At 68.7% G+C, this 55294-nt stretch carries 60 protein-coding genes (2 of these 60 only partly in view); 19 read left to right on the top strand and 41 right to left on the bottom strand.

The annotated features are described in order from the left end of the window. The 3 genes in view from SSP08S_RS03485 to SSP08S_RS03475 are tightly spaced (at most 24 nt apart) and all read right to left on the bottom strand, a layout consistent with a single transcriptional unit that may run on beyond the window. On the bottom strand, positions 1-69 hold the 5' end (the start) of the coding sequence (locus tag SSP08S_RS03485; RefSeq protein WP_019066187.1) for a helix-turn-helix domain-containing protein. It extends 786 nt beyond the left edge of the window; 69 of the gene's 855 nt are visible here — the first part of the coding sequence; the start codon lies at positions 67-69; the stop codon falls past the left edge of the window. Between the two features lie 24 nt (positions 70-93). After that, complete coding sequence (locus tag SSP08S_RS03480) at positions 94-621, bottom strand: DUF6879 family protein (protein WP_026178146.1); 528 nt, start codon at positions 619-621, stop codon at positions 94-96. Next, on the bottom strand, positions 593-853 hold the full coding sequence (locus tag SSP08S_RS03475) for a hypothetical protein (RefSeq protein ID WP_019066185.1): 261 nt from the start codon (positions 851-853) through the stop codon (positions 593-595). Before SSP08S_RS03475 ends, SSP08S_RS03480 begins: the two co-directional genes overlap by 29 nt. Before the next feature lie 236 nt (positions 854-1089). Between SSP08S_RS03475 and SSP08S_RS03470 the strand changes: the two genes are divergently transcribed. From SSP08S_RS03470 to SSP08S_RS03460, 3 genes are read left to right on the top strand one after another with little or no spacing between them, the layout of a single operon-like run. After that, a complete protein-coding gene (locus SSP08S_RS03470) occupies positions 1090-1488 on the top strand; it encodes a DUF6415 family natural product biosynthesis protein (RefSeq protein WP_019066184.1) in 399 nt (132 codons plus the stop codon). Continuing rightward, positions 1472-1771, top strand: coding sequence for a hypothetical protein (locus tag SSP08S_RS03465; RefSeq protein ID WP_019066183.1), 300 nt, complete (start codon positions 1472-1474; stop codon positions 1769-1771). Before SSP08S_RS03470 ends, SSP08S_RS03465 begins: the two co-directional genes overlap by 17 nt. Continuing rightward, positions 1768-2280: a hypothetical protein gene (locus SSP08S_RS03460; RefSeq protein ID WP_019066182.1), complete on the top strand. Its 513-nt coding sequence runs from the start codon at positions 1768-1770 to the stop codon at positions 2278-2280. Before SSP08S_RS03465 ends, SSP08S_RS03460 begins: the two co-directional genes overlap by 4 nt. Before the next feature lie 88 nt (positions 2281-2368). On the opposite strand, the gene SSP08S_RS03455 is transcribed toward SSP08S_RS03460, so the two are convergent. The 7 genes from SSP08S_RS03455 to SSP08S_RS61575 form a co-directional block, all read right to left on the bottom strand. Continuing rightward, complete coding sequence (locus SSP08S_RS03455) at positions 2369-3637, bottom strand: AlbA family DNA-binding domain-containing protein (protein ID WP_019066181.1); 1269 nt, start codon at positions 3635-3637, stop codon at positions 2369-2371. Positions 3638-4275: 638 nt separating this feature from the next. Continuing rightward, entirely contained in the window at positions 4276-6588 is a 2313-nt protein-coding gene (locus SSP08S_RS03445) for a Kelch repeat-containing protein (protein ID WP_019066179.1), read from the bottom strand. Between the two features lies 1 nt (position 6589). Beyond that, entirely contained in the window at positions 6590-7036 is a 447-nt protein-coding gene (locus SSP08S_RS03440) for a hypothetical protein (protein WP_019066178.1), read from the bottom strand. A 157-nt stretch (positions 7037-7193) separates the two neighbouring features. Then, complete coding sequence (locus tag SSP08S_RS03435; protein WP_026178145.1) at positions 7194-8051, bottom strand: hypothetical protein; 858 nt, start codon at positions 8049-8051, stop codon at positions 7194-7196. Further along, complete coding sequence (locus SSP08S_RS03430) at positions 8048-8572, bottom strand: hypothetical protein (protein WP_019066177.1); 525 nt, start codon at positions 8570-8572, stop codon at positions 8048-8050. The genes SSP08S_RS03435 and SSP08S_RS03430 overlap by 4 nt, the downstream gene beginning before the upstream one ends. Further along, positions 8569-8994, bottom strand: a complete 426-nt coding sequence (locus SSP08S_RS03425) for a hypothetical protein (RefSeq protein WP_019066176.1) — start codon at positions 8992-8994, stop codon at positions 8569-8571. Before SSP08S_RS03425 ends, SSP08S_RS03430 begins: the two co-directional genes overlap by 4 nt. A gap of 255 nt (positions 8995-9249) precedes the next feature. After that, the gene (locus SSP08S_RS61575) at positions 9250-9498 is read right to left on the bottom strand and encodes a helix-turn-helix domain-containing protein (RefSeq protein ID WP_158697127.1); all 249 of its coding nucleotides are present in this window, start codon (positions 9496-9498) and stop codon (positions 9250-9252) included. Between the two features lie 259 nt (positions 9499-9757). On the opposite strand from SSP08S_RS61575, the gene SSP08S_RS03415 reads away from it, so the two are divergent. Both SSP08S_RS03415 and SSP08S_RS03410 read left to right on the top strand, forming a co-directional pair. Continuing rightward, the gene (locus SSP08S_RS03415) at positions 9758-10270 is read left to right on the top strand and encodes a hypothetical protein (protein WP_019066174.1); all 513 of its coding nucleotides are present in this window, start codon (positions 9758-9760) and stop codon (positions 10268-10270) included. A gap of 202 nt (positions 10271-10472) precedes the next feature. Then, positions 10473-11237, top strand: coding sequence for a restriction endonuclease (locus SSP08S_RS03410; protein ID WP_245607820.1), 765 nt, complete (start codon positions 10473-10475; stop codon positions 11235-11237). 103 nt (positions 11238-11340) lie between these two features. Here the strand turns inward: SSP08S_RS03410 and SSP08S_RS54755 are convergent, their stop codons facing one another. The 8 genes from SSP08S_RS54755 to SSP08S_RS03365 all read right to left on the bottom strand — a co-directional run bounded on the left by SSP08S_RS54755 (position 11341) and on the right by SSP08S_RS03365 (position 16580). After that, positions 11341-12261: a hypothetical protein gene (locus tag SSP08S_RS54755; protein WP_158697126.1), complete on the bottom strand. Its 921-nt coding sequence runs from the start codon at positions 12259-12261 to the stop codon at positions 11341-11343. A gap of 76 nt (positions 12262-12337) precedes the next feature. Then, positions 12338-12850 carry a hypothetical protein gene (locus SSP08S_RS03400; RefSeq protein WP_158697125.1) on the bottom strand — a complete coding sequence of 171 codons (513 nt, stop codon included), beginning with the start codon at positions 12848-12850 and terminating at the stop codon, positions 12338-12340. Continuing rightward, positions 12847-13242 carry a hypothetical protein gene (locus SSP08S_RS03395; protein ID WP_019066170.1) on the bottom strand — a complete coding sequence of 132 codons (396 nt, stop codon included), beginning with the start codon at positions 13240-13242 and terminating at the stop codon, positions 12847-12849. Before SSP08S_RS03395 ends, SSP08S_RS03400 begins: the two co-directional genes overlap by 4 nt. Next, a complete protein-coding gene (locus SSP08S_RS03390) occupies positions 13239-13700 on the bottom strand; it encodes a hypothetical protein (RefSeq protein ID WP_019066169.1) in 462 nt (153 codons plus the stop codon). Before SSP08S_RS03390 ends, SSP08S_RS03395 begins: the two co-directional genes overlap by 4 nt. Further along, positions 13697-13912, bottom strand: coding sequence for a ribbon-helix-helix domain-containing protein (locus tag SSP08S_RS03385; RefSeq protein WP_019066168.1), 216 nt, complete (start codon positions 13910-13912; stop codon positions 13697-13699). The genes SSP08S_RS03390 and SSP08S_RS03385 overlap by 4 nt, the downstream gene beginning before the upstream one ends. Positions 13913-14004: 92 nt before the next feature. Continuing rightward, a complete protein-coding gene (locus tag SSP08S_RS03380) occupies positions 14005-14583 on the bottom strand; it encodes a hypothetical protein (RefSeq protein ID WP_158697124.1) in 579 nt (192 codons plus the stop codon). 627 nt (positions 14584-15210) lie between these two features. After that, a complete protein-coding gene (locus tag SSP08S_RS03370) occupies positions 15211-15834 on the bottom strand; it encodes a hypothetical protein (protein WP_019066165.1) in 624 nt (207 codons plus the stop codon). A gap of 59 nt (positions 15835-15893) precedes the next feature. Further along, entirely contained in the window at positions 15894-16580 is a 687-nt protein-coding gene (locus SSP08S_RS03365; protein ID WP_019066164.1) for a hypothetical protein, read from the bottom strand. A gap of 165 nt (positions 16581-16745) precedes the next feature. On the opposite strand from SSP08S_RS03365, the gene SSP08S_RS03360 reads away from it, so the two are divergent. Together SSP08S_RS03360 and SSP08S_RS03355 are read left to right on the top strand one after the other, a co-directional pair. Continuing rightward, complete coding sequence (locus tag SSP08S_RS03360; protein WP_019066163.1) at positions 16746-17462, top strand: hypothetical protein; 717 nt, start codon at positions 16746-16748, stop codon at positions 17460-17462. Between the two features lie 125 nt (positions 17463-17587). Continuing rightward, on the top strand, positions 17588-18070 hold the full coding sequence (locus SSP08S_RS03355) for a hypothetical protein (protein WP_019066162.1): 483 nt from the start codon (positions 17588-17590) through the stop codon (positions 18068-18070). A gap of 80 nt (positions 18071-18150) precedes the next feature. Here SSP08S_RS03355 and SSP08S_RS03350 read toward each other — a convergent pair whose 3' ends face one another. The 9 genes from SSP08S_RS03350 to SSP08S_RS03310 all read right to left on the bottom strand — a co-directional run bounded on the left by SSP08S_RS03350 (position 18151) and on the right by SSP08S_RS03310 (position 26119). Beyond that, entirely contained in the window at positions 18151-18888 is a 738-nt protein-coding gene (locus SSP08S_RS03350) for an SAVMC3_10250 family protein (protein WP_019066161.1), read from the bottom strand. A 1775-nt stretch (positions 18889-20663) separates the two neighbouring features. Next, on the bottom strand, positions 20664-22514 hold the full coding sequence (locus SSP08S_RS03345) for a DUF927 domain-containing protein (RefSeq protein WP_019066160.1): 1851 nt from the start codon (positions 22512-22514) through the stop codon (positions 20664-20666). Positions 22515-22517: 3 nt separating this feature from the next. Continuing rightward, positions 22518-23570 carry a bifunctional DNA primase/polymerase gene (locus SSP08S_RS03340; RefSeq protein WP_019066159.1) on the bottom strand — a complete coding sequence of 351 codons (1053 nt, stop codon included), beginning with the start codon at positions 23568-23570 and terminating at the stop codon, positions 22518-22520. Between the two features lie 257 nt (positions 23571-23827). Further along, entirely contained in the window at positions 23828-24013 is a 186-nt protein-coding gene (locus SSP08S_RS03335) for a ribbon-helix-helix protein, CopG family (protein ID WP_019066158.1), read from the bottom strand. Between the two features lie 144 nt (positions 24014-24157). Beyond that, complete coding sequence (locus SSP08S_RS61570; RefSeq protein ID WP_019066157.1) at positions 24158-24295, bottom strand: hypothetical protein; 138 nt, start codon at positions 24293-24295, stop codon at positions 24158-24160. A 42-nt stretch (positions 24296-24337) separates the two neighbouring features. Continuing rightward, complete coding sequence (locus SSP08S_RS54750; protein ID WP_019066156.1) at positions 24338-24607, bottom strand: helix-turn-helix domain-containing protein; 270 nt, start codon at positions 24605-24607, stop codon at positions 24338-24340. Further along, the gene (locus SSP08S_RS03320; protein WP_019066155.1) at positions 24604-25029 is read right to left on the bottom strand and encodes a hypothetical protein; all 426 of its coding nucleotides are present in this window, start codon (positions 25027-25029) and stop codon (positions 24604-24606) included. Before SSP08S_RS03320 ends, SSP08S_RS54750 begins: the two co-directional genes overlap by 4 nt. A gap of 170 nt (positions 25030-25199) precedes the next feature. After that, positions 25200-25868: an NUMOD3 domain-containing DNA-binding protein gene (locus tag SSP08S_RS03315; protein ID WP_019066154.1), complete on the bottom strand. Its 669-nt coding sequence runs from the start codon at positions 25866-25868 to the stop codon at positions 25200-25202. Then, positions 25865-26119: a helix-turn-helix transcriptional regulator gene (locus tag SSP08S_RS03310; protein WP_078532322.1), complete on the bottom strand. Its 255-nt coding sequence runs from the start codon at positions 26117-26119 to the stop codon at positions 25865-25867. The genes SSP08S_RS03315 and SSP08S_RS03310 overlap by 4 nt, the downstream gene beginning before the upstream one ends. 190 nt (positions 26120-26309) lie before the next feature. Between SSP08S_RS03310 and SSP08S_RS03305 the strand changes: the two genes are divergently transcribed. After that, positions 26310-27575, top strand: coding sequence for a tyrosine-type recombinase/integrase (locus SSP08S_RS03305; protein ID WP_019066152.1), 1266 nt, complete (start codon positions 26310-26312; stop codon positions 27573-27575). 152 nt (positions 27576-27727) lie between these two features. Then, positions 27728-28852, top strand: a complete 1125-nt coding sequence (locus SSP08S_RS03300; protein WP_019066151.1) for a TDT family transporter — start codon at positions 27728-27730, stop codon at positions 28850-28852. On the opposite strand, the gene SSP08S_RS03295 is transcribed toward SSP08S_RS03300, so the two are convergent. The 4 genes from SSP08S_RS03295 to SSP08S_RS03280 form a co-directional block, all read right to left on the bottom strand. After that, positions 28764-29483: a helical backbone metal receptor gene (locus SSP08S_RS03295; protein ID WP_019066150.1), complete on the bottom strand. Its 720-nt coding sequence runs from the start codon at positions 29481-29483 to the stop codon at positions 28764-28766. The two genes, SSP08S_RS03300 and SSP08S_RS03295, sit on opposite strands and share 89 nt — an antisense overlap. Then, complete coding sequence (locus SSP08S_RS03290) at positions 29483-30046, bottom strand: helix-turn-helix domain-containing protein (protein WP_019066149.1); 564 nt, start codon at positions 30044-30046, stop codon at positions 29483-29485. Before SSP08S_RS03290 ends, SSP08S_RS03295 begins: the two co-directional genes overlap by 1 nt. A 394-nt stretch (positions 30047-30440) precedes the next feature. Then, positions 30441-32261: an ABC transporter permease/substrate binding protein gene (locus SSP08S_RS03285; RefSeq protein ID WP_019066148.1), complete on the bottom strand. Its 1821-nt coding sequence runs from the start codon at positions 32259-32261 to the stop codon at positions 30441-30443. After that, the gene (locus tag SSP08S_RS03280) at positions 32254-33312 is read right to left on the bottom strand and encodes a quaternary amine ABC transporter ATP-binding protein (RefSeq protein ID WP_019066147.1); all 1059 of its coding nucleotides are present in this window, start codon (positions 33310-33312) and stop codon (positions 32254-32256) included. Before SSP08S_RS03280 ends, SSP08S_RS03285 begins: the two co-directional genes overlap by 8 nt. Before the next feature lie 113 nt (positions 33313-33425). Here SSP08S_RS03280 and SSP08S_RS03275 point away from each other — a divergent pair, with 113 nt between their 5' ends. The 3 genes from SSP08S_RS03275 (at position 33426) to SSP08S_RS03265 (ending at position 35680) form a co-directional block, all read left to right on the top strand. Then, positions 33426-33800: a hypothetical protein gene (locus SSP08S_RS03275; protein ID WP_019066146.1), complete on the top strand. Its 375-nt coding sequence runs from the start codon at positions 33426-33428 to the stop codon at positions 33798-33800. 21 nt (positions 33801-33821) lie between these two features. Further along, positions 33822-34751 carry a 5'-3' exonuclease gene (locus tag SSP08S_RS03270; protein ID WP_245607822.1) on the top strand — a complete coding sequence of 310 codons (930 nt, stop codon included), beginning with the start codon at positions 33822-33824 and terminating at the stop codon, positions 34749-34751. 89 nt (positions 34752-34840) lie between these two features. After that, positions 34841-35680, top strand: coding sequence for a siderophore-interacting protein (locus SSP08S_RS03265; protein ID WP_019066144.1), 840 nt, complete (start codon positions 34841-34843; stop codon positions 35678-35680). 89 nt (positions 35681-35769) lie between these two features. Here the strand turns inward: SSP08S_RS03265 and SSP08S_RS03260 are convergent, their stop codons facing one another. From SSP08S_RS03260 to SSP08S_RS03250, 3 genes are all read right to left on the bottom strand, one after another. Further along, positions 35770-36546 (bottom strand): ABC transporter permease, encoded by a 777-nt coding sequence (locus tag SSP08S_RS03260; RefSeq protein ID WP_019066143.1) that lies wholly within the window; start codon positions 36544-36546, stop codon positions 35770-35772. Next, positions 36543-37565 carry a daunorubicin resistance protein DrrA family ABC transporter ATP-binding protein gene (locus SSP08S_RS03255; RefSeq protein WP_019066142.1) on the bottom strand — a complete coding sequence of 341 codons (1023 nt, stop codon included), beginning with the start codon at positions 37563-37565 and terminating at the stop codon, positions 36543-36545. The genes SSP08S_RS03260 and SSP08S_RS03255 overlap by 4 nt, the downstream gene beginning before the upstream one ends. A gap of 203 nt (positions 37566-37768) precedes the next feature. Continuing rightward, the gene (locus SSP08S_RS03250; RefSeq protein ID WP_026178144.1) at positions 37769-38368 is read right to left on the bottom strand and encodes a PadR family transcriptional regulator; all 600 of its coding nucleotides are present in this window, start codon (positions 38366-38368) and stop codon (positions 37769-37771) included. 234 nt (positions 38369-38602) lie between these two features. Here SSP08S_RS03250 and SSP08S_RS03245 point away from each other — a divergent pair, with 234 nt between their 5' ends. From SSP08S_RS03245 to SSP08S_RS03235, 3 genes are all read left to right on the top strand, one after another. Then, entirely contained in the window at positions 38603-40135 is a 1533-nt protein-coding gene (locus SSP08S_RS03245) for an amino acid permease (RefSeq protein ID WP_019066140.1), read from the top strand. Between the two features lie 377 nt (positions 40136-40512). Continuing rightward, complete coding sequence (locus SSP08S_RS03240; RefSeq protein WP_063739142.1) at positions 40513-41628, top strand: terpene synthase family protein; 1116 nt, start codon at positions 40513-40515, stop codon at positions 41626-41628. A gap of 80 nt (positions 41629-41708) precedes the next feature. After that, positions 41709-42650, top strand: a complete 942-nt coding sequence (locus SSP08S_RS03235) for an RluA family pseudouridine synthase (RefSeq protein WP_078532321.1) — start codon at positions 41709-41711, stop codon at positions 42648-42650. Positions 42651-42667: 17 nt separating this feature from the next. Here SSP08S_RS03235 and SSP08S_RS03230 read toward each other — a convergent pair whose 3' ends face one another. From SSP08S_RS03230 to SSP08S_RS03205, 6 genes are all read right to left on the bottom strand, one after another. After that, positions 42668-44146: a cytochrome P450 gene (locus SSP08S_RS03230; protein WP_026178142.1), complete on the bottom strand. Its 1479-nt coding sequence runs from the start codon at positions 44144-44146 to the stop codon at positions 42668-42670. A 53-nt stretch (positions 44147-44199) separates the two neighbouring features. After that, entirely contained in the window at positions 44200-44823 is a 624-nt protein-coding gene (locus SSP08S_RS03225; RefSeq protein ID WP_019066136.1) for a GTP-binding protein, read from the bottom strand. Beyond that, entirely contained in the window at positions 44804-45202 is a 399-nt protein-coding gene (locus SSP08S_RS03220; RefSeq protein WP_026178141.1) for a DUF742 domain-containing protein, read from the bottom strand. The genes SSP08S_RS03225 and SSP08S_RS03220 overlap by 20 nt, the downstream gene beginning before the upstream one ends. After that, positions 45199-45606, bottom strand: a complete 408-nt coding sequence (locus SSP08S_RS03215) for a roadblock/LC7 domain-containing protein (RefSeq protein ID WP_019066134.1) — start codon at positions 45604-45606, stop codon at positions 45199-45201. The genes SSP08S_RS03220 and SSP08S_RS03215 overlap by 4 nt, the downstream gene beginning before the upstream one ends. Then, on the bottom strand, positions 45603-47192 hold the full coding sequence (locus SSP08S_RS03210; RefSeq protein WP_078532320.1) for a sensor histidine kinase: 1590 nt from the start codon (positions 47190-47192) through the stop codon (positions 45603-45605). Before SSP08S_RS03210 ends, SSP08S_RS03215 begins: the two co-directional genes overlap by 4 nt. A gap of 342 nt (positions 47193-47534) precedes the next feature. Continuing rightward, positions 47535-48170, bottom strand: a complete 636-nt coding sequence (locus tag SSP08S_RS03205) for a TetR/AcrR family transcriptional regulator (RefSeq protein WP_019066132.1) — start codon at positions 48168-48170, stop codon at positions 47535-47537. 186 nt (positions 48171-48356) lie between these two features. On the opposite strand from SSP08S_RS03205, the gene SSP08S_RS03200 reads away from it, so the two are divergent. The 4 genes from SSP08S_RS03200 to atzF are packed head-to-tail and all read left to right on the top strand — an operon-like array spanning position 48357 to position 54992. Beyond that, entirely contained in the window at positions 48357-49181 is an 825-nt protein-coding gene (locus SSP08S_RS03200; protein ID WP_019066131.1) for an urea amidolyase associated protein UAAP1, read from the top strand. Beyond that, entirely contained in the window at positions 49178-49801 is a 624-nt protein-coding gene (locus SSP08S_RS03195; RefSeq protein WP_019066130.1) for an urea amidolyase associated protein UAAP2, read from the top strand. Before SSP08S_RS03200 ends, SSP08S_RS03195 begins: the two co-directional genes overlap by 4 nt. Further along, complete coding sequence (locus SSP08S_RS03190; RefSeq protein ID WP_019066129.1) at positions 49798-53307, top strand: 5-oxoprolinase/urea amidolyase family protein; 3510 nt, start codon at positions 49798-49800, stop codon at positions 53305-53307. Before SSP08S_RS03195 ends, SSP08S_RS03190 begins: the two co-directional genes overlap by 4 nt. A gap of 20 nt (positions 53308-53327) precedes the next feature. Next, the gene (atzF, locus tag SSP08S_RS03185) at positions 53328-54992 is read left to right on the top strand and encodes an allophanate hydrolase (RefSeq protein ID WP_019066128.1); all 1665 of its coding nucleotides are present in this window, start codon (positions 53328-53330) and stop codon (positions 54990-54992) included. An 80-nt stretch (positions 54993-55072) separates the two neighbouring features. Here the strand turns inward: atzF and SSP08S_RS03180 are convergent, their stop codons facing one another. Further along, positions 55073-55294, bottom strand: the final stretch of a protein-coding gene (locus tag SSP08S_RS03180) for a DEAD/DEAH box helicase (RefSeq protein ID WP_019066127.1). Its footprint extends 2643 nt past the window's final position; only the last 222 of its 2865 coding nucleotides appear in the window; the start codon falls outside the window, past its right edge; it ends in the stop codon at positions 55073-55075.

Raw genomic sequence — 55294 nt, 5'->3', positions numbered from 1 at the left:
GAGGTCGCGCAGGCGCCGGGCGACGGCCTCGCGCGCGGCCTGGGCAGAGGAGGACGGGGAGACGGACATCAACGGGCCTGACGTTCCTTGCTCTTAGCGGATCTCGTACCGGTCGTGTGGCGTGGCGCGGCCCCAGACGGCCTCAAACGCCTCGGCGCACAGCTTCGCAGACGCCGGGTCGTCGCTCAGCTCCTGGCCCGCTGAGCCGCCGTCACCGGTGAAGTGGTTCCAGCGGATCAGGCGGCCGTCGAGGAGCCAGAAGTCGTTGCCGGGCAGCGCGAGGTCCGAGGCCCGGCGGCGGGGCAGCCAGCGCACCTGCTCCCCGGCGGCCACGTTGGTGAAGGTGAACGAGTGCTCGTAGCGGATGTACTCGCTCACCGGCTCGGAGACGACGCGGGCCCGGCGCACCTCGACCCCGCGGGCGACCGTCTCCTCGACCAGGCTGAGCCACGGCCGCCACCAGGACGCGCGGTCAGCCGGGTTGAGCCGGTGCCCGTCGCGCCAGGCCGCGAACCGCTCGGCCTCGCTGGTGACGGCGTAGACGTCGCGCATCTCCAGGTGAACGGCGGACCGCTCGCAGCCCGCGAGGAGCTCAGCGAACGGCGGCACGCTCGACGACATCACACGCCTCCCTGATCATGCCGACCATCCTGGCCGGGATGCGCACCACGGCCTCCCCCTCCGGGACGCCCCTGCCGTGGCCGGGCACCTCGAACGCGGCGCACTCCGCCTCCAGTTCCGTGCCCGGCTTCCACCCCTGGAAGACGAGCTCCCCCTTCTCCTGGTCGACCCACACGGTGGGGCTCTCGTCGTCACCGGTGTTCGGGTCGATCCCGATGAACCGTAGCGTCACGGCGTTCTCCGCTCTCTCGGTGTGCAGATTTTTGCGGTCTATTCTCCCCCAGGTGTGAGCCCGGTCAACCCGTGGTGACCCGTCCACCTCCCGCCGGGTGAGGTGGGTTGCACACTTCTGCACACGCCTGGCTTTGATCAGGGGGCGGGTTCTAGCCTCGGCAGTTCTAAGGGGAGACCCCCGCGAGGTGGACTAGACCTCCGGGGGCGTGGCCGACGCTGCAAAGGAGCGCCAACATGGGGCAACGTACCGCCCGCCCACCCACCACTGAAGAGCCGGACCGCCGGCCGCTCGACGTCCAGGTCATGCGCGACGGCGCGCGCCGCCTGCTCACCGAGGACGCCGAGCCGCCCGCCGCCGACGAACTGAGCACGCTCACCGCGCGGCTCCGCGGCCACATCGTGGTCGCCGTGCCGGACGTCGAGACCCTCGCCTGGGCCCTCCCCGAGGACGACGTGCCGCGCGCCTGCGCCCTCGCCTGCTGCGGCGAGGCCCGGATGCGACTCCGCCTCGGCGACGGGGGCACCCTCGCCGTCCGCGTGGCGTCGGCGCGGCGGCTCGCCCGCTCCGTCCTCGCCCTCTGCGACCACTACGAGAACCTCGGCGGGGGTGAGAGCCGTGGGAACGCGGGTTGAGAGGCAGTGGCGTGACCGCCCATCAGGTCCGCCGTACCAGCAGCGCGTTCTCGTCCACGACGAGAACGGCAACGACGTCCCCACCGAGGACCTCCCCGGCGAGACGCCCGCGCAGGCCGCCTACCGCCACCTGGTCACCCACGCCTCCGGGTGTCGAGCCTGCAAGGCCGTGAACGCGGACGGCTGGGCGGACGGCACCTGCCCGCACGCTCAGCACCTCTACCAGACCTGGCGGCGGCTGTGGCACGCTCCAGCCCAACGCGAGAAGAACGGAAAAGCGTGAGACTCAACCGGAAGACGGCCACCATCGCGGGCGTCGTGGCCTTTTGCGTGGGCAGCGCCATCTACTCCCAGGTGGCCAAGCCGGACGGCGGCGACGGCAAGGTCAGCGCCGCCCGTCACGAGACGCGGCACGCGTCCCCGTCGCCGTCCGCCACCCGCGCGGCGGCGGCCAAGCCGACACCCAGCGCGCAGCCGAGTGACCTGCCGCGCCTCGACCACCAGGGCGACGGGTCCTCCAACTGCGTCCTCCGCTACCGGGCGGGGGCACACGGCACCGCGGGCTGGGCGGTGTTCGCCTCCCGAGCCGGGACGGTGGAGCTGACGGCGACCACCACGACGGGCAAGGCCTACGACAAGACCTGGTACGCCGACACGAGCGGCGGCAAGACCATCTACGTGACGGGCATGGACGTGCCCGTGCCCTTGACTTCTCTCAGAAGCATTGAGGGCACGCTCGTGGACGCCGACACCGCCAACGAATACCGCTGCCTGGTGGGACCGGGGGCGTAGCCTCACCGAACACGACACTGGCCGTCCTTCCACCCGGAGGCCGGCCGGTCGTCGTTTCCCATCCCTCGCCTCGGTCGCTGGGCGGCAGTCAGGGAAACTTGGGGTCGGGAAAGCCCCAGTCCATCGCCATGGTGACCAGCGCCTCTCGCACGGCTTCGTCCCACCGCGGGGGGTCCACCAGACTGCGCAGCAGCGTCTCGCCACCGTGACTGATGCCCTGGCTGCCGACCCGCTCACCCAGCGACCCCAGTGAAACGAACTCGTCCAGGCTGGGCCGGACCGCGTCTCCGTGATTATCACGTCGGGTTCTCGACGCGACATGAATCTCGGTCAGCGGAACCGGCATCGCGTTGATCCCAATCGTTGCCTCCGCAATCACCGGCAGCAGCGTGTTCGCCACGATCGGAACGCTCTCATCGAACACCTTGAGGAAGAGGTCGAGTCCAAGTGGAACGCCGGACGGAAGCCACACGGCGCTGTCGAGCAGAACCTCAAGTTCCGATGCGGGCTCATCACCGGTCAGGGAGACGGTGCAGACCAGTTGCGCGCCAGGTCGCGAGGGCGCAGACCCGTCCGCACCGCTGGTGGATATCCGCAGCTTCACCCGTCGGCTCGTGGCGGCGAGGAGCTGCCATGACGTCAAGGTGACCTGTCCGCCATCCACGAGCGCGAGCCCCAGTCTGCCCAGCAACAGGTGCGCGCCTGTGTCCTGCAAGGCCTCGGTGACCTTCCCCGCCAGCCCGCTCGGGAACCGCGTCCGTTCCCGCCCCTGCCACAGGGGCAACGCACTCGACGCTCGCAAGGCAACATCTGGGTTGTTGCCCACGTTCACGAAGAGAGATTCGTGACGATAGAGGCTCCGCGTCGCCGCCGACGGCCGGGGCTCCGGCTGCGAGTTCGGGTCGTCCAGCAGCATCCGCATCATCTGCCGGTTCGCCTTCTCATTCCGAGCGTCGAGGCGCACGAAGATCGAGCCGTTGAGGACGATCGGCCGCGGGACGGTCGCTCGGTCGATGCGGACCACCAAGACGACCTTGTCACCCTGCTCGTTGCAGGGCACCTCGATCACCTCGGGCGACCAGGGCGGGTCGAAGCTCGTGCCCATCTGGTTGACGAGCCTCTCCTTCTCGCCGAGAGGGACTCCCGTAATCTCGGAGGGGACGCCCTTGTCTCCCTCGGCAACGCCCACGAAGAGCAGGCCACCGTAGGTGTTCGCGAGCGCCGCTACCGCCTCGATCGGCTTGTCACCGGCGCGCTTGTACTCGACTGTGAGACTCTCTCGGATCTTCAAGTTGATGAAGTCCTCCACCAAGGGCAACGTGACCTCGGTGGACGGAACCTGAAACAGCGGATGCATCCCCAGAGGATGACAGCCCCACGCGTCTCATCGCACACGGTTTCCGCTCATATGCCGACTTCAAGCTGGGTCTCAGGCATCCGGTCTGGCTGGCCAACCAGGAGAAACCCCTGCGCCCGGGCGAAGGGCCTCAGACGGGCACTCAGCTGCCCCGAGAGGCAGTCGGGACCCGCCCGTGGGGCCCCTGCGATGCTTGGGACTCAGTCCTGGCCGGCCAAATCCGCCATGCGCGACTGGTGGAACTTCCCGACCCACGCTCCGAGCTGCCTCAGGAGCTCGTCCGACAGGTCGGGTTCCTCAATAGTGTCGAACGGCGAGCACGCCAACTTCATAGCATCCATCGCCTCGTCCGTGCACGCACACCCCTGACGGTGCCTCATCCGCGGCGGGGCGGCCACCACCGAGCCCGGCATCATCGTCTTCTTGACGCGGGGCTGTCCTCGACCGCGCCGTACCGGCGGCACTCGCCGTTGAGCGTGGCGGCAAGCCGGTCGCGCCACGCCTCGAACACTCGACCCGCCAAGGGCAGGAGCAGCCCGCGAAGGGGGTTGAGTGACGGCGAGCGGCTGCGGCCGGCCGCGCCCTGAGAACCAGTCAGGCCCGCCAGAAGCGGGCCTGAGAGGGGACTTGGCGGGCCGTCAGTTCAGTTGCGTGAGACCCGTTGGCGCCCACGGCTCGCTGTCCGGGTAGGTCATCTGCGCGACGCTGGCGAGCACGCTCGGGTCGGCGTCGGTGAGTGTGAGGTTCGACAGGAACAGCGTCCTCGCGGTGCTCGGCGTTCCGCCCTCGGTTGGCACCAGCGTCGCGTACGTGGCTCCGTTCGGCGCCTGGAAGCTGTTGACCTGCTGGGTCCAGGTGGCCGCTGTGAGGGAAACGATGCTGTACGACGTGTCCAGGTAGACCTGGTTGCCGTCGAACCAGTTCACGCTCAGCGACACGTTCGACCAGCCAGGGGGCGAGTAGAGCCAGCCCTGAGCCTCGTACCACTGACCGGGCGTCACGCGGATGAGCTCCGACGAGGCGTACACCGTGGCTGAGGTGCCGTTCGGCGTGATGAGGCCCGACTCGGTGAGGCCGCCGTGAACCTGCGCGTTCGACTGGGTGAGCGTGCAGTTCGTCGCCACCCACGGTGAGGTGCCGGTGACGAACGTCGGGTTCGAGTTCAGCGCGTCGTTGGGCGAGAGGATCCCCTCGCAGTAGCCAACCAGACGGCCGTACCAGTCGTTGACGAACGTGGAGCTGGCGGCCGCGAGCTTGGAGCTGTCCGGGTCCTGCCACAGGTGAAGCGGCTGGCCTCCGTTCGGGGTGTTGTCGTACACCGAGATCAGGACCGACCGAGACGCGTCGGCGGACCAGGCGCCGCTGGAGCCCACCGCCCTGTACTCGAAGGTGCTGGCGAGGCCACCGACGCCCGCGCCAAACTGCAGGTAGTCAACCAAAGGCACCTGCGTTGGGGACTGGTGCAGCGCTACGTGATAAGTCGCCCCGTTGGTGAGACCGGTCGCTGGCAGCGGCACCGACACGAGCGGGACGGGCACGAAGTTGTAATAGACGTATGTGCCGTTCTTGAAGAGACGCACCAGGCTGCCCGTCTCGTCGCCCTCCGTGAACAAGCTGGCACGGTAGATCTGTTCGCTCAGGGTGGCCTCGTTCGTGAGGAACCACTGTCCGGGGCCGTCGTCAGCGGTTACCGACAGGACCTGAATGTTCGGCGAGAACGTGGTGCTGGCCGCATCCATGGTGCCGCCGACGACGACGAGGGCGTCATCGGTGGTCGAGAGTGCCCAGTTCGCCCCAATGCCTGTCCACACCGGGGTCGGCAGCGTGGGACCGGTGAACCAGCCACTGAGTGAGCCGTCATCGTGGATCTTGGCGTAGTACGTGTTGCCGGTGATGGTGCTGTTGCTCAGGACACCGCCGGTGACGACGAGCCAGCCGTTGATGACGGCGGAGAACATGAAGTGCTCCGCTTGTGGCAGGTTGGGGCCTGTCAGCCACGTTGAGCCGAGTTGCCCGTTGTTGACCGTGTTGTAGTAGACGGTGCTCACCGCGCCGGAGGAGAAGCCGTCGGTGCTGCCGCCGATGACGTACACCACGTCGACGCCGTCATCGATCGGCCAGGTAGCCGCACCTGAGTGGCTAAGGGCCACCGGCAGCGCCGTCTGAGCGCTCCAGCTGCCAACAGTCCCGGTGTTCGGGTCCCAGCTCGTCGCCCACGTGTTGCTGAGAAGGCCCGTCGACGCGGCGGTCTGCCCACCGGCAACGACGATGCTGGAGGCGGTGACCGCACAGGCCGAGCGAAAGCACGCCAGGGGCAATGAAGGCTGAGGAGTCGGGGCAGCAAGCAGCCCATCTCCCAGGAACTGGGTGCTTGTGACGTCGTCCGTGGCCGCGCTCACCGTGATGTCGTAGCCGCCGATGAGGATGAAGTAGTCCCCGCTGGTCACGATGCCACTGGCGTCCGGGGCGCCGTTCGGGCTACCTGCCGGGCTCGCCCACGTTCCCGTGCCGGTCGCGGTGTACAGCAGCGTCCCGCTGTCCACGGAGACGAGCGGGCCGCCAGCGGACAGACCGAGCGGAGAGGCGAGGTTGGTCAGCGTGCTGGCAGGCATGACGGTCTGAGCCAGCGGAGCGGACAGGTCGGGCGCGCCCGCGGCGTCCGGGCACAGGCTGACCGTGAGGTCTGAGCCAGCCCCCTGGGTCAGGACCGGGACGGTGACCCGTCCGACCGCCGTGCCCGACATCACGAAGGGCTGGTCGAAGTCGTTGAGGGTCGCGCTGTCGGTCCAGCTGAACGTGGCGCCGTTCGGGGCGAGGACCTGCAAACCGGGGTAGATCACCTGTGTCGCCGGGGTGCCCAGGAGCTGGTTGACCTGGTCGGCGTGGTTGGTGGCGTTGAGATTGCCGGGGAGGCCGTTCCGCGCTGCCCGCTGGCGGGGGTTGAACGTCATCTCAGTCCTCCAGCAGCGCTTCGAGCTCGTCGGTGACGGACGGCAACTCGTCTGCCTGCACTGCCAGTTGGAGGCGTTGTCGGAGTGCCTGCGCCTGAAGCAGAGTGGTCTTGGCGTTCGCCTGCTTCGCCTTGAGCGTGTCGAGGGACTGCTGAGTGGCGTGAAGGTTGGTCGCGTTGATGCGTACCAGCATCGCGGCCTCACAGGTGGCAACTTGCCGGTCGATCTCACTGCGGAACGTCACGGAGTCGGGACCGGTGTTGAGGATGGCTCGCGCACTCGCAATGGCAGCCTCGCACTGACGAGTGGCGTTGGAAAGGTGCTGATCGGCCTCGGCAAGCTGCCTCTCGAACTCGCTGACGTCGTGCTCGGCACCCAGGATCCAGTTTGCGACCTCGGCCAGGTGGCAGACCAGGCGGTCTCGGTACGTGGTGGTAGGGGTGGCCATCGGTGGTCTCCTGAAGTGTGCGGCCGACTGAGGGTGCCCTCTCCGTCCCGACTCCCGTAGAAGGGAGGACGGATCGAAATGGGGACGGCGGTGCGTGGGTCGTAGCCCACGCACCCGCTGGGCGGAGCTGAATGGTGGCTCCACCCGGCGGGCGTCCTCACCCGTTGGCCGGCCTCACCGCGAAGACGGGAGAGGTGGGGTGGCTCGGCCGAAGCGGGTGCCCCTTGGCGGGCATGTTCCGCTCAAAGGCGGCGTTGGCACGCGCCTTGTCGTGCTGCTCGATGGCCGCCACCTCGGTCCAACGGGTGACCCCCGTCAGCTTGGCCGCGTCCTGGACGAGCCCGGTGACGACCGCCGTGGCCTCCTTGTCGAGCTGCTGGCCCCACGTCAGGCGGCGGAAACCGTCGAGAAGAGCCGTTGCGGCCGACGTGGGCGCCTTCGGCGGGTTCGTCATCACGGTGTGGGCGACCTCGTTCGCGGCCTCCCGCTGCCGCACGTCGTCACGAGCGGCAGCGAGCGTCTTCTCCACGGACTCGCGGTGCGCCCTAGCACCCTCCACGCTGGCCTGGAACCTGGCGGCGACGTCGGCGGCGGCGCGAGCGCGAATCAGAAGGTCGGTCTGCTCGGTGGCCGAGAGCTTGTGTCCCACTCGCTCCGCCTCGACGGCCAGGCGGTGGTTCTCAGCAGCCTCACGGGCCCCGTCCTCGGCGTCTCGCTCGGCCTGGATCGCAGCTTTCACGGCCTTGGTGAGTCGGTTCTCCTCATGGAGAGCCACCTCATACAGTCCATCGAGCTCGTGCTCCGCCTCCCGCAGCTTGGCCCTGAACTCCAGGCAGTCCGCCTCGTCCAGCAGCTCGGCGATCTTGAGCTGAAGGCGAACCGCCTCGGCCCGGAGGAGGGTCGGCGTGAGCTGATCGTTGAGCTGGGCGACGGCCTGGGCATCGCCACCGTGCTGGCCGGCCAGCACGGTGAGCTGATCAAGCAGGGCGGTGACCTGCGTGGTCTCGGCGCTCATCGCTGGCCCCCTGGGTGGATCGGCGCGGTGTGGAACGGAACCTGCCCCGGGGCGGGAGCGTGCGGGAGGGTGCCGGTCGGCGCGCGGTGGTTCTGCTGCCGGACGGTCGTGGTACCCGGGTTGAACGTGGGGCCCGCGTATGCAGCGGGCTCCGTGGTCTGGAGGTCGGCCAGGTGCTGAGGCATCCGAGCGTTGCGCTGCGCGGCGTAGACGTGACCGGCCAGCGCCTGTGTGATCGCGCCGTTCCCCTGGACGACCGGGTTGGCGCGTGGGGTGAGCGACGGGACGAGGCCCTTGAAGGCATCGCTCTCGCTCTTGTCGTCCGCCTCAACGTCGTCCGTCTCGACGGGCTCAACGTCGTCGTCCGAGTCGCTGGCGGTGAGCAGGGGCGCGGTTCCGAGACGGGCCGGGACGAGACGCGTGCCGCCGTCGGCGTCCTCAACCTCGCGGTAGCGCTGGCCCTTCAGTGCCTCGGCCGCGGCGACCATGTCCCGGGCCTCTTGGGTGACGAGTCCGATCATTGCCGGTCCCATCCCTTCGTTGCGTGCTCGTATGCCTGCCGCCATGCGCGCTCGCGCTCGGCGGGGTCGGCACTGCTGGGGTCCCCGAGGAGAGGCGAGTTGTCGGCGGCGATTGCCTGGGACTTGGCAACGAGGTCGTTGAACTGCCGCTGCCAGGCCGCCTCGCGGACGACGGGGTCGGGGTCGTTGTCGGCGCTGTGGCCGAACCACAGCGGGTCGGTAACCGGGGCGGGTGCGGGAACAGGCGCGTTCTTCGCCACGCTGCCCGCAGCGATCGGAAGCGCGGTGCCGCACTCCACGCAGAAGTTGGCGCCGGGCTTGCCCTTTCCGCAACCCTTCACGCAGTGGCGCATGGCGACCGTGGCCGCCTTCGTGACGGCTCGCTGGCGCTTGGCCACGATGCCGGTGTTCTTGCTTCGCACTTGATCCCCTCTCGCCGCCAAACGGCGTGATCGTGCTGGGGGCTGACTATCGGGTTCATCGCGAGACACTCCAGGTCACGGCCACCGGCCGCTCAGCCCTGGCTGGCACCGCCGCCCAGGTCCAGGAATCCGTAGCGATGGGGAGAGACTTCTTGACAACCGGGGTCCGCTTCGCGCCGCAGCTCGGGCACTGACGGGATCGGCTGGTCTTGCTGCTGCGGGTGCCACCGCAACCGCGCGGGCACTTGAGGCGGCTCATGCGGTCTCCCCCACCGGGTTCGACCCTTTCGTGATGACGGGCGTCAGTGCCTTCTGAACGCTCTCTGCCGTGATGAGCAGTGGTCGACCGCGTCCCGCACCGCGGGGGCGGACGACCACCAACTGACCGTCCTTGCACATCCGATTGACGGTCGAGAGCGACAGGTGCAGGGCACCCGCTGCCTGTTCCCTCGTCATCAGATTTGTCATGCCCCGACCATATTTCGCCATGATCGAGAGTTCCACTGAACCTACTTGCGCGACGACTGGCGACGCGGGTGAAGATCGTCAGTCGCTCGCGAGCGAGTCATGTTGCGGCCCAACCAGTGCACTCAAACGCGAAGCGGAAAATCCGCGGAAAACGTCGCCATGGTGATGCATCACTCAACTTCACCTCAGCCTCTTGCGCCGGTGAGAAATCGGTCGTAACGTCACACAGTCACTCAAACAGAGTGTCGGCGCGCCCGTCGGGGGCAGCGTCTTCCACGTCCTATCGGAGGACAAGATGGCTTTGAGTAAGGTCGCGAGCGACTTCGCCCGCGAGATTCGCAACCACGATTGGTCTGACGCGCCCTATCGGCTCGACCGGGCGGGCCACGACCGCGCCACGGACACTCGTGCCGGTGAGCGTGTCCTCACGGCCGAGGAAACCGACGCCGTGCGGACCAACGTCATGTGGGTGACTGCGCAGGTGCTCGGACACCAGGACCCGAACCTCGACGTCTACGAGTTCGCCGAGGCGTGCGGCATCAACACACTCACCCGTCACGGGCAACGAGACGGCAGCATCGAGGCGGGTGTCCGCAAGGAGCATGATCGCTACGCCCGCCCCGGCACCTGGGAGTTTGATCTGGTGTTCATCACCACAGCGACGAGCGATTTCTATCACCGTACTGTCGACTGCGGGCAGTTCAAGAACGGCTACCGTGGTGCTGAAGTCCTCACGTTCCCGGTGGACGATGGGGTGCCGCCGAAGTGGAAGCCCTGCGTCTACTGCGTTGCGGTAGACAGGACCTGACCACTCCGTTCTTCGCCGGACCCCCGCCAACGGACCTCGCCCCGCCCTGCTCCCAACGAGCGGAGCGGGGTCAGGCCGTGCGCGGTGCCGACTGATCACACCACCCCCTCATTGGGGCGCCCTCGCGGCACCCCCCTTGCTCTCAACGACAGTTGGTCGCCGAGAGGACCACGATGTCAGTGACGATCGCTACCCTGACGACGTGGTGACTGACGCGGCGATGCCATACGACGACCTGACCGACACGCAGTTCGAGGAGTTCTGCTTCGAGCTGATGAAGGAGCTCGGGTTCGTAAACATCGACTGGCGCAAGGGCACGGGCTTGAACGCGAGCCCCTCGGACAACGGCCGGGACATCGTCGCCGAGCGCCAGGTTGAGGAGTTCGACGGCGCGGTTCACATGCAGCGCTGGTTCGTCGACTGCAAGAAGTACACAAAAGGCGTCCCGCCCGACAAGATCACCGGACTCCTCACGTGGGCCAGCGCGGAGCGAGCGGACGTGGCGCTGATCATCGCCAGCAGCTTCCTCTCCAACCCGTGCAAGGAGTACCTGAAGGCGTACGAGCTCAACAACCGCCCGCCGTTCCGTGTGAAGTACTGGGAGCGGCCGCAACTCGGCAAGCTGCTGGACGGCGTTCCCGAGTTTGTGGCCAGGTACGTCGACGCCCGGTCCCGCACAGAGGCGGAGATCGTCGCCGCTGAGGAGTACCGCACCAACAAGCTCTGGTACTCGCGCAAGCAGCTGCTGTATCACTTCATCGAGATTGGCCAGCGGGAACCGCTCGACCCGAAGACGGATCAGTTGATCAAAGACGCGATGCGCCAGACCGAGGAGCAGTACGCCGACGACCCCGACTTCCTCATCCCCGAAGACGAGCAGGAGACGTGGAACGTCGCGTACCTCCTCGGTGAGCTGTCGGCGCTCCGGTGGGTGCTTGGTGACGACTGGAACAACGGCGACAGCTGACGAGGCGTCTCACGTGACAGTTGGCCGCTTGCCGGAACGGAGGCGGTCGATGGCCGATGAACCTGCCTCACGCTTCTTCGCGCGTCTCAACCTGATCACGTTTTCATGTTGGGCCCTCATCAGCGAGTTCCAACTCGGTCGAGAAGACGGCTCCGCAGGCGAAACACAGCGGTGTGCCGCTACCCGGGACAGCAGTCGTGTCAGCCTCAAGGACCAAGGCGTCTTCGGCGCAACTTGGGCACACGCGAATCGGCCAACTCGCCCTGTCCTCGTAGCCTGGCTCCCACTCCTTCCCCAGGGTCACTCCGACGTAGAACACCGCGAGGTTTGCGGCCCTGGAATGTTCCTCCTCGCAGAAGTGACAGCGAAGCAGCGGACTACCCACGACCAGGGCTCGCTGAGCGCAGTCCGGGCACTCGACGGTCCGAGCGGCGACAGGCGCCAGGGTGGGACGGATCCGGTCCATCCGAACGTTGATGACCGCCCTCATGCTGCCAAGCTTTGCCCGGAGGTAGTAGCTACCCTCGCTGACGTACATCACATCCTCGTTATCGAGATTCGACGTCAGGTGCTCATCGATGAACAAAAGGAGGAAGTCGAAGATCTGAGCAGCGCGCGACTCCACCGCGGAGGCTGGGGTAGTCAAGCCGTAGTGCTGGAGGGCGTTGCGCCACTTGGCGAGTTGGTTGATCTCATCGACGGCTTGCTTGGGGAGGTCGACACCGAGGATGTTGCGCAGACGATTGATGACCTCTGGAGTTCCGCAACTCTCGAAGTCGCCGCTCTTGAAGCGGGCACGGTCAGCGCGGCCAGGCTCCCTGAAGACCAAACTCCAGTGTTCCTGAAGCAACCGCGCCTTTAGGAGAACCTCGGTGGCAGCTTGCAGGTGGAGCACGGCGTACTTCAGATCGCGGGACGTGGGTTCCCCAGACAGGCAATTGGCCACGCTGTCGAGGTAGTCCATCCCGTTTCGGATCGGCGGGTAGTCCACGTGCAGGGGCCCACCCGATTTCCTCTCAGTCACGCTCGGAGCCTACGGCCAGGGAGGAGGGCAGTCGAACCACGCATCCAGGGTGGGGGCGGCGGGCGGCCGTGAAGGCTCAGTCGGCGCGACGACGGGCGTGCCAGGCGGTGACACTGGCGGCGATCGCCGCCCGGTGCTCGGGGGTCTTGGGACGGCCGCGCGTGGCGAGACTGAGGCGGCGCCGGGTCTCTGCGCTGACCAGGTGACCACGCATGGCGGCGCTGACTGCGGCGACCGACCAGCGCACCCGCTCCACGGCGGCGGGGTCCACGCCGGGGAGCTCAGTCAAGGGCTCGTACGGCCGTAGGTTCACGAGGCGTGCCACTGGGTCGCGGCGTAGACGGCGGATCCACGTCTCCTCCGCCTCGTTGGCGTCCGCAGCCGCAACCACCTCCAGCACCCTGAACGCTGGCGGGCCGTCAAGTGTCCGGAGCCACACGGCCAGTGGCCGGCCGTCATCGGGGTACCGCCGCGCGTTGTCCCAGTGCCTGGCCGCCCTCGCCCGGCTGCTTGCGCTCTGGCCGATGTAGCGAACGGTCCCGTCCGCGTCGACCAGGGCGTACACCTCTCGGGTTGGCAGGGGACTCACGCGGTCACCCCCGCGGGCAAATGGCCCGCACTGACCCGAGAACGGGGACGAGTGACCGCGAGCGGGCGCGAACCGGCAAACCCAGGGGTTTCCACCTGTGGCCAGGTCGGGGACGGCGAGCGGGTCACTCGTGCCCGCAGCTCCACCCAGGTACGCGGCAGGGCGCCGAGCGTGGACAGGGTCACCCGCGCGTCCCAGTCACCGAGGCCGGCCGCCGCCAGGAGCAGGGCCATCGCCGCGGCCTCGTCTCCGCGCGTCTCAACGCTGAGGCTGGTGGAGCCCGCGAGCACCTGGCGACGGACGTGGTCGAGACCCTCAGCGCGGCGCGGGTCCGCGGTGACCGGGAACGGCATGGCTGTGATGAGCGGCAGGGCGGGCGGCGTTGGCGTCATCGGGGCCTCCGGTTGGGCGGATTGGCTGGCCGTTGCTGCGCGGGGCGGTCGCGGTGAACGCGGTACCGCTCGCCGTCGGGGTATGCGGCCAGATCCGTGGTGGCGTGGCCGTTCTCGTCGAGGGCGACCGTCCCATTGGGGTCAGGGGTGGCGTCGACGAGCGTGAAGCGCCAGGCGGAGCCGTCGTAGCGGCGGGTCACCTTGATGATCGGGTCGCCGCACCACCGGCAGGGCACGACGCGGGCCGGGCACTGGTGCGTGGTGTAGATCCCCGTCCCGGTGTTGCCGATGACCGCCTCGTCGTCGGCGGTGAGGTCCGCGTCTCCCACCGGCTCCGGCAGCGCCACCGCGTCCAGGTTGACGTACCGCCAGGTGACCGTGGAGCGCGCCGCTTGCACGGGGTACCGGTAAACCTGCAACCCGCACTCACGGTGTGTCTGGATGACGTCGCTGCTCACGAGTTGCTCCCCTCCAGGCCGCTGGGACTCTCGCTCGCCCACTCGGCAAGCAGGCGGCGAGCGAGGCTTGCCCGCGTGCGGTTCTCCCGCTCCGCTTCAGCGTCGATGCGGCCATGAAGCTCAACCGGCACGTACGTTGTCAGCCGGACGAATACGCTCCCGGCGCCGTTGGTCATGGTCGTCGCGATCGCCTGTTTAATCATCGTGCACATGACATGACAATCTTACCCAAGGTGGCATAGTCTGTGCCACTTTGCACCTCTGGGGAAACGCCCGCCTCTAGCCGAGGTGCGAGGAATCGCGGTCAGCAGCGACGGCGGAAACGGTCACGGCGGCGGCGTGAACCGGGACGGGGCGCCTCCTGCGTCGCTACCTTCGCGGCCTGAAGGAAGCCGTCACGCGCGGTCACGACCCGCTCGGTGGCGGCAGCGTAGGCGTCCCAGTCCGGCCAGTCCTCGCCGCCGGCCCTCGACCGCACCGCGTCCCGCAGCACTGTCAACGCGGCCACTAGCTGAACGGCCGCGTCATCCACGGCAGGTGGACCGAGAAGCTGAACCCGCTCGATCACCCGCTTCACCGCCTCAAAGGCCTCGTGGGTGTCCTCGCGGATGGACTTCTCCAGCTCCTCCCAGCCGTTGCCCTGGAAGTGCTCGGCGGCGTAGTGCGCGCCCTCCCAGTTGCCCACCAAGTCGTCGAGCTGCTTGAGCCCGTCGTCCCACGACACGAGAAGCGCGGCGAACGCCTCCTGCCGCTGCCCGCGCAGCCACTGGCCATGCTCCACCGCTGCCTCGTCGGCGACCTGCCGCCTCCCGAGAAACGTACCGCCCAGGGCACTTACCGCCACGATGAGGGCAACAACGATGTTTCCCCACTGCTCTCCCATGCGGGACATGGTGCCGTGCCCGGTGCCGGTCAGCGGCGAGAGTGTAGGAATCACCCGACGAGGGAATGCACCGGGCGACGGAGACAGCGAGCCCAGGGGGACGCACATGTCGTATGTGGCGCTACCGCGTCACCGGCATGCCGAACCCGGTGACCGGCCACCCCAACGGGACTGAGACGAGCGACCTCCCGACAGCATGGGCATACCCACCACCACCGCTCGGCCAGTTCCACGCTCCTCGGCAAGACCGTGTGAGGCCCGTCGCAGGCCTCGCCCCATGCCTCCGGAAGGCCGACCTCCCGTGCTGCCCGACCTCTCAGCGGTCCCATCCTGGGCCGCGGCGTCCATCGTCATCCTCACCACCGTCACGACGACCGTCGTTGCCCTCGCGCGCGTCCTCGTCCGCGCCCTCCCCCAGACCGCCCCGGCGCGGCTGGAGTGGTGGCGGGAGGTACTCCGCTACCGCCTCACGGTTCGCGAGCTCAAGGACGCCCGCAGGGCTAGGCGCCGCACCCTTAACGTCCGTATATCCAGTGGCGATACGGACGCTGCCCGTACAAAGGTGGGTCAGCGCAAGAGCGCCGATCCCTGAAGGACGCGGCGGCCGGCCTTACTTGGCGGCCACGGTCAACCGAGGATTCGCACCCGGGGCGCCTCAGGCACGTCCAGGTCATACGGCACCTCCCACGGGGCGAAGTCGTCCCGGCGGCAGATAAGAACCAGGCGCATCGGCTTGTTCAGCCACTTGTCCCGCCAGCGGGCCTCCCGGTCGTTGCCGTCCCACCAGAGGGGCGCCCGGGTCCGCTCCAGGGCACGAGGCTGGCCAGCGCCCACCCGCAACGGGAAGCCCGGCATCACCTGCCCGTTCGCGTCGGCTTCGTTCACGTGCGGCACGAACCGGTACGGGCCCCACACCTGCGCGGCCACCTGCTCTGGCGTCGCAGCGCCAGGGAGCGTGGGGGTGTAGTCCATGTCGTCACTCTGCTTGACCTGCACGCTGACTTCGTCCAGGTGTCCCAGGGGCAGCGGCCCAGCCAGGTACACGTTGAGCGTCGCGCGGTCACCGTCACCCCGCTCGATCGTCACACGGAACTGCGGCGTGAGGTCGGCGTGCCAACGGTCGCGCTCGATGCGACCGACCGCGTCCGCCGTCGAGTTGGCGCGGTGCGCAGCGCGCCACGAACCCACGGCGGCGATGGCGCTGAAGACGGCCGTCGTCCCGCCGACGAGGGCGGCCCAGGGTGTTCCCATGGCGCCGGATAGTACCGGGAGTTGCGGCGGGCCGTGACGACCCACGAGGTCGCCGTCACTCAGCGAACGGCAACGAACCACCCGACGACCACGGTCACCACCACGACACACACGACGGCGACGGTTCTCGCGCTCACGCCGCCCGGGAGCCGTCCTCCCGCCTCAGGGGTTACCCGGCCACCCGCGCTCGTTCCCACTCTTCCGAGGAGTGCCGCGCGAACGTAGCGAGACTCGCCCGTCTCCCACCGGATGTCACCGTCCGAGCGGCCGAGAAGACCGCGATGGAGGTCTCCCGACGCGAGTCGGCGCCAGAACCGACCAGCGACGTCGGTGAACTCCACGACGCAGCGCGCCGGGTCGGGCGCCTCACCGTTGACCGGAAGCACCTTCGTGACTGACGCGCCGGGCCCCAGAAGCCCGTTGAGTGCGGCAGGCGCAAGCAACTGGTCGCCGTAGCGAAGGGCCACGCTGGTGAACGGCTGCGTGCTGTCGTTCGTCACGGTGAGCCACCAGAGGGCGACCGACAAGCCGAGACGGGACGGCTGCTTGCCGACCGCCATTCGCAGCATGGACGCGTGCAGCGTTGCGTCTTGGCGCTCCGCGTCGCGTTCCCGCGCCTGAAGAGCAACCTCTCGGACGCCCAGTTCCCGTGTCTGCTTCCACTGATGCCTGAGTCCGAGGTAGGTGAGCGCCAGGCCTCCAGCGCCGACCACCGCTTCCATGATGTTGAGCGCCAGCTCCCCCATGGCGGACAACTGTGAGGCTCGGCGCGGGAGGTTGTCCATCGAACAGCGGCCCGCACGAGGGCGAGGCCACCCCGCCGCATCCGACCGGTAACAACCCGGTCACTTACCGCCCCCTTGCGCGGTCATCCGGGCAACGTCGGCCCGTCGGCTCGGCATACTCCTGCCATGGCCGCACCCCCGGTGATCGCGAGAACCGTCACCTACCACCACACCCGCATCGGACGGACCGAGCTCGACAAGCTGTTCCTCGTGGCCGGTGAAAACGCAGGCACGGGTACGGTGGCGGTGAAGTGCACGGTGGGCAGTGCCCACCTCCAGGAGGACACGCTCGACGACCTCATAGCTGCCCGGGTGGCGCTGCCACACGTGTCCGACCGGACACCGTGGGCGGAGCTCACCCTCGAACGGGACGAGGGGGCGGCCAGGTACGTCGGCATCGAGTTCGAGGATGGGCTCGTCACGGTGACTGTGCGCTCAACCGACCCCATCTGGACCCACGGCCAGGCGCACCGATTCGGGGAGATCCTGGAGGGGGCGCACGGCGCCGCGGAGCACCGCGACCGCATACCCCAGGTCCGTCAAACGGCTCTCCTCATGGCCGCGGTGCTGATCATCTGGGTCCCGTCCATGACGTATACCGGACCCCGCAGCTTCTACGACTACCTGACGCAGATCTCGGGCGTCGCGGCCCTGATCCTCGGCGGCACGCAACTGGTGAGGGAATGGGTGAAGGGCCGGGCTGACCGCCCCGTCTTCAAGGTGACGGAAGACGTCGAGTGGGGGTCAGCCTGGTCGCGGCTGTCCAGCGGGGACCGCATCGCCATGGTTTCCGCGGTGATCGCGGGTCTCACGCTGATCGCCACGGCGGCGGCGCTCATCTGACACGGGAAGGTCGCACGCGCGGCCCGGAAGCGGCACCTGCATCACGCCGTCATCACGGTGTGTCAGACCCGCTGAGCGCGACGGTGAACCGGCGCTACGGTGGCGCCCTCACTCCGGGGGGACCCATGCACGTCAGACCCGCGGCACTCGCCGCCACCCTCACCTGCCTGCTCCTGACGGCCGGCTGCGGCTCCGGGACCGGCGGCGGGGTCGGCAACCTCGGGATGCCGCACACGCTCGTGGGCGAGGACTACGACTCGGTCACCCTGCTGGAGACCGACGCCTCCGGCACGACCGTCACGGGGACGCTCGACACCACGCAGGTGGACGGCACCGACGTCAGGCACCAGCACGGCAAGGTCAGCGGGACCGTCAAGGGCGAGCGCGTGACGCTGACCGTCGACTTCGAGCTCGGTCACACGGCGCTCAAGGGCACGTTGAGCGGGAGCACTCTCACGCTTCAGGCGCCTCAGCCGGACGGCCAGATCGAGGACTACGTCCTCAAGCCGCACGACGTGGCCTACTACAACCAGCGCATCCAGGCGCTTCAGGCGGGCGCGACGCCGACGCCGTCAGCGGTGCCGTCCTCGTTCTTCGACCAGGAGTGAACGAGCCCGCGGCCCTGGACGAAGCAGCCGCGGTGAGCTCAGCTGGCGGCACATCGCGTCAAGCGAGTGCCCACCCCGGGTCACCGGTCGATCGACGGTGGCGACACCCGCTCAACGTAGAGCGGCGTGGCGAGCACCACCGAATACTCCGGCAGCACTGCAGTGACCCGAGCGTAGCCAGCCATCCAGGCGGCCGTCAGCTCAGGTTCTAGTTCCTGCTCCATCGCAAAGATAAGGGCCATCACTCGATGCAGAGAGCCGCGTTCAGCAGTGTCTTGCTGCCGCACGTGGTTCAGCCGTCGCAGGGACTCAACGAACCTGTCAAGACCGGAGTACGTGGACAGATTCAGGTGGTCTGGGGGACGACGGCCGCCGGACTCCGCCGACCTCCTATCCCGCAGGTGCCAATGTGAGCCGTGCATGAGAAGGCGAACGCGGTTCCCCTGCGAGGCGCTCTCAGACGACGGCTCATAGTCGACGAACAGCACTCCAACGGGGCGGAAAGGTCGGAAGCGCAGTCCAGGTTCAACCAGTGAGTAGCAGAGTGGAACCTCGAAGTACACCCACTGCCCCGGTTGCACGTCGTCATCCGCATACCACAGTGCCGCGCGGTCAGAAGCCTCCAACTTGGAGATTATCGCTTCCAGGTCAGGCACAGCCCGATCGCCTGAAGCGCGCCTTAACGGCCCGAGCTTGACGCCCCCGAGGCCAGGAAACTTGAACTCCGCCTCGACGGGGATCCGCAGCGCCCAGCGCCGACGCTTCCCGGGAAGCAACTGGCTGAGCTTGCGTTCGGACAGGTAGACCAGCTCGCGCATGGTTGAAGCTTGTCAGGCCAGACACTCACTAGGCGGCGGTTCACCCGGTCCGCTCATCCGCCGCCATGGAGCTACGGCGTTTCCCCAACGGCGCATACGGCAACTGACGGACTCGATACTACGTGGCAACAGGAGACCGCAGGCGCGGTGCAACTCAACACTGTTGGTTCAACGCGTACTTGACGGAACGCTCACGACAGAATCGTGAGAGCAGCAGAAGCGGAGAATCGCGGAGGAAGAGACCACCTGAGAGCGCGTGAGAGCGGTGAAGAGCCTCACGCATAGCAACCGCCTTGGTATACCAAGTTCGCCAACCCGCCTCGCACCCCTCTCAGCCCCTCTAGCCGCACGGGTGACCTGGACCAGGGCACGCAACCGCACGCTGCCGAGCGGGTCACGAGGGGCCCGAGCGGACCTGACGAGCAGTCACCAGGGTTGGCCGGCCAGGCGGGCGCCGCGAGCGACTGGCGCGAGGTCGGTGGTGAGCGTGGTGGTCGAGCGTCGACCGCCACGAAGACGGCCGCGAGTACGACTAGCGATTGTCGAGGTCGTCCCGCATGACTGCCCCGAGGTTGCGGTGCGCCTCTTCGCACGCCAACTCCGCTTCCCGATGCGCCAGGGAGCCAACGGCAGCTCCCTCGGCGACTCGGTTTCGCAACCGGCGCATGCAGTGGAACGCGTGCCCTGCCGCCTCACCAACTCCTTCCGGAGCCGTGATGCGCATCCTCTCCAGAGCAACTGGCAGGTTGCTGGACCGAAACGCTTCCCGGGCTGCCGTGGTTCGGGGGAGATCGGTAAGCAGATCTCCCAGTGCCACGGCCCGCAGTTGTTCGCCCGCATCGTGCAGTGCTAGAAGGTACTGGCTGTACAACTCCCGTCGCGTCTCCGAAGCCTGACGTCGTTTCTCCCGACGCCATCGACCGCGGTCCGCGATCGTGGTTGCTCCCACACCAACGAGAGCGCCCATGAACGTAGTGACGACCGGACTCCAGTCCATAGGCATCATCTTCGCGCTACGGAGCGCAAGCGTTACCCCTGTCGCGACCTGAGCAACGTGGATCACGCCCGCTGCCCGCGCCCTTGATGAAGGCGTTCAGCGTGAACACCCTGGCAACGATCTTCCGCATGGCCAGGGTCACTTGAAGTGATACGAGCCATGCCCAGGGGCGTCGCCTCGACGGATCCCCCACCGGGCTCGACGCCGTGTCACCTGTACGGACACGGACCGTATGGAGGGGGCGGCTCTCGTAGCCCACCCCTTCGGGTAACTCGAACGAACCAGGGGGCGCAGCACGGGCGTTGGGACGAACTCCGCCGTGAAGGCGGTGACGAGTGGCTTCCGCCAGGGGTGACGGCTGGGTGGCTGGCCGGGGCGGCGGACGAGAGCGAGAGGGGTCGCGTTCCAACCTCTGTTCCAACGCTGTTCCACCCCACGTTCCAACTGCCAAATGACCCCCACCAGGCATGTTCCAATGTTCCAACTGTTCCAACTAGGAAGAATCTCCTATAAGTGGCAACTCTCTCGCTCGTCATGGGTTCTCGGGTCCTCAGCCGCTCCCGCTCTTTTCTCTCCAAACCCCTTGGAACGGATGGAACGTTGGAACATCCCTGGTAGGTGGCTTGCGGGGGTTGGAACGATGCGTGGAACGAGGGTTGGAACCGCGTTGGAACAGGCCCTCACATGGCCGCCCCACCGCCCCGTCACCCTGGAACAACGGCCAGGACATGGAACTGCCGAGCCCGCGCCGCGGGCTCGGCAGTTGGAACAGGGGCGGTCAGCTGCTGGCGGTCTCGTTGGAACTGCCCGGGTCGCCCGCCCACTTCCTCTGCACACGCTTGTCGAACGGCACCACGTTGTCGCCCTGCTCCTCAACGTCGTCGGTGCTCTGAATGCTGCTGAGGTTCGTCACTGAGATCATCCACGGCAGCTCGGTGCCGATGCGGCGGCGGTGCTGATACCCAGAGCTGATCTTGAGCCACTTCTCGTCACGCCACGCGGCGAGCGTCGCCTCCACCTGGTAGCCCCGGTTCGCCAGTTCCTTCTCCACCGTCTCCTTTCCGATGCTGACCATCGTGTCGTTCTCGTCCCAGCGGCCGAGCCAACCGCCGCTCGGCTCGGTCTCGACGTTGCGGATGTCGTAGAACTTCTCCCGGTTGCGAACGGCCCAGCTCAGCAGGTCCCGGAGCGCTGCCGCTGGCTGGTAGTCCTCGTTGCCGGTATCCGCGCCGGTGGTCAGGTCCAGCCACACCTGCCCCGGCACGAGCGGCGTCAGCCCTGCCTCGTGCGCGAGCTCATTGGCCAGGCGCAGCACCGCCACGCTCTTGCCGCGGCGCCTGGCGATGGAGCTGTCGGTAACGGCGTCGAGCGCCTGGCAGAGCGCCTTGTGACGGAGCACGAGGGTCACCGGGTCCTGGCCGAGGACGTGAGACACGAACGCCGGGCCGGCCAGCCCGAAGTGACGGCGGGCAACCTCCGCCATCTCCTCGGCCTGCTTGTGATCGGCCAGAGGCTTGCCAGCCACCGTGATCACGCGGGCGTTCGCGCCGTTCTTCTTGGTGTTGGCCAGCAGCGACGACTCACCGGTGACCATGAGAACGGTTTCCCACTCGGTGGTCTGCTGGAGACCCTCGCCGCTCTTCTGACCCTTCGCCTTGCTCCGTCCGTGAGAGATGTCGTAGGCGAGCTTGATGAGTGACGGCGTGTCCTTGTCATCCATCGACTGCGTCTCATCGAGGAGGACTGGTACGCCGCGCGCCATGGCGAGGTAGTGGCCGATGGAAGCCATCGAGTCCTGGCATGTCAGCGTCGCCGCGTCCGGCTCCGCGAAAGCCGACAGCGCGAACTGGCAGCTCGTCGTCTTGCCGATGCTGCTGAACCCGGCAACGTCGAGAACGAAGTTGTTCACCCCCAGCACTCGGATCAGGGGCGCGGCGAACGCGGCGCTGATGATGACCTGCGCAACGTGCTGGTCCTTGATGTCGTGGGTCATCTTCACCCACTCCTGGAGGTCACCCTCCGGCCGGAACGCCTCCAGCCAGCGCCCCGTGCCGCGCACGTCCTGGACCAGGTGGGGGGAACCGTTGCCCGCGGTGAAGGTCGCCAGCTTCGTGCTGCGCGGCCCCCAGCCGATCGCCGTCATCACCTGAGAGGCGGTCTTCACGAGCCAGTCAGCGTTGTGGCTGATGAGCAGTGTGAGGTACTCCGAGAACGCCCGCGCGTTTGCGGACGTCACCGCCGCGTCCTTGAAAACGCGAAACAGCTTGTTGTGGTCGGTGATGGTCTCCGCGTTTACGACCTCACGCTTGACGTCACCGGCGCGGTTGATCCATGCCACCTCGAAGCTCACGCCGCCCTGGTCGTCGTCGAGCTGACGACTGACGATGATCGGCAGGGTGGCGATCTGCCCGCGTCGCTCGCCCTCGCGACTGGTGAAGTAGTGCCGCCAGACTCCCCGCTGGTTGAGCGTGTACCGGTCACCGTCTTCCGCTCCGTTGACGCTCTCAAGCATCATCTCGAACGTCTCGTCGCCCGTCAGACGCAGCAGGACCGCCGCGTCGTGGTCGTACACGCGGTCTGGATTGGGCGGCGTCAGGTCGACCTGTGGAGCGGGGTTGTTCTCAGTCATGGCTCACGCCTCCAGGTAGCTGTTGTCACCTGGACGAGCGGCGCGCCAGGCAGAGTTGATGGTGTCGAGGGCCTTGCGCTCTTCCCGCGTGTTGACGGGGGCCGCGGCCGTGAGAATGAGGTTCCTGCCCACCGCGTACGGCAGCTCGGCCTCGGTGAAGAGCGTCCACGCGCAGCGGTTCAGCGCGTCGTTCCAGCCGCCGTGCTGGTTCGCAAGCTCCACCTCGTACAGCTCGTGGGCGATCCACTCGCGGTAGTAGTCACGGCGATCACCGGGGGTCACGGCACGCTCGTAGTCGGCCCGCGCTCGCTGCCGGACCCTGGTCGCGGCCTGGCGGCGCTGCCCGCCCGGCTTGGGCCAGGTGCTGACCTCGTTGCGCAGGAACTCGGCCAGCCACGTGGGCATCTGAGCCACCCGGAGGTCACGGATGACCTGGTACTCGGTGGTGGGCGGTGCGGCGACCCATGACCGGTCTCCGTGGTCGTTGTGGGCCACGATGTCGACGCGCCAGTTGTCCCTGTGACCCATCGTCTTCAGCTTCAGCCGCGGGGGCGACTGGTAGTAGAGGTGGACCCCGCCGGACTTCGTGCTCACCGCGTACGTCGCGAGCTCGGCCATCGTGTGGCCGAGGCGCTCGACCTCCCGCTGAAGGTCATCGATACCCCGCTTGACGACCTTCGGAGCCGGGCTTACGACCCGTCCCCGCTTGACGAATCCAGCGACGTAACCCGTGTCCTCCTCGTACTCCTTCACGTCGCAGTCGATAACCACGAGTCCGCTGATCGCGGGCATGAGGGCGACGTCGAAGCCCTCACCGGTCATCTGAGACACGGTCTCCCAGTCCTGGGGGAAGACCTGTTCCCAGTACCGCTCGCTCAGCTCACGACCCTGAGGCGTGTCGTAGGGGCTGCCCGCCAGGTTCTCCGGCTTGCGGATCAACGGCCGACGAGGCTCCTCGCCCTGGGCGCGACGGAGCGGGCGGTGCTGCCACTTGGCGGACCAGTTGGCCGGCGGTGAGGCGTCCTCGCGGGCGTCCTCGTGACCCTGGGTGTTCAAATGCCCTCGGGACGCGGTAGAATGGCTACTAAGAGTCACGTTTTGCTCCGTTCATGAAGACGGACGGACAACGGACGCGGAGTGGAGACCGCGTTCCGTTGGTTGCCACAGGTGGGTTGTGGTGGTCCACCTGATGGCGTTGCTCGTGGAGAGCTGGTCAAGAACGAAAAGCCCCGGTGACCGCATACGCAGTCATTCCGGGGCTCTTCCGTTTCCTGGGGTACTACTGCCGCGCGGTAGTGAGCGGCACGGGGGTCTTAGGCGCTGAGCGCCTCTCGCTTTGGGCGCGCGTCCAGCCACTCGCGAACGGCGCGCCGCAGCAGCGCCGCACGCGTGTCACCGGTGAGACTGGCCTCCGCGTCGAGGTCCTTGACGACGTCCTCCGCGAGGTCGAAGTTGACGTGATAGACCGTCACGCCGCGGGCGTTTACTCGGGTGGTCATTAGTGGCCTCCTTCGAGATCAATAATATCCTGCGAGTGATCGGGAAAACCCGGGAAACAATCGGGAAAAGCACCCACGCTCAAGTCGGTAAAGGCATATCGATATGCCATTGCCATTCCGCTCAATGCGGCGATATCCGCACCCTCAGCGGCCGGCCTCCGCAAGCCCCAACACCTCCCCCACCCGGTCCAGCAGTACCCGCAGGGCACCCACGGACAGCGCGGCGTCATCGAGATCAGGAGGCAAGGTCGCCGCGTCGTCGCAGTCGGTAAAATCGGACATGGCTCGTCTCCAGTCGAGTTGAGGGCGCTGTTGCACCTGCCCTCAAACGGCCAAAGCCGCCCCGCAAGGGGCGACTTCCGCCGCCTCTTCCTGAACCGCGTGGAGTGGGGCGGGCGTTGGGGGCGGCCTGTCGACCAGCGCGCGTTCCCGTATCCACGCCACGGGAACGCGGAGCTGCTGCCCGACACGCACGGCGGGGATCTCTCCCCGGTCGATCGCACGGAGCACCGTCCGGCGGTCGACGTGGAGCACCTCGGCGGTCTCGGCGACGGTGGCGAACCAACGGTCGTGGAGGCGCTCCGTGGCGTTCACTCGTCGTCCTCGACTTCCTCGCACTCAAGACCCTCGGGGAGGTGTATGCATCCCATCTGCTCGCCGCTCTCGTCACAGATCACGCCGCCCGAAGTGAAAACGAAGCGTCGACAAACCGGGCAGACAACGCAGGAAAGATGACCCGGGCGCCACGTGGCATCCTCATCCTCCTCGACAGAGACGTAGACATCGCCAGGCTCGATCCAGACCGGGCAAAGCAGGCATGCCATGCGCCTCGACGCGACTCGAATCGGGTAGGCGTCGGCGGGACGCTCGCGGAGCTGTCGGCCCTGCCACCTGGCGAACTCCAGGACCTCCGACAGCACTTCCACCTGCGGCAACTCGGAGATCGGCACCAGTCGCTCACCCTGGTAGGCGACCGCTTCCATCACGGCCGTTATGTCGTTCTCGCGCTCACTCATGAGCGTTTCCTCTCGATCATGCGGAGAGGAAACCCCTGGAACGACAACAGCCACCACGGCATGGAGGGGCCCAGGAGATTCCTCTTCCTGTTCCGCTCCTCGGCCGGGTGGCCTCGGTTCGTCCACGACTGTACGGCCAAGTGACCGGTGGTGCAAATCAGTTGATACGGTCATATCACTGACCCTTGCTCGGCACGCTTGCGCTCCTGGTGGCGTCGGACGGCCGCCGAGATCTTCACCCTGGTCACCGCGGAGTGGGTCTTGCCGCGCAGCGCCTCGCGGCGCGTCTCACTCTTCGGTATCCCTTGCTGGGCGGCACCGATCTTCGCGCGGTGCACCTCGCTCAGCGGCTTGCCAGTCAGGGCCGCACTGATCTTGGCGCGCGTCTCCGGGCTCTTGACGCGACCTCGGCTGGCCTCCCCGATCTTCCGGCGATGCTCCGCGGACTTCGGCCGTCCCCTGTGTGCCGTGCTCATCTTGGCGCGGGCCTCCGTACTCATCTTTCGACCCAGGTTCGCGGTCGCCAGCTTCGCTCGCGTCTCCGCGCTGGGCTTAGCGCCGACGTGCTTGTTCAGCAGGGGGTAACCGAGCCTGCGGAGGTACAGGGTCCAGTCAGCCTCGGCCGCGTAGCGGTCCTCGGGCGCGACGCCCCGGAGAACGGCGATCAGCGGCGGCTCATCGAGCTCGTTCAGCCAGGAACTGACCACGTGACGCTGCTGCCGACGGTGGCTCCAGTGGTACCTGAGCCGCGCCTCAACGTCCACGGTGCTCCCCACGTAGCGAGGGGTGCCTTTCGCGTCAATGAGGGCATAGACGAAGGCGATAGACGCCTCTTTCACCGCTCCGCGCCCTTCTCGGCGGTGAGCATCCCCGGGCCGTTGATCCACCGGTCGAGAAGCGCGTAGTAGCGCTCCGTCGCGGCGCCCCGCGGAACCCTGGCCTCGTTCTCCCAGCGGTAGACCGTGCGCAGCGTGACGCCGCACGTCTCCGCCACCCGTTCGCGGGTCCAGCCCGCGCCTTCCCTGGCTTCACGCGCCTTGCCCGTGGCGATCCACGTGACGAGCCTGGCGCGATCCATTGGCGTGTTCATGACGATATCTTACCCTGAGTGACAATCGGATGCCATTTCGCGCACACGCTCCCACCAGGAACGATTACCGCCCGTATGTCATTTCAGTGACTCTCAGTATAAAATTAGGGCTAAGGGTGCTACGCAATGTAGCTGTTCCCGATCGGTAAAAACCGGGGGACACGATCCCCCGCCACTGAAGGAAGTGATCATGACCTCTTCCAAGCCTCGCCGCTCCCCCGGTGAGGGCGGCGTGTACGAGTACCGCCTCCGCAACGGGGAGAAGCGGTACTACTGGAAGGCGACCATCCAGGTCGGCAACGAGCGAAAGCCCGTCGTCCGGCGCGGGTTCACGTCCCGTCCGGAGGCCGCGAAGGACATGCGCGCGGCCATGAAGCAGAGCGACGACGGCCTCTTTGCCGACCCCGGCAAGGTCACCGTGGGCGAGTGGCTCGACGCGTGGCTGGCCGGCCTTCGCCTCTCCCCCACCCGCGACACGTACGAGCAGATGATCCGCGTCACGCTCAAGCCGCACGTCGGTGACGTGAAGCTCGCCAAGCTCACGACGGCCCGCGTCAACGCGCTGTACCGCAAGCTGGAGGAGCGCGGGAGCGCCAGGGGCGGCCCGCTGGCCGTTCGCTCCGTGCGACTTGCCGCCGCGGTGCTGAGCATGGCTCTCAAGGCCGCCGTAGAGGCGGAGCCGCCGCTCATATCGAGGAACCCCGCCGCCAGGGCGACGCCGCCCCGTCTTCGCGACGAGCTGGCCTCCACCGTTCTCGCGTGGTCGTCGGAGCAGCTCGACTCCTTCCTCACCTGGGCGGCCGAGCATGACCAGGAGCACGTGGCGCTGTGGTACGTCGCCGCCACGACCGGCATGCGGCGCGGGGAGCTTCTCGCGCTCGACTGGCGGGACGTCAAGGGGGACGTGATCAGCGTCTACCGCAACGCCCGTCCCGGCCCCGGTGGCAAGCCCGTGATTGGGCCGACGAAAACCCGCAAGTCCCGCACCGTCGACCTTGACGACGAGACCGTGGCGGTTCTCAGGGCGTGGCGCGTGAGACGCGGTGGCCTGCACCTCGGTCTCGTGCGGGAGAGCGCCCCCGTCTTCGGGGACGAGAACGGCCAACGGCTCACGCCGAAGAGCGCGAGCACCGCGTTCGACCGCGCCGTGGCTCGCTGCCGCGCGGCTCTCGGGGAGGAGGCGTTCCAGCGCATCTCGCTGCACGGCCTCCGCCACACGATGGTCAGCATCTGGCTCACGGCGGGCGTGCCGGTCAAGGTCGTCGCGGAGCGCACGGGCCACACGGTTGCCACGATGCTCTCCACGTACGCCCACGTCATTCCGGGCTCTCAGGCGACGGCTGCCAACCAGGTTGCGGCCCTGCGACGGCACAGCGCCGGAGCCGGTGACGAACCCACCGTCGAGGGGACGGCTCTCCGGCTCGCGAGGGGCAAAATGCCTGGTCAGGGGGCGTGACCGGGTGCATGATCAGTATCACTGAGGTATCACCGGCCTGGGAAACGCCAGGTCACAACCCTAGGACCAGGGCCGATGACATAAATCCAGTTTATGTCCCCATAGACACATACTCCCTGGTCGCCCGTCTCAGCCGGCGAGACGCTGGACACATGGTCACCGCAGTTCGTCACCTCGGCCCCAACTGGTACGCGTCCGTCATGGGCACCGCCATCGTCGCCACGGCCGGCGCCGGGCTCCCCGGCCACCTCCCGGGACTGCGCACGGCCTGCACCGCCGTCTGGGCCCTCTCCCTCGCCCTGCTCCTGACCCTGCTCACCGCCCGCACCCTGCACTGGACCCACCACCGCGACCAGGCCCGCGCCCATCTCCGCGACCCGGCAATGACCCCCTTCTACGGCTGCCTCGCGATGGCCCTGCTGGCGGTGGGCGGCGGCACGCTGGTCGTCGGGCAGGACTGGATCGGGGTCCGGGCGGCTGTCGTCCTCGACGCCGTACTGTTCGGCGCCGGTACGGTCGTAGGCCTGGTGGCCGCCGTAGCCGTCCCGTACCTGATGGCCGTACGGCATCACGTGCACCCCTCGGAAGCGACCCCGGTGTGGCTGCTGCCCGTCGTCGCGCCCATGGTGTCCGCCGCCCTCGGGCCGCTCCTCGTGCCCCACCTGCCGGCCGGGCAGCCCCGGGAGACCCTCCTCCTCGCGTGCTTCGCGATGTTCGGGCTGAGCCTGCTCGCCACGCTCCTGATGCTCCCGCTGGTCTTCGCCCGACTCGTCGCCGGCGGACCGCTGCCCCTCGCACTCACCCCGACGCTGTTCCTGGTGCTCGGCCCGCTCGGTCAATCGACCACCGCCGTGGGCAAGTTCGCGGACTTCGCGCCCGGTGTCGTACCGGCCGCCTCCGCCCAGGCCTTCAGTCTCCTGGCCGTGCTCTACGGCGTTCCCGTCATGGGCTTCGCGCTGCTCTGGTTCGCCCTCGCCACCGCGCACGTGGTCCGCGCCCGGCGCCGGGGCATGGGCTTCGCGATGACCTGGTGGGCGTTCACCTTCCCGGTCGGCACCTGCGTCACCGGCGCCGAGTCCCTGGCCCGGCACACGGGCCTCGCCGTCTACGACGGGCTCGCGTTCGTCCTGTACGGCGTGCTCGTGGCCGCCTGGGTCACCGCCGCCGTGCACACGGCGCGGGGTCTGGTCAGCGGAGAGCTGCTCGCAGGGCCTCGGCCAGCACCCGTGGCGCCTCGGCCAGTGACGGCCCGTACCACGTCAGATGCCGGCCGCTGACGAGTGCGCAGGGCAGTCCCGGGAAGGCCTCCGGTCCGTCGGCGGCCGTGAAGCGGTACGGCTCGTCGGGGAGGACCACCAACTCCGGTTCTGCGGCCCGTAGTTCATCCAGAGTGACACGCGGGTAGCGCTCGGCGTGCGTCGCGTACGCGTGGTCGACTCCCAGGCGGGACAGCACATCGCCCGCGAAGGTGTCCCGGCCGAGCACCATCCAGGGGCGGCGCCAGACGGGGACGACGGCGGTCAACCGACGTTCGGGGAGCGGGAGTTCGGTCCACGCCCGCTCGGCCTCGTCCAGCCAGCGCGGTCGTACGGACGCTCCGCAGGCGTCGAGGACCCGGTCCAGTTCGCGGAACGCCTGCGGGACGTCCCGCACTTCGGTGACCAGGACCTCGACTCCCGCCTCCCGCAGGGCCGTCAGGTCGGGCTCGCGGTTCTCCTCCTCGTTGGCGACCACCAGGTCGGGCGCGAGGGCGAGGATCGGGTCGAGTTTCGGGTTCTTGGTGCCGCCGACGCGGGTGACGTCCAGGTCGGCCGGATGGCTGCACCAGTCGGTCGCGCCGACCAGAACTCCCGGCAGCGATACGGCGATTGCCTCCGTGAGGGAGGGGACGAGCGAGACGACGCGCATCAGCGCGGGCGGTCCTGGACCGCCTCGATGTGCTCGGCCACCGCGACCACGACGACCCGGGTGTCCGGCACGGTCGCGCGCCAGCGGTGCCGCACCCCGCCGGTCAGATACATCGTGTCGCCGCGCACGAGCCGGTACGCGCGCCCCTCCGCCTCGATCTCGACGGCGCCGTCCGCGACGTACATCAACTCGTCGTTGCGGTGCTGGAATTCGCGCCCGGCGTCATGGTCGCCGGTGAACTCCGAGGCGTGCAGCTGGTGATGACCCCGTACCAGCGAACGCATCCGGGGCGCAGCCGACTCGGGCTCCTCGGCCCGTACGACGTCGACGCTGCACGCGGGGTCGGCGGCGGCGAGGAGTTCGACGGCCGTGGTGCGCAGGGCGTCGGCCACCTTCTCCAGGGAACTCCGGCTGGGGCGGGCCCGGTCGTTCTCGACCTGGCTCAGGAAGGGCACCGACAGACCGCTGCGCTCGGCCACGACGGCGAGCGTCAGGTCCAGCGCGCGGCGCCGCCGCCGTACGGCCGCACCCACCCGAAGGGGCTGTTCTTTGTGGTCGCCCATCGCTCCGGCTCCCTCCTTCGCTCGTCGGCCCGCAGCCGGTTCTGAAACTGCCTCTGATGAGTTCTCTGCACCCTACGCATGTTCGGCAAACCGTTTCATGCGCCTGTCACATCCACGTCACACAGCGTGCGATCGGACTTCACAGTTCTGGCCAGTGCGCGAGGTCCCGCCGCCCCTCGATCAGCGCGAGAGTTCGTCCCTACTCTTCAATGCGTACGCAGCCGCCTGTGTTCCCGCTCACATCACGGGCCCGATTGCGCGGTTTCGTAGCGCTATGTGGTTGGCCGAATCCTTTTCGTACCGGACAGGGGCACAGAGAAAGGTGGGCCCCGCCGCACGAAGGGGGGAACGCGCGGCGGGGCCCACCTCCGGGGCGGCGGCTGGGACTGTCAGGTCATCCGGCCGCCTGGCTCTTCTGGTTCTGCTTCACCGGTGCCCACCGGTCGACGAGGCCCGGGTGCTGCTTCAGCCAGGTGCGGACGGCGGACTGCTCCTGGCCCTTGCCGGACTTCTGGATCTGCGCCTCGAGCCCGGTGAGCTGCGCCTCGGTCATCCGGAAGTCCTTCAGCCACTTGCCGACATCGGGGTTGTCGGCGGCGAAGCCCTTGCGGGACACCGTGTGCACGCCGTCGCCCTTGCCCCAGGCGCCCTTCGGGTCGCTGAGCTTCTTCAGCTTGTAGTCGCTGTACGCCCAGTGCGGCGACCAGAGCGTGACGACGATCGGCTGCTTCTTGGCGTACGCGCGCTTCAGCTCGGCCAGCATCGCCGGGGTGGAGCCGTCGACGACGTCGTAGCCCTGAAGGCCGTACTCCTTGAGGACCTTGGTCTTCAGGAGGCCCATCATTCCGGCGCTGGGTTCGATGCCGGTGATCTTGCCGCCGAACTCCGAGGCGTGGGTCTTGAGGTCGGCGAGCGTGTTGACGTCCTTCACGTACGACGGCACGGTCAGCTCCAGTGATGTGGAGCCGTACCAGCTGCCGAGGTCCTCGAGCTGCTTGCCGTACTTCTTCCAGTACTCGGCGTGGGTGGTGGGCAGCCAGGCGTCGGTCTGGAAGTCGACCTGGCCGGTGGCAACGCCGGTGTAGAGGGGGCCGGCGGCGTACTGGGTGGTCGTCACCTTGTAGCCGCGCTCCTCCAGGAGTTCCTTCCAGAGGAAGGTGGAGGCGATGCCTTCGTCCCAGGGGATGTAGCCGATGGTGATGTTCTTGCCCTTGCCGACGTCGGTCGCGGACGTCGCCTTTGTGCCGGAGGCGGAACCGAAGACGCCCAGGCCGCCGGCCACCAGGGCGAGGACGACCACGCCGATCACGGCGAACGCGGGGCGGGGGCGGTAGTTCCAGGGCTTGGCGCTCTCCGCCGTACGGGCCTTGGCGGCGGCCCTGCGGCCGAGCGGGGAGATCTGGGTGCCGAGCGCGCCGGTCATCCGGTCGAGGTAGATCGCGAGGACGACGATGCCTACGCCCGCCTCGAAGCCGAAGCCGATGTCGAGCTGGCCGATGGCCTCGTTGACCGCGCCGCCGAGGCCGCCGGTGCCGACCATGCCGGCGATGACGACCATCGACAGGCCGAGCATGATGACCTGGTTGACGCCCGCCATGATCGTCGGGAGTGCAAGGGGCAGTTGGACGCGCAGGAGGGTGTCGCGCGGTGAGGTGCCGAACGCCTCGGCCGCTTCGACGAGTTCGGCGTCGACCTGCCGGATGCCCAGCTCGGTCATGCGGACGCCGGGGGCGAGCGCGAAGATCAGGGTGGCGATGACGCCGGCGGAGGTGCCGAGCCCGAAGAAGAGGATCGCAGGGATCAGCAGCACCATCGACGGCATCGTCTGGAGCAGGTCGAGGGCAGGCCGCACCACCGCGCTGACCGTCTTGGAACGGGCCGCCCAGATGCCCAGCGGGATCGAGATCACCAGGGCGATGACGGTCGCGACGAGCACCAGGGCCAGCGTCGACATGGACCGGTCCCACAGGTCGAGCGAGTCGATCAGCAGGAACCCGGCGAAGGCCAGGACACCCGCGACCAGTCCGCGCAGCCACCAGGCGAGCACCGCCAGGATGCCCGCGAGAAGCAGGGGTTCGGGCGCGGTGAGCACCGCGTTGACACCGTCGTACATGCCCTCGACGACCGTCTTGATCGCGTCGAAGAGCCAGGACATGTGGGCGACCAGCCAGTCGACACCGGAGTCGACCCAGTCACCGAGCGGAAGCCTAGGCACGGGCGGTCACCTGCTCCGGCCCGGTGGCGGCTTCCCCGCCGAGGAACGCGACCAGCCGTTCCTGCGGTACGACTCCTACGACGGCGTCGGCCGCGTCGAGCACCGCGACCGGGTGGGTGAGGCGGGCGCTGAGCGCGCACAGGTCGGTGAAGGGGGTGTCCGGCGTGGCGGTCTCGCAGTCGCAGTCGGCCTCGTGGCCGTCGACGCCGGTGTCCATGACGGCGGACGCGGTCAGCACACGGGAGCGGTCGACGTCCTGGATGAAGGAGGCGACGTAGTCGTTGGCGGGGCGCAGCAGGATGTCCTCGGCGGTGCCGGTCTGGACGATGCGGCCGTCGCGCATGACGGCGATGCGGTCGCCGAGGCGCATGGCCTCGTTGAGGTCGTGGGTGATGAAGACGATGGTCTTCTTCAACGACTTCTGGAGTTCCAGGAGTTGGTCCTGCATGTCCCGGCGGATCAGCGGGTCGAGCGCGCTGAAGGACTCGTCCATGAGGAGCAGGTCGGCGTCGGTGGCCAACGCCCGGGCCAGACCCACGCGTTGCTGCATTCCGCCGGAGAGCTCGTCGGGCCAGGAGTCCTCCCAGCCGGCCAGGCCGCACAGGGCGAGGGCCTCGCCGGCGCGGGCCTCGCGCTCGGCGCGGGGCACGCCCTGCACTTCCAGGCCGTAGGCGGCGTTCTCGCGGACGCTGCGGTGCGGGAAGAGCGCGAAGTGCTGGAAGACCATGCTGATCTTGTGGGCGCGGACCTGGCGCAGCTCGCGGTCGGTGAGCGCGGTGAGGTCCTGGCCGTCGAAGAGGACGCGGCCCGCGGTGGGCTCGAGGAGTCCGTTGAGCATGCGCAGGAGCGTGGACTTGCCGGAGCCGGACAGGCCCATGACGACGAAGATCTGGCCCGGTGCGACGGAGAAGGAGGCGTCGATGACGGCCGCGGTGGTGCCGTCGGCGCGCAGTTCCTCCCGCCCGGCTCCTGCTCGGAGCCGTTCGACTGCCTGGTCGGGTCGTCTGCCGAACACCTTGTACAGATGTTCGGCTTCTAGCCTGGCTGACACGCGTACCTCTCGATAGGGGGCGGAATGGGCGGCGCCTGCCCGGGCCCGTCTCCGGCAAACGCGAAGGTGGCTCAGGTCACTCGCGTCGTAGGATCGGGGCCGAGTCTCTGGGGGTGGGTGTGGACAGACCGGACGACCGCCTGCCGTCGGTCTTTCGTTTCAGTACGGAACTCGTCGCCTGGGTGGGCATGCCGTGGGCGCTGGCCGGTCATTCCTGGGTGCTGGCCGTGCTGTCCCTCGTGGTGCTGATCGGATTGCCGGCCGTGTTCGCCACTCCGGGTGACAAGCAGCGGGCGGTGGTGCCGGTGCCCGGGTGGGTGACGATCCTGCTGGTGCTGCTGGAGATCGCCGGTGCCCTGGTGGCCGCCTGGTGGATCATGCCGCTGTGGGCCGCCGTGCTCGTGTCCGTGCTGGCCGCCGTCACTCTGGCCACGGAGCTACCGCGGTGGACCTGGCTGCTCTCGCTTTCGTCCCGCGCCGACACCTGACAGTCCGCGCGGTGCGGCATGATGCGTGACGTGACCGGACGACTGATGCTCCTCGACACCGCCTCGCTCTACTTCCGCGCCTACTTCGGCGTCCCGGAGTCCGTGAAGGCACCGGACGGGACGCCGGTGAACGCCGTGCGCGGGCTGCTCGAGTTCATCGACCGGCTGGTCAAGGACCACCGGCCCGACCAGCTGGTCGCGTGCATGGACGCGGACTGGCGGCCCCAGTGGCGGGTCGACCTGATCCCCACCTACAAGGCGCACCGCGTCGCCGAGGTCCGCGAGAGCGGCCCGGACGCAGAGGAGGTGCCGGACACGCTCTCCCCGCAGGTCCCGATCATCGAGGCGGTCCTCGACGCGGTCGGCATCGCGCGCGTGGGCGTCGAGCCGTACGAGGCGGACGACGTGATCGGCACGTTCACCGCGCACGCCAAGGGCCCGGTCGACATCGTCACCGGCGACCGCGACCTCTACCAGCTCGTCGACGACGCCCGTGGCATCCGCGTCCTGTATCCGATCAAGGGTGTCGGCTCGCTCCAGCTCACCGACGAGGCGTTCCTGCGCGAGAAGTACGGCGTCGACGGGCGCGGTTACGTGGATCTGGCGCTGCTGCGCGGCGACCCCAGCGACGGCCTGCCGGGCGTGCCCGGGATCGGCGAGAAGACGGCGGCCAAGCTCCTCGCCGAGTTCGGTGACGTGCCCGGGATCATGGCGGCGATCGACGACCCGAAGTCCAAGCTGACCCCCTCGCAGCGCAAGCGCCTCGACGAGTCGCGGCCGTATGTCGCCGTCGCGCCCAAGGTCGTACGCGTCGCGGACGACGTACCGCTGCCCGATGTCGACACCGCCCTGCCGCGCGCCCCGCGTGATCCGGAGCTGGTGGGCGCACTGGCGGAACGCTGGGGACTGGGCGGATCATTGCAGCGACTGCTCACCACGCTGGACGCGTAAGCATTGTTCTTGCCCTGTCTTTGTTGCCTTTCACAGAGGATGTAGTGCTAACTTAGGTAAGCCTAAGCATGGGAATTCGGGAGGCCGTCATGGCAGAACGTCCGGCACGGAAGCCGCGTAAGCCCCACTCCGCGCAGGTCGTCCGCACCGAACGGCTGACGCCCCACATGCAGCGCGTGGTGCTCGGTGGCGAGGGTCTGGCCGAGTTCTCGGCGGACACCTGCACCGACCATTACGTGAAGCTGCTCTTCCCGGCCGGGGGCGCGACCTACCCCGAGCCCTTCGACGTGGAGCGCATCCGCGCGGAGTTCCCGCGCGAGCAGTGGCCGGTGACCCGCACCTACACCGTGCGCGCCTGGGACGCCGAACACCTCGAACTCACCCTGGACTTCGTCATCCACGGCGACGAGGGCCTCGCCGGCCCGTGGGCCACCCGCGTCCAGCCCGGTGAGACCGTCCACTTCATGGGACCCGGCGGCGCCTACGCCCCCGACACCGACGCCGACTGGCATCTGCTCGCCGGGGACGAGAGCGCGCTGCCCGCGATCGCCCGGGCGCTGGAGTCGCTGCCCGAGGGCGCTACGGCCCACGCCTTCGTGGAGATCTCCGGGCCCGAGGAGGAGCAGAAGATCGACTCGGACATCGAGGTCGTCTGGCTGCACCGCGGGGACCGTCCCGTCGGCGAGGCGCTCGTCGAGGCCGTGCGGGCCCTGGAGTTCCCCGAGGGCCGTGTGCACGCGTTCGTGCACGGCGAGGCGGCCTTCGTGAAGGACCTGCGGGCTCTGCTGCGGGTCGAGTCGGCGATCCCGCGCGAGGACCTGTCGATCTCCGGGTACTGGCGGCTCGGCCACAACGAGGACGGGTGGCAGGCCTCCAAGCGGGAGTGGAACGCGAAGATCGAGGCGGAGCAGGAAGGCGTTGCCGCGTAGACGCGCTGCTGGGGGTGCCACGACGGACCGTTGGCGTGTGCGGCGCCGTCGTGGCTGGTCGCGCAGTTCCCCGCGCCCCTTTGGGGGCGCTAGACGGACCGCTGGTAGGAGCGGAACGTGCGGATCGACAGCCACACCGCTGCCACCGCGAGGCCCAGTAGCGCGCCGCCCCTGCTGAGTACGTCACCCCAGTCGGGGTGCTCGCTCATCGCCGAACGGCCTGCCACCATCGCCCAGTTGAGTGGGTTGAAGTCGGCTATGTGCCGCATCCAGGAGGGCATCTGCGAGGGTGCCATGAAGGCGCTGGAGAGGAAGGTCAGCGGCAGCAGCAGGAAGGTGTTGATGCCGATGATGGACTCCCGCTCCTGCACCAGCATGCCAAGGGCGTTGGAGAGCGCCCCGAATATCGTGCCGAGCAGCACCGAGGCGACGATCAGGATGGCGATGCCGCCGACGCCGCCCGGGTAGTCGGCGCCGCCGAGCAGACCGAGCAGCACGATGACCAGCGAATGGAACGCGGTCACCAGGCCGTTGTTGACGACATTGCCGTTCATCAGCGCGGCCCGGCTGACCGGGGTGGTCAGGAAGCGGTTGAGGGTGCCGCGCTGGATCTCCTCCAAGGTGCCCATGCCCGCCCACATGTTGGAGCTGAGCGCGCTCATCACGACCACCCCGGGGACGAGGTAGTCCAGGTACGAGGTGGTGCCGAAGCCGCCGAGTTCGACGACCTTCTTGAAGAGGTTGCCGAAGAGGAACAGCCAGATCACCGGCTGGATGAGGGTGATGACCGCGAAGGCGGGCTGCCGTGCGAACACCCTGAGTTGACGCTGCGTCATGTACCAGGTCTGGGAGACGGCGGTGCTCATCGCGCACCTCCGGCGACCGCGACGGCGAGCTGCTCGGTGCTGTCCGCGTCGGCCTCGGAGTAACGGCGGCCGGCGTAGCGGAGATAGACGTCGTCGAGCGAGGGGCGGGCGACGGTCGCGGCGGCCACTCCGACGCCGACGCGCTCGAACGCGGCCAGCAGGACGGGCATCGCGGCCGCTCCGTCGTCGGCGCGGGCACTGACCCGGCGTCCGTCGACCAAGACCTCGTGCACGCCCGGCAGTCCGACGAGGGCGCTCCTGAGCAGCGTACGGCCGGCGTCGCCGACCGCTTCGCGGAGCTCCAAGTGGACGGCGTCGCCCCGGAGTTCGCCCTTGAGGGAGTCGGGGGTGCCCTCGACGACGACCCGGCCGCGGTCGACGATCGCGATGCGTTCGGCGAGCCGGTCGGCCTCTTCGAGGTAGTGCGTGGTGAGCAGGATGGTCAGCCCCTCCTCCCCCGCGAGCCGGCCGATCTCGTCCCACATCGCGGTGCGGGCCTCGGGGTCGAGGCCGGTGGTGGGCTCGTCGAGGAAGAGCACCTCGGGCCGGTGCACCAGGCCGAGCGCCACATCGAGGCGGCGGCGCATTCCGCCGGAGTAGCCCTTCACCGGGCGCTTGGCGGCGTCGGCGAGGGTGAAGCGGTCGAGGAGTTCGTCCACCCGCTTCGTGAGGGCGGCGCCCCTCAAGCCGTAGAGCCTGCCCTGGAGTTGGAGGTTCTCGCGGCCGGTCGCCGTCGGGTCGGCGCCCGAGTTCTGTGCGACCACGCCGATCGCGCGGCGTACCCGGTCGGGGTGGCGCAGCACGTCGTGTCCCGCGACGGTGGCCGTGCCGGAGTCGGGGCGGGCGAGGGTGGTGAGGATCTTGACGGTGGTGGACTTTCCGGCGCCGTTCGGGCCGAGGAGGCCGAAGACGGTGCCGGGTTCGACGGTGACGTCCATGCCGTTGAGGGCGGTGACGTCGCCGGGATAGGTCTTGATCAGTTGGCGTGCCGCTACTGCGGGCGCACGGGTACTGCCCATGACAGCTCTCCATGAATGAGCGGATGTGAGACGTGAAAGGTCACGACTGATCCGCGTGCAGAGCGCCGGGCTATCCTGGGTGTGCCGCACCTCGATTGCCTGGCTTGCCGCACGGCGGGTCGGTCTCGGGGTTCGTGACCCCGGCAGGGCTGCTGCAACAGCCCGGTCGGGGTCAGTCTTCGCTAGGTGAACTCCGGTGGCTGTTACCCCGTTTCGTGGAAGTGGCGCCAGCCTTCGACGCCGAGCATGGAGCCCTCTCTGAGCTCCTTCAGCAGGCCGCGGACCCACTCGGTCTGCGCCTCGGTCATGTGCAGCTGGTACTCGACCTCGACGAGGAAGAGGCGGGGCACCGACTCGTAGAGCTTCTCCAGGGCTCCGCGCTCGCCGGCCGCCTGCACCTCCAGGTTCTTCACCCGCTCCTCCAGCAGCGTCACCGCCTCGTCGGGGTGCAGGGCGCCCAGCAGCGAGAGGGCCGTCTCGAAGATGGGGAACTCCTTGACCGGGCGGGCCAGCAGCTCCGACAGCCACTCGGTCATCTCCTCGCGCCCGGCGCCGGTCAGGCCGTAGACCGTGCGCTCGGGGCGGTTGCCCTTGCGCTCTATGTCGGCGACCTCGACGAAGCCGTGCTTCTCCAGGTTCTGCACGACCGTGTAGAGCGAGCCGTAGTTGATCTTCGTGCTGGTGTCCTTGCCCTGGCGGCGCAGGGTCTGGGCGATCTCGTACGGATGCATGGGGCCCTGACAGAGGGTCACCATCACGGCGAGTGCCAGCGGATTGCTGAGCTTGCGACGCTTCGCGGCCACGGGGACCACCACCTCCCAACCCTCTCTCGAGCACACCTCGCATCCGAATATTCGTGATCGAACATATCGCGAGTCACCGCGGAACGTCAATACACGATGTATCGCGATTTTGCTGCGAGGGCAAGAGCATGAGGACTTGGGCCCGCCCCGGACACGGCCGCGTGACGCGTCCGAAACAGGCCGTCCCTAATTTCTGTCACCCGACAGGAATTCGCGCCGAAGGCAGGTGCCGCCGTGGCCACAACCACCCCCTCCGACGTACGCCCCGATCCGCCCCACTCCCCCGACGACGGCTCCCTCGCCGAGTTCGGCTACCGCCAGGAGCTGCATCGCAGCCTCGGCCGGTACGCGTCGTTCGCGGCCGGGTTCTCCTTCATCTCCGTACTGACGACCGTCTTCCAGTTCTTCGCCTTCGGGTACGCGTTCGGCGGCCCGGTCTTCTTCTGGGCCTGGCCGATCGTGCTGGCCGGCCAGCTGCTGGTGGCCGCCTGCTTCGCGGAACTGGCCGCGCGCTACCCGATCTCGGGCGCGATCTACCAGTGGTCGTCCCGCCTCTCCAACGCGACCTTCGGCTGGTTCGCCGGCTGGATCATGGTGATCGGCCAGATCGTCGTCGTGGCAGCCGCGGCGCTCGCGCTCCAGATGGTGCTGCCGGCGATCTGGTCCGGCTTCCAGCTGGTGGGCACCGACCCCACGCCCACCTCGGCGGACGGCGCCGCCAACGCGGCCGTCCTCGGCGTGATCCTGCTGGTCCTGACGACGGTCGTGAACATCCTCGACAACCGTGTGATGTCCGTGATCAACCGCGTCGGAGTGACGGCGGAGATCATCGGCGCGATCCTGATCGTCGTCCTCCTGCTGACCCACTCGAAGCGCACCCCGACCATCACCTTCCACACCACCGGCAGCCTGGAGGGCGGCCTGCTCGGCGCGCTGCTGGTCGGCTCGTTCACGGCGGCCTACGTGATGATCGGCTTCGACAGCGCGGGCGAGATGAGCGAGGAGACCCACAACCCCCGCCGCACCGCGCCCCGCACGATCCTCACCGCGCTCGGCGCCGCGGGCCTGCTCGGCGGCCTCATCATCCTCGGCGGCCTGCTCGCCGCGCCCAGCCTGACCGACGGCCACCTGGGCGTCGACGGCCTCAGCTACGTCCTGACGAGCCGCCTGGGCGACGGCGTCGGCAAGGCTCTGCTGGCCGACGTGGTGGTCGCGATCGCGGTGGCGACCCTCGCCATCCAGACCGCGGCCTGCCGCATGCTCTTCTCCATGGCCCGAGACGGCCAACTCCCGTTCTCCACCCGCCTGTCCAAGGTCAACCCCCGCACGGGCATGCCCAGCGCCCCCGCTCTGGTCGTAGGCGTCCTCGCGGCAGCCCTGCTCCTCCTCAACTTCGCCTCCCCTGACGCCTTCCTCGCCATCGGCACCACCTGCATCGTGATGCTGTACCTGGCGTACGCGATGGTCACGGGTCCCCTCCTTCTCCGCCGCCTGCGCGGCGAGTTCACGACAGAGGGCACGGACGAGACGGGCGCCCGCCTGTTCTCGCTCGGCCGGTGGGGGGTGCCGGTCAACGCCCTGGCGCTTCTCTACGGCCTCGTCATGACCGTCAACCTGGCTTGGCCGCGGGCTGCTGTTTATGACCCGGCGGGTGGGCACTGGTACTTCCAGTGGTTCACGGTGTTGTTCTTGGGGGTCACGGTGGGGGTCGGGGTCCTGTATCGGCTGACGGGCGCACGGCGGGTGCGCTCTGTCGAAGGGACTTGATCCGCTGAGCCAAGTTCGGGGCGCGGGAAGACATCGTGGCCGATCAGCACCGAGCCGGCCCGGCCGGCGTGGTGCTGTTCGGTCCCCCCGACCGGATCCATCCGTCCAGTTTCAGCCATGCAATCGCTACTGCGTCTTCCCCGTGGCAAACGATGACCTGCCCAACGAGACGATCTTGCCTACAGACCGCCACCGGGCCCGCCGCACCGTCCAAATCGCGACCTCGTCCATGGTCTGCCCACTGCCCGAATCAAGCACGAAATCCGGTGCGGCAGGGACAGTTGGTGCTCCCGCGAGGAGATAGTCGCGGGAACCGATGTTTTGTGGCCAGAAGTAGCTGTTCCACAAAGAGTCCAACATATCGCATCATAAATTACATGAATAGCGACACGTTCACACGGGAGTTGTCAGTTCCAAGTGTGTTGTGCCCTTTTCCGGTCACTTACGACGAGAGGGCGGCCGGCCGGGCTGACGCGGAAATTACCGCTTGGGCACTGAGCCTTGATCTCTTCCCGGGGCAACGGAGTGAGCTGGACGGATACCGGTTCGGCACGTTCGCGGCGTTGACGCACCCCGACGCCGTCGATCATGACCACCTGATGCTCGCGGCCCGCAACATAACCGCCCTGTTCGCCGCGGACGATCACTATTGCGACGAGGGAGTCGAAGGCGTCCGTCTCGCCATGAGCGCCTCACGGCTCGCCGCGTCACTGACCGCACTGGAGAACGGCCCCCGGCTGCCCGACTGCCCCTCGGTCGAGGGCTTTGTCAGCAACGACCCGGTGGCGCGTGCGCTCCGTGAGACCGCAGAGCACATCACCCGCTTGGGTACGGCGGCCCATGTGGGCCGTCTGCGCCACGAGACGATCGCCACGTTCTTGGCGATGGCGGCGGAAAACGCCTGGCGCATCGCCGAACACGTTCCCGATCCCGCGGAGTATCTGGCTCATCGCAAGTACAACGGGGCCATGGCCTGCCTGGTACTCATCGATGTGGTCGGCGGTTACGAACTGCCCGTCCGTGACTGGGAAGAGCCTGGTGTTCGATCTCTGTCGCTCGCCGCCTCATTGATGATCATGCTGGTGAACGACCTGTATTCGGTCGCCAAGGAAAGCGCCGACATCGGCAGCCACAGCCTGCCCACCGTGCTCTCCGCACGCCATGGCTGGACCCTCGAACGGAGCATGCGCGCGACAGGCGAACTCCACGACCGCCTCATGCGTGCGTATCTGCGTACGGAACCCGAAATCGCCCGCCGTGCCTCGCCCGAACTCGCCCGCTATCTCGCCGGACTACGGCACTGGATGCGGGGGAATCTCGAATGGCACACCCTCACCGGGCGACACAACCATCGCGCGGGACGCCCAACCCCGAAGACAGGTCCCCACGGTCCCGTCCATGACCGAATCGAGGTCGACGTTCACGATGTGGCCGCCGTCGGTGTCTGTCCGCACTGCGGAGACCTCCACACCAGGGCTACAGCGGCCGCTTAGAGCAACCCGGAAGAAGCCGCAGAAGAGCGGGCAGGGATGAGCGAGATCGGCGCGCCGCGCCCCACATATGCTTGATCGTAATGAGACGCCGCACCCCGCCCCCGCCATCTCCCCTGCCGCAGCGCCAGGGGGTGGATCCGGTGCGGGTCCGGTTGCCGGCCGGGGATGCGTGGACGACCGTGCGGGATCACCTCGTGGCGCGGCTCTCGGCCGGAGCCGGGGTGATCGACACCATGCTCGACGAGGGCCGGATCGTGGATGCCGCCGGGCGTCCGGTGCCGCGGGACATGGCGTACGAGCCGGGGATGTACGTGTGGTTCCACCGGGAACCGCCCGACGAGGAGCAGGTGCCGTTCGAGATCGAAGTCCTTTACCAGGACGAGCACTTGGTGGTGGCGGACAAACCGCACTTCCTGGCCACCACTCCACGCGGCAGCCATGTCGCCGAGACGGCCCTGGCGCGGCTGCGACTCCGGCTGGGGATTCCGGCGCTGGGCGCCGCCCACCGGCTGGACCGGCTGACGGCCGGGCTGGTGCTGTTCACCGTCCGCCCCGAGGAGCGCGGCGCGTACCAGTCGCTGTTCCGGGACCGGCAGGTGGCAAAGGAGTACGAGGCGGTGGCACCGTACGACCCCGCGCTGGACCTGCCCCGCACCGTACGCAGTCGGATCGTCAAGGAGCGCGGAATCCTCGCGGCCTTCGAGGTCGAGGGCGAGCCCAACGCCGTCAGCCGGGTCGAGTTGCTGGAGCACCGTGACGGACGCGCGCGGTACCGGCTGTTGCCGCAGACCGGACAGACGCACCAACTGAGGGTGCACATGAGCGCGTTGGGAGTGCCGATCCTCGGCGATCCCCTCTACCCGGTGACGACCGGCCCCGTGCCGGCCGGTGACTTCTCCCGCCCGCTCCAACTGCTGGCGCGAGTCCTGGAGTTCACCGATCCGGTCACGGGGCGCGAGCACCGCTTCGTCAGCCGACGGACACTGCGGTCCTGGTCCTCCTACGGGGAGTGGGCAGGGTAGTTCCGTGCCCGGTCGACTCACTCGCCGCGCCACCAGCGCAGGAAACGCTGGAACACCCCCGGTCGGCGAGGCGATTTGGGCACCGGCGGGCGCGTGGGCTCGGCGGCCGGGACGGTGGTTTCCTGGCTCTTGGGCTGTGGCTGCTCCGCGCCCGCCGGCCAGTTCTTCGGTCGTGGCGACGGCACCGTCCTGACGGCGGGCCCTTCCACGACCTCCATTGGGCTCTTCGGCTCGAACTTCACCGGCAGTTCCACCAGATGCCGGTTCGCGACGGACGACCGCCAGCGCAACTCATCCTCCTTGCAGGCGAGTTGGATGTCCGGGACGCGGGCCAGCAGGGCGTCGACGCCGACATCGGCGATGGCACGGCCGATGTCCTGGCCCGGACACCCGTGGGGTCCGCCGCTGAACGCGAGATGGGAGCGGTTGCCCTGCATATTGGCCTTGAGGTCGGGTCGAACGCGTGGGTCGACGTTGCCCGGTGCCATGCCGAGAAGGAGTCCGTCGCCCTTGCGGATGCGCTGACCGCCCAATTCCGTGTCCTGTTTGGCGATGTAGGCGAAAACCGTGCTGAACGGCGGCTCGTCCCACAGGGACTGCTCGACCGCCTCGGGCACGGTCATCTGACCGCCGTTCAGCTGGGCTCGGAAGCCCGGATCGGTGAGCACCACCCGCAGCACGTTGGCGAGAAGGTTGGCGGTGCTCTCGTACGCGACGATCAGAATGAGTCGCAGATGATGGCCGATCTCTTCGTCGGTGAGCCCCGCCGGGTGGTTGATGAGGTGGCTGGTGAAGTCGTCCCTGGGTTCGGCCCGGCGCCGGGCGGTGAGCCGCATCAGGGCATCCATGACGTACTGGTTGCTGATGATCGCGGTCTCGGTGCCCTTGAGCATGTCGCGGGCGGCCTGCACCAACCGGTCGCCGTACTCCTCGGGCATGCCGAGGATCTCGCACATCACCGCCATCGGCAGATGTTCGGAGAACTGGGCCACCAGATCGGCCCTGCCCTTCGTGATGAACTGGTTGACGAGGTGCTGGGTCGCACGGTTGATGTGGCGGCGGATGCCCCGGTGGTCGATGGTCGACATGGCGCCGGTGACCGCGCCGCGCAGCCGCAGGTGCTCGTCGCCTTCGGCGTGGGCACACATGGGCTGCCAGGCGAAGTGCGGCATCAGCGGGTGGTCGGGCTTGACCGTGCCGTCGAGCATGGGGGTCCACAACCGGCTGTCCTTGCAGTACTGCGTGGGGGTACTCACCATGTGCAGGTTCTCGCCGTGACCGAGAACGATCCAGATCGGCACGTCCTCGTGGAGCAGCGCCGGGGCCACCGGGCCGTGCTCGGCGCGGAGTTGCTCGTACACGGCTCCCAGGTCCTCGGCCTCGGGGCCATAGAGCCGGCGCAGCCCGCCGGGGCCCGTGCCGTGTGCGGGGCAACCGGGGGGCGGCCCGAGCATGGGGTCGTCCGTACCGGTCGGAAAGTGGGATTCAGGCGTCACGGTGATCGCTCCGAAAGTGAAGTGGATTCGGTGCCAGTGGAGTTGACGGACCGTCACACAGGTGAGGTCTTCGTCATCTCCAGGGAGTACAGGAAGCGCATCAGCGCCATGAGCGTGTCGCGGCTGGAGGCCCGGCGGCGTGCGTCGCACTCCACGATGGGAATCTCCGGCGCCAGGTCGAGTGCCGAACGCAGGTCCTCGATCGGGTAACGGGGCGCGTCCGGAAAGGAGTTGACGGCGATGACGAAGGGCACACCGCGCTCCTCGAGCCGCCCTATGACGTCGAAGCTCACCTCCAGGCGCCGGGTGTCGATCAGCACCACCGCGCCGAGCGCCCCTTCGAACAGGCCGTTCCACAGGAACCAGAAGCGTTCCTGGCCGGGGGTGCCGAAGAGGTACAGCACCAGTTGCTCGGTGATGCTGATGCGGCCGAAGTCCATGGCGACGGTGGTGGCCGTCTTGGTGTCCGAGCCGTAGTTGTCGTCGACTCCGACGCCGGCCTGCGTCATGGTCTCCTCCGTGGTCAGCGGCCTGATCTCGCTGACCGAGCCGACCATGGTCGTCTTGCCGACCCCGAAGCCGCCGACGATCACGATCTTCGCCGCGGCCTGGGCCGTGGACGGGAGATGGTCCTCGGTTCGGGGACCCGTGATGGTGTCAGAGCTTTTGAAGTCCATGCATCACCGCTTCGAGGAGGGAACGGTCGGGGAGCGCCTGGCGGACGATCGGGGCGCGCGCCTGCACCAGTTCGGCCGCCAGCAGCTCGGTGAGCAGGACGGTCACCACGCTGTACGGCAGATTGAGATAGGCCGACAGCTCGGCCACGGACAGGGGGGCGATACAGAGCCGGAGCAGCGCCGCCTGCTCCGGAGTGGCGGACTGCGGCGCGTCGGTGCGAGCCACGATCAGCGTGACCAGGTCGAGTTCGGCGCGGTCGCCGTCCTCGGCGGCGCCGGTGAGCACGTACAGCCGTTCCGGGATCTTCCCTTCGGCCTGTTTCCCGGCGGGCTGCGGTAATTCCGTCGGATGTCGCCGTCGGCGTTGCGGAGGAGTCATACGGTCTGCCCGTTGCGCCTCGGCGGGCTGGTGAGGTGGGCGCCGATTCTGACGACGAGGTCGCGCATGCGGTTGCTCATCAGGCCGGGCTCGGCGACCACGTCGGACAGGACCGCCAGATAGGCGTTGGCACCGGCGGCCATCAGGTAGAAGTAGCCGCCGTTGATCTCGATGATGACCATCTTCATGCGTCCGTCGCTGCCCGGGATCTCGGAGGCGACGGCACCCGCCAGGCTCTGCAGTCCGGCGCAGGCCGCGGCGACACGGTCGGCTGCGTCGGGGTCACCGCCGTAGCGGGCGATGCGCAGACCGTCGGCGGAGAGCACCACGATCTGCTGGATGCCAGGCACGCCGTCGGCGAGGTCCTTGAGCATCCAGTCGAAGTTGGCTCGCTGCTGGATCACTTGAGATCCCCCTCGTCGTCGGCCTCGACACGGGCCGGCTCGGTCTTCTGGGTGAAAGCGGTGGGGTCCGGGTCGCCCTTGAGGCCTTCCATGAACGCCTCGACCCACAGGCCCGGTTCGGGCTCTTTCTCTTCCGGCTCGGGCGCCGGCTGGGGCGCCCCCCAGCCGGATCCGGCCTCCCGTGCGGCGGCCTCGGCGCGCTCGGCGGCGGCGGCCTCGGCATAGCGCTGCGCGAGCGGGATCTTCACCCGGCTGCGGCGCTGCGGCAGGCCACCCGTCGTCCACTCGGTGACCTCGGGGACGTCGTCCTCCATGGACACCGAGCCCGCGATGCGCGGGTTCGTGGGCCGACGCCGCTTGATCGTGCGCTTGGGGCCTTCCACGGCTCCGAGCTCCACCTTGGGCAGGGCGGTGGCGCCGATGCCGTGGGCGAGTCCGGGGGCCGTACCGGCGGTGAGCATCTCGCTCGGCACGACGAGTACGGCGCGGACCCCGCCGTAGGCCGAGGCACGCAGCGAGATCTGCATGTTGTACGCGGCGCAGAGCCGGCCTACGACGGCGAGGCCGAGGCGCGGGCTCTCACCGAGGTCCTGGAGGTCGGTGCCGGCCTTGGCCCGCTCCAGCATGCCCTCGGCACGGGCCCGGGACTCCTCGCTGAGGCTGACACCGCCGTCCTCGATCTCGATGGCGACACCGGTCTGCACTTCTACGGCGGTGACGTGCACCTTGGTCTGCGGGGGCGAGTAGCGGGTGGCGTTGTCGAGGATTTCGGCGGCCGCGTGGATGACCGGTTCGACGGAGATGCCGCGGATGTTGACCTTGGCGATGGAGTGCAGCTCGATGCGCCGGTACTCCAGGATGCGGGACATCGCGCCGCGCAGCACGCTGTACAGCGGTACGGGCTCGGGCCACTGGCGTCCGGGGCGGCCGCCTCCGAGCACGGAGATGGAGTCGGCGAGGCGGCCGATCAGCGCGGTGCCGTGGTCGATGCGCAGGAGGTCGTCGAAGACCTCGGGGTTGCGGCCGTGGTCCTCCTCCATCTCCCGGAGTTCCTTGGCCTGTTGGTGGACGATGGCCTGGACGCGCCGGGCGATGCTGACGAAGGAGCGCTGCGCGGAGTCGCGCATGTTCTCCTCGCGTTCCACGATGCCGAGCACGGTCCTCAGCAAGTCGCGCTGCGGCGCGGGAAGTTGCCGCCAGTCCGGGTCGGTGTCGACGACTTGGCGAATCACCTCTCCGGGGGATTCTCCGCTGCTGAGCCGGTGCAGCGCCGCGGGCAGGATCTCCGTGCCGAGGCGGACCACCTCCTGGGTCTGGTCGGCGATCCGCCGTTCCAGATACGCAGTGTGACGGTCGTGCCGGGCGCGTTGGTCCCGGAGGCTGCGTCCACGGCGTACCGCTTCGGCCGCCGTGGCGATCACCAGGAGCGTGGCGACGGCTCCGCAACAGCCGACGGCGAGCCGGGCCGGCCCCGCCACCAAGGCGACGGCGGCTCCGGTCGCCGCGGCCATGACTATGGCCGGCAGCAACAGCACGCGCGCGTAGGGAAGTTCACGGTCACCGGGAGGCGATTGAACACTCACCATGTAAGCCCTCTGAGACGGGTCGGCTGGGGGGTCGGGGGAGCTTCTATATCTTTTGCATGTTTGGGAACAAACGCACGAATACAGCCCAACTCGGTGCGCTGCGGGCGAGCTTAGTCCGACCGGATCATCGCTGTGTCATATTCAGCAAGCCCCTGAAAAGGGACACAGGAGAGGAGTACGCTCAGCCCATTTACACGCAGTGCCATCGCTCGAACACGGCACGTGACGGCGAACGGGCATACGGAAATCACTCACCGTAAGGAGTGAAGCCCCGATTCCGGCCCCGAACCCGGCCGGCTTTTCGACCGGATTTCCGACCGAATTTCCGACCGGGCCTCCGGCTCAGATCCCCGCGATACGCAGCGCCGCCTCCGCCGTAGCCTCCGCGAAGGCGGACACCGGCCGCTCGGGGTCGGAGCGGTGGACCAGGATGACGCCCTCGATGAGCCCGAACAGCAGGTCCGTGCGGAGTTCCAGCTCGCTCTTGGCGAGCGCCCCGCCGGCCGCGGTCGCCGCGAGCAACTGCCGGTAGGCGTCCTTGAGTTCGGCGCGTACGGCATGGAAGCCGGCGAAGCGTTCGGCGCGCACCTCGGGCAGCAGATAGAGCCCGCCGAGGTTGTGCGCGCCGCCGCACAGCAGCTCGACGTCGGTGCGGCACAGCTCCCAGAGCCGGTCCTCGGCCGGGGTGGTGTCGTCCGCGAGGAGTTCCCGGGCGCAGGTCAGCGAGGGTGTGACCGTGGACTCCAGGAGGTCCGCGAGGAGTTCCTCCTTGCCGGAGACGTAGTGGTACATGGACGCCTGCCGCATGCCCGCGAGTTCGGCGACGGCCCGGGTGGTGGTGGCCGCGTAGCCGCGGGTGGTGAACAACTCGGCCGCTGCGGCGAGCAGTTCGGCGCGCGGGGACAGCCCGCTGTCCGGCCGCTGATCGGCCCGCGGCCTGCCCACCCGGCGGCCGCCCTGCGCACCCGTTGTCCCCATGCGTTCGATCCTCGCACACGGCACCGCGCCGCAAACGCCCGGTGATCTTGGTGAGGGCTCGGTAACCGACCGGCAACACCCGGGCAACCCCGACGACCCGGCCACCTCCTAATTTCTGTCGAGCGACAGAAATAGCGACAGGAATGTCGTACGACCCAGACGTCCCGCAGCCGGAGGTCCCCCGCGATGGCGACAGCGACCACTTACGGAGCCCGCGCCCACGCCCGCGCCCAGGAGGGCAAACGCGCCGAGGCGATGCCCGTCGTCCCGGCCGCCGACTGGCCGGCCCCACCCTGCGAGGCGGGCCACCTGGTCTGGGCCGAGACCGTCGCGGGCGGCAACTACACCCACCGCGTCCTCGCCCGCGGCACCGAACTCCGCCTGACCGACCTGCGCGGCGACGCCTGCGCCCACCTGCTCCTCCACGCGGCCGACCGCCCCTGGGAGCGCCTGAACGTCGCCGACACGGTCAAGGTCCAGTGGAACGCCTACCTCGGCGAGGGCCAGCTCCTCCTCTCCGACCAGGGCCGCGTCCTCGCCTCCCTCGTCGCCGACACCTCCGGGCGCCACGACGCGCTCTGCGGCACCTCCACGCTCGTCCGCAACACCGAGCGCTACGGCGACGGCACCCCGCAGTCCGACTCCCCCGCCGGCCGCGAACTGTTCAAGCTCGCCGCCGCCAAGAACGGCCTCGAACCGCGCGACCTCCCACCGTCCCTCTCCTTCTTCCAGGGCGTCGAGATCCGCGACGACGGCTCCCTCGACTTCACCGGTTCGGCCGGCCCCGGCGGCAGCGTGACCCTGCGCGCCGAGCAGGACGTGACCGTACTGATCGCGAACGTGCCCCACCCGGCCGACCCGCGCGCCGACTACGTCAGCACCCCGCTGGAGGTGCTCGCCTGGCGCGCCGAGGCCACCGCGCCGGGCGACCCGCTGTGGGAGGCCACGCCCGAAGGCCGCCGCGCCTTCCTCAACACCACCGAATTCCTTGCCGCGAGGGGGCTCGTATGAAGACCGAGGACGCAACACCCGTACGGACCGCGGAAGTTCCGGCCCGCGCCGCCTGGTCCGCCGTCGTCCGCACCGGCGAGACCCTCACCATCACCGACCTGCACGGCAACCAGGCCGTCGACTTCCTCGTCTACGACGCCCACGACACGTCGGTCCGGTACAGCGCCCCCGACACCATCCACGCCCAGGGCGGCATCTTCCTGACCACCGGCAGCGTGCTGATGTCCAACGAGCACACCCCGCTGATGACCGTCACCGAGGACGAGGTCGGCCGGCACGACACGGTCGGCGGTGCCTGCTCCAAGGAGTCCAACACCCTGCGCTACGGCCACCACACCTGGTCGCAGCACGCGTGCGTGGACAACTTCCTCGCGGAGGGGGCCCGTTACGGCCTCGGCAAGCGCGACCTGGTCTCCAACATCAACTGGTACATGAACGTGCCGGTCGAGAAGGACGGCACCCTCGGCATCGTCGACGGCCTCTCCGCACCGGGCCTGAAACTGACCCTGCGCGCCGAACGCGACGTCCTCGTCCTGGTCTCCAACTGCCCCCAGATCAACAACCCTTGCAACGGCTTCGAGCCGACGGCCGTGCAGATGACCATCGGAGTCTCCGGATGAGCTTCGACACGCTGCTGATCGCCAACCGTGGCGAGATCGCCGTCCGCATCATCCGCACCGCCCGCGAACTCGGCCTGCGCACGGTCGCCGTGTACTCCGACGCCGACCGCTCGGCCCCCCACGTACGGCTCGCCGACGAGGCGGTACGGCTCGGCCCCGCACCGGCCAAGGAGTCGTACCTGGACGCCGACTTGGTGCTCAAGGCGGCCAAGGACAGCGGCGCGGGCGCGATCCACCCCGGCTACGGCTTCCTCTCCGAGGACGCGTCCTTCGCCCGGCGCTGCGAGGACGCGGGCATTGTGTTCGTCGGCCCGACGCCCGCCCAACTGGAACTGTTCGGCGCCAAACACACGGCACGGGCGGCCGCCGAGGCGGCGAACGTCCAACTCGCCCCGGGTACAGGCCTGTTGGCTGACGTGGACGAAGCGCTCATCCAAGCCGCGCGCATCGGCTACCCCGTCATGCTCAAGGCGACCGGCGGAGGCGGCGGCATCGGCATGTCGGCCTGCCACTCCGCCGACGAACTCACCGAGGCCTGGGAGCGGGTGCAGCGCGTCGCCGCCGCCTCCTTCTCCTCCGCCGGCGTCTTCCTGGAACGCCTCGTCGAGCACGCCCGCCATGTCGAGGTACAGGTCTTCGGCGACGGCGAGGGCGGCGTCGTCACCTTCGGCGACCGCGACTGCTCCCTCCAGCGCCGCAACCAGAAGGTGGTCGAGGAGGCCCCCGCACCTGGACTCCCCGACCACGTACGCGACCAACTGGCGGCGAACGCCCGCGACTTGTGCGCCTCGGTCGGCTACCGCTCCGCCGGAACCGTCGAGTTCGTCTACGACGCCCGCCGCGAGGAGGCCTACTTCCTGGAGGTCAACACCCGTCTCCAGGTGGAACATCCGGTCACCGAGGAGATCTACGGCGTCGATCTGGTCGCCTGGATGCTGCGCCTGGCGCGCGGCGAGCGGGAGGTCGTTCGCGACCCGGGCAGCCCGCGCGGCCACGCCGTCGAGGCCCGCGTCTACGCCGAGGACCCGTCCCGCGAACACCGGCCCAGCGCGGGCCTGTTGACCCGCGTCGAGTTCCCGCACGGCGTCCGCGTCGACGGCTGGGTGGAGACCGGCACCGAGGTGACGACGTCGTACGACCCGATGCTCGCGAAGGTCATCGCCTACGGCTCCGATCGCGCCCACGCGCTGCGACGGCTCGACGAGGCGCTGGCCCGCACCCGCGTGGACGGCATCGAGACGAACCTGGGCCTGGTCCGGGCGGCCCTCGCCGAGCCGGACTTCCGTACGGCGGCCCACTCCACGGCGACCCTCGCCGGCGTCACCGACCCCACGCCCCGCATCGAGATCGTCGCGGGCGGCACCCTCACCACGGTCCAGGACTGGCCAGGGCGCACCGGCTACTGGCAGGTCGGCGTCCCCCCGTGCGGCCCGATGGACGACCTCTCCTTCCGCCTCGGCAACCGCGCGCTCGGCAACGACGAGGGCACTCCCGGCCTCGAATGCACGCTCCAGGGACCGACGTTGAGGTTCACCCACGCCACCACGGTGTGTGTGACGGGCGCCCCGGCGCCAGTGACGGTCGACAGCGTTCCGGTCCCGCAGTGGGAGCCGGTGACGGTCCCCGCCGGCGCGGTCCTGGAGATCGGCGCACCGGCCGATCACGGCCTGCGGACCTATGTGTTGTTCGCGGGCGGCCTGGACGTGCCCGCCTTCCTCGGCAGCGCGAGCACGTTCACCCTGGGCCGCTTCGGCGGCCACGGCGGCCGGGCGCTGCGCACCGGTGACGTCCTGCACGGCGGCACGGTCGCCGAGGGCACACCGGTACCGCCCGCCGACCGCCCGGCCTTCGGCACCGTGTGGGACGTGGCGGCGGTCGAAGGCCCGCACGCGGCACCGGAGTTCTTCACCGAGGACGACATCCACGACTTCTACGCGGCCGACTGGAAGGTCCACTTCAACTCGGCGCGCACAGGCGTCCGCCTGGTCGGCCCCAAGCCGCGCTGGGCCCGCACCGACGGCGGCGAGGCGGGCCTGCACCCGTCCAACATCCACGACACCCCGTACTCGGTCGGTGCCGTCGACTACACGGGAGACATGCCGGTCCTGCTCGGCCCCGACGGTCCCTCCCTCGGCGGCTTCGTCTGCCCCGCGACGGTCATCAGCCAAGAGCGCTGGAAACTGGGCCAGTTCAGGCCCGGCGACACGGTCCGCTTCCTCCCGGTGAACGTCGACGGCTCACCCCGCCCGTCCATCGTGGACGGCGGAATCCTCGCCCGGGACGGAGACGTCACCTTCCGTCGCAGCGGCGACGACAACCTCCTGGTCGAATTCGGCCCCATGCAACTGGACTTGGCGCAGCGCATGCGCGTCCACGCCCTGATGGAAGCGGTGTTGGAGGCCGACTTCGATGGCGTCACGGACCTCACCCCGGGCATCCGCTCCCTCCAGATCCAGACGGACCCGACCCGCCTGCCCCAGTCCCAACTCCTCACCTCCGTAAGGGAGATAGCGGCGGCCCTCCCGCCCACCGACCAGCTGATCGTCCCCTCCCGCACGGTCCACCTCCCCCTCTCCTGGGACGACCCGGCGACCCGCGAGGCCATCGCCCGCTACATGGCGGGCGTCCGCGACGACGCCCCCTGGTGCCCCTGGAACATCGAGTTCATCCGCCGCGTCAACGGCCTGGACTCGGTCGAGGACGTCTACGGCACGGTCTTCGACGCCGAATACCTCGTACTCGGCCTGGGAGACGTCTACTTGGGCGCCCCAGTGGCCACCCCGCTGGACCCGCGCCACCGCCTGGTGACCACCAAGTACAACCCGGCCCGCACCTGGACGGCGGAGAACTCGGTCGGCATCGGCGGCGCGTACCTCTGCATCTACGGCATGGAGGGCCCCGGCGGCTACCAGTTCGTGGGCCGTACGACCCAGGTGTGGTCGGGCTGGCAGCAGCGCGGCGCGTTCGAGCCGGGCTCGCCCTGGCTGCTGCGCTTCTTCGACCGGATCAAGTGGTACCCGGTGGAGGCGGACGAACTCCTCGAACTTCGGGCCGACATCATCTCCGGCCGCTTCGTCCCCCGCATCGAGGAGGGCACGTTCTCGCTCGCCGAGTACGAGGCGTTCCTGGCCGAACACGCGCAATCCATCGCGGAGTTCAGGACCCGGCAGCAGACCGCGTTCGGCGCGGAACGCGATGCCTGGGAGGCGGCGGGCGAGTTCACCCGGGCCGAGGCGGCAGCCGCCCCGGCACCACCGCAGGCCGAGGTGACGGTCCCGGTCGGCGGACGCCTGGTCGAGGCCGAATTCGCCGCGTCCGTCTGGCAGTTGAACGTAGAGCCCGGCGACGAGGTGACCGTCGGCCAGCCCCTCCTGGCCCTCGAGGCGATGAAGATGGAATCCAGGGTCCACGCCCCGATGGCCGGTGTGGTGGCCGAGATCCTGGCCAGGCCCGGCGACCAGGTCGAAGCGGGCACGGCGCTCCTCGTCCTCGCCCCCGCAAGCTGAACAACAAGGAGCACCAAGAGATGTCGACCCCCTCGACCACCGTGTCCCGAGTCCGCGCCGCCTACGCCCGCATCGAGGCCGTGGACCGTCCCGAGATCTGGATCGACCTGCGCCCGCAGCCGGAGGTCGAGCAAGAGGCACAGTCGCTGGACGAGCGAGTGGCAGCGGGCGAGCAACTCCCCCTCGCGGGCCGCCTGTTCGCGGCCAAGGGCAACATAGACGTCCAGGGTCTGCCCACGACGGCGGGCTGCCCGGCGTACGCCTACGCCCCGGAGACGGACGCCCCGGTGGTCGCCCGCCTCCGCGCGGCCGGCGCGATCGTGCTCGGCACCACGAATCTCGACCAGTTCGCCACCGGCCTGGTCGGCACGCGCTCCCCGTACGGCGCGGTCCGCAACGCCCACGACCCGGCGCGGATCAGCGGCGGCTCCAGCGCCGGTTCGGCGGTCGCCGTGGCCCTGGGCATCGTCGACTTCGCCCTCGGCACCGACACGGCGGGCTCGGGCCGGGTCCCCGCCGCCTTCAACGGCATCGTCGGCCTCAAGCCCACGCGCGGCCTGGTCCCGACGAGGGGAGTCGTCCCGGCCTGCGCCTCGATCGACTGCGTGACGGTCTTCGCCCGCACCCTCCCCGAGGCCGAACAGGCCCTGTCCTTCATGGCCTCCCCACCCGACCGCGACCTCCCGCCCCTCCCCCAGCGCGCGCCGGGCCCGTGGCGCATCGCGGTAGCGGAACGCGAACAGCTCGGCGAACTGGACGAGGGCTGGGCGGAGGCCTACGAGGCAGCGGTGGAGCAGCTCAGGGGCGCGGGCGCCGAGATCCGCACCCTCGACCTCACCCCCTTCACGGAGGCGGCGGCGATGCTCTACCAGGGCGCGTTCGTGGCCGAGCGCTATACAGCGGTGGGGAGTTTTATCGACAAAGCAATCGCAGACGGCGTCGAGGGCCTGGACCCCACCGTCACCGGCATCATCACCCGGGCCCGCGACATCCCGGCCCACCAGCTGTACGCGGACGAGGAACGTCTGGCGGCACTCCGAGCCCACGCCCTCTCCGAACTGGCCGACGCGGACGCCCTGTTGCTCCCGACCACACCTGGCCACCCCACCCTGACCGAGGTCGCGGCCGACCCCCTGGGCGCCAACGCCCGCCTGGGCCGCTTCACCAACTCCACCAACCTCTTCGACCTGGCAGCGGTGGCCGTCCCGTCGGGCGAGGTGAACGCCCTTCCCTTCGGCGTGATGCTGATCGGCCCGGCATTCACGGACGACCGCCTGGCACAGATCGCCCACGCCCTGGAACCGACAGTCCAACTGGCCGTCGTAGGAGCCCATTTGACGGGCCAGCCCCTGAACCCCCAACTCCTGTCCCTGGGCGCCCGCTTGGACCGCACGACGACAACGGCCCCGGTGTACCGCCTGCACGCCCTCGCGACAACTCCGCCCAAGCCGGGTCTGGTACACGTGGGCGCCGAGGCCGGCGCGGCGATAGAAACAGAGGTATGGCGCCTACCGGCAGAGGGCTTGGGCCGCTTGCTGGCGACCCTCCCCCGCCCGATGACGCTGGGGAGCGTGGAGCTGGCGGACGGCACGAGGCTGCCGGGCTTCCTCTGCGAGCCGGCGGCGCTGGAAGACGCCGAGGACATCACAGCCCACGGCGGCTGGCGCTCATACCTGGACTTTTAAAGGGACGCGAGGCCAACTCCCTAGGGGCGCGGGGAACTGCGCGACCAGCCACAGTCAACCCGCACCCGCCAACAACCCCGTCACCCCACGGACGAGTAGGCCACAACCCCCCGCAGCAACAAATCAACCGCCTTACGCGCATTCTTCGCCACAGTAGAAGACGCCTCCCCACCAGAAACCGGCGCCGCCGCCGAAATCTGCCCGAGCACATCAATCACCTGCTTGCACCACCGAACAAAGTCCCCGGCCGGCATCTCCACCTCCCGAAGCACCTCGTCCAGCCCCTTCCCACTGGCCCACAT

It is taken from the genome of Streptomyces hokutonensis (genome assembly GCF_000376565.1).
In the GTDB taxonomy this organism is placed as follows: domain Bacteria; phylum Actinomycetota; class Actinomycetes; order Streptomycetales; family Streptomycetaceae; genus Streptomyces; species Streptomyces hokutonensis.
Note: the sequence above shows the minus strand (reverse complement) of the source record. Positions and strands in the feature narration are given on the sequence as shown.

Bases quoted from the DNA above. Each gene is read 5' to 3' on its own strand.
- SSP08S_RS03480 (WP_026178146.1), bottom strand. From the start codon at position 621: ATGTCGTCGAGCGTGCCGCCGTTCGCTGAGCTCCTCGCGGGCTGCGAG.
- SSP08S_RS03470 (WP_019066184.1), top strand. From the start codon at position 1,090: ATGGGGCAACGTACCGCCCGCCCACCCACCACTGAAGAGCCGGACCGC.
- SSP08S_RS03455 (WP_019066181.1), bottom strand. From the start codon at position 3,637: ATGCATCCGCTGTTTCAGGTTCCGTCCACCGAGGTCACGTTGCCCTTG.
- SSP08S_RS03445 (WP_019066179.1), bottom strand. From the start codon at position 6,588: ATGACGTTCAACCCCCGCCAGCGGGCAGCGCGGAACGGCCTCCCCGGC.
- SSP08S_RS03440 (WP_019066178.1), bottom strand. From the start codon at position 7,036: ATGGCCACCCCTACCACCACGTACCGAGACCGCCTGGTCTGCCACCTG.
- SSP08S_RS03435 (WP_026178145.1), bottom strand. From the start codon at position 8,051: ATGAGCGCCGAGACCACGCAGGTCACCGCCCTGCTTGATCAGCTCACC.
- SSP08S_RS03430 (WP_019066177.1), bottom strand. From the start codon at position 8,572: ATGATCGGACTCGTCACCCAAGAGGCCCGGGACATGGTCGCCGCGGCC.
- SSP08S_RS03415 (WP_019066174.1), top strand. From the start codon at position 9,758: ATGGCTTTGAGTAAGGTCGCGAGCGACTTCGCCCGCGAGATTCGCAAC.
- SSP08S_RS03395 (WP_019066170.1), bottom strand. From the start codon at position 13,242: ATGACGCCAACGCCGCCCGCCCTGCCGCTCATCACAGCCATGCCGTTC.
- SSP08S_RS03385 (WP_019066168.1), bottom strand. From the start codon at position 13,912: ATGTGCACGATGATTAAACAGGCGATCGCGACGACCATGACCAACGGC.
- SSP08S_RS03380 (WP_158697124.1), bottom strand. From the start codon at position 14,583: ATGGGAGAGCAGTGGGGAAACATCGTTGTTGCCCTCATCGTGGCGGTA.
- SSP08S_RS03370 (WP_019066165.1), bottom strand. From the start codon at position 15,834: ATGGGAACACCCTGGGCCGCCCTCGTCGGCGGGACGACGGCCGTCTTC.
- SSP08S_RS03365 (WP_019066164.1), bottom strand. From the start codon at position 16,580: ATGGGGGAGCTGGCGCTCAACATCATGGAAGCGGTGGTCGGCGCTGGA.
- SSP08S_RS03360 (WP_019066163.1), top strand. From the start codon at position 16,746: ATGGCCGCACCCCCGGTGATCGCGAGAACCGTCACCTACCACCACACC.
- SSP08S_RS03355 (WP_019066162.1), top strand. From the start codon at position 17,588: ATGCACGTCAGACCCGCGGCACTCGCCGCCACCCTCACCTGCCTGCTC.
- SSP08S_RS03350 (WP_019066161.1), bottom strand. From the start codon at position 18,888: ATGCGCGAGCTGGTCTACCTGTCCGAACGCAAGCTCAGCCAGTTGCTT.
- SSP08S_RS03345 (WP_019066160.1), bottom strand. From the start codon at position 22,514: ATGACTGAGAACAACCCCGCTCCACAGGTCGACCTGACGCCGCCCAAT.
- SSP08S_RS03335 (WP_019066158.1), bottom strand. From the start codon at position 24,013: ATGACCACCCGAGTAAACGCCCGCGGCGTGACGGTCTATCACGTCAAC.
- SSP08S_RS61570 (WP_019066157.1), bottom strand. From the start codon at position 24,295: ATGTCCGATTTTACCGACTGCGACGACGCGGCGACCTTGCCTCCTGAT.
- SSP08S_RS03320 (WP_019066155.1), bottom strand. From the start codon at position 25,029: ATGAGTGAGCGCGAGAACGACATAACGGCCGTGATGGAAGCGGTCGCC.
- SSP08S_RS03310 (WP_078532322.1), bottom strand. From the start codon at position 26,119: ATGAACACGCCAATGGATCGCGCCAGGCTCGTCACGTGGATCGCCACG.
- SSP08S_RS03305 (WP_019066152.1), top strand. From the start codon at position 26,310: ATGACCTCTTCCAAGCCTCGCCGCTCCCCCGGTGAGGGCGGCGTGTAC.
- SSP08S_RS03300 (WP_019066151.1), top strand. From the start codon at position 27,728: ATGGTCACCGCAGTTCGTCACCTCGGCCCCAACTGGTACGCGTCCGTC.
- SSP08S_RS03295 (WP_019066150.1), bottom strand. From the start codon at position 29,483: ATGCGCGTCGTCTCGCTCGTCCCCTCCCTCACGGAGGCAATCGCCGTA.
- SSP08S_RS03290 (WP_019066149.1), bottom strand. From the start codon at position 30,046: ATGGGCGACCACAAAGAACAGCCCCTTCGGGTGGGTGCGGCCGTACGG.
- SSP08S_RS03270 (WP_245607822.1), top strand. From the start codon at position 33,822: ATGCGTGACGTGACCGGACGACTGATGCTCCTCGACACCGCCTCGCTC.
- SSP08S_RS03265 (WP_019066144.1), top strand. From the start codon at position 34,841: ATGGCAGAACGTCCGGCACGGAAGCCGCGTAAGCCCCACTCCGCGCAG.
- SSP08S_RS03260 (WP_019066143.1), bottom strand. From the start codon at position 36,546: ATGAGCACCGCCGTCTCCCAGACCTGGTACATGACGCAGCGTCAACTC.
- SSP08S_RS03255 (WP_019066142.1), bottom strand. From the start codon at position 37,565: ATGGGCAGTACCCGTGCGCCCGCAGTAGCGGCACGCCAACTGATCAAG.
- SSP08S_RS03240 (WP_063739142.1), top strand. From the start codon at position 40,513: ATGAATAGCGACACGTTCACACGGGAGTTGTCAGTTCCAAGTGTGTTG.
- SSP08S_RS03235 (WP_078532321.1), top strand. From the start codon at position 41,709: ATGAGACGCCGCACCCCGCCCCCGCCATCTCCCCTGCCGCAGCGCCAG.
- SSP08S_RS03225 (WP_019066136.1), bottom strand. From the start codon at position 44,823: ATGGACTTCAAAAGCTCTGACACCATCACGGGTCCCCGAACCGAGGAC.
- SSP08S_RS03220 (WP_026178141.1), bottom strand. From the start codon at position 45,202: ATGACTCCTCCGCAACGCCGACGGCGACATCCGACGGAATTACCGCAG.
- SSP08S_RS03210 (WP_078532320.1), bottom strand. From the start codon at position 47,192: ATGGTGAGTGTTCAATCGCCTCCCGGTGACCGTGAACTTCCCTACGCG.
- SSP08S_RS03205 (WP_019066132.1), bottom strand. From the start codon at position 48,170: ATGGGGACAACGGGTGCGCAGGGCGGCCGCCGGGTGGGCAGGCCGCGG.
- SSP08S_RS03200 (WP_019066131.1), top strand. From the start codon at position 48,357: ATGGCGACAGCGACCACTTACGGAGCCCGCGCCCACGCCCGCGCCCAG.
- SSP08S_RS03195 (WP_019066130.1), top strand. From the start codon at position 49,178: ATGAAGACCGAGGACGCAACACCCGTACGGACCGCGGAAGTTCCGGCC.
- SSP08S_RS03190 (WP_019066129.1), top strand. From the start codon at position 49,798: ATGAGCTTCGACACGCTGCTGATCGCCAACCGTGGCGAGATCGCCGTC.
- atzF (WP_019066128.1), top strand. From the start codon at position 53,328: ATGTCGACCCCCTCGACCACCGTGTCCCGAGTCCGCGCCGCCTACGCC.